We start from the raw sequence: 55,355 nt of genomic DNA on the forward strand, positions 1-55,355 counted from the left end.
AGAGGCCGACATGCAAAAAGCCCGCCGTGCCCTGACAGACCGGCGGGCTTTTTATTATTGCTTGGAACTTCTGCTTAGAACTTAGCTTCCTGCTTGCGGCGCGCCGTAAAGCCCAGCAAGCCCAGGCCGATCAGCAGCATGGCGTAGGTGCTTGGCTCAGGAACGGCCGAGATCAAGCCGTCATTGGCGCCGAAGCTGGCGAAATTGTTGTTGCCCGTCTTGAACTGCACTTGCTGGCCGCCATCGCAGCAGCCTTCCAGGCCGTAGATGCTCAAGGTGTGGTTGCCGGCCGACAGGGAGCTCGAACCGCTGAGGAACTGGCTGCCATTGTTGTAGTTGCCTGCCCACCACATGTCATTGCTCTTGAAGTCCAGCGCCACGCCGTCGAGGAACAGGGCGCCGCCCTTGCCGAAGTCGACGCCGCTGCGGAAGCTCCAGGCGCCCGCATCGGCCGCGCTGACGCCAAAGTTGATCACGGATTTGAAAGCGATGTTCGAGCCGCTGCCGAACAGGCCGCTGTTGCTGACGTTGTTGTAGCTGGCGATCGTCGTCGAACCATAGCCGGCGCCTGGCGTGGCCACGGCGGCATTCACGACGGACTGGTAGTCGGCGGCGGAGCTTTGCGCGCTGGCGCCCGAGTAGCCGGTGGACAAGGTGATGGTGCTGGCGTTCGCGTGGGCAAACACACCGACAGCGATCAGGGACAGGGCGATTTTAGGCAAGTTTTTCATGATGGTATCCAGTAAGTAAGTATTCAGTGGGCGCAGCAAGGGGCGCTGGAGCTGAATACACGCTGCATTGAGGCGTGTCGGCGTAGCGCTAGGGATTGCGTGAATGAGCGGTCGGGGACGTGGCTTCCGCGAAACAGCGCGGACTTGCGGCGTGCCATGGCGGCACTGCAAGCGTCCTGGAAAGGGTTCGGGTTCCCGGGACAAGGCCAGACAATTGACGGGTCAGGTAAGACGATGAAGCTATTCTAGCTTAAATTCCCGGCAAGAAAAGTATTTTTCTTTTGATCATGAAAGATATTTTTCTGGCAAGTACCCGTCCAGCGGCAGAAAAGCGCCATGCCCCACTCTGTCGTAACGACCGTGCGCGGCGCGCGGCGTGTCGCGGCGGCACCACAGACCAGTCCGTCTGTGTCGCATCTTGCGCATTTCTTTTCGCATGCCGCTGTACCACGGGGCGAAACAGCATGGCAAAATGTAGTCACGCTGCTATCTGTCCGATGAGGGGGAAAGAGGAATGGTCGACCTGGAAGAACTACGCTATCTGGCACTGTCGTTTCCCGACACTACCGAGGAGGAACACCACGACCGTCCATCGTTCCGCGTGGGCGGGAAGATCTTCGCCACCCTGCCCGACGACGAGCACATCAACGTGCTGCTCGATGCGGAAGCGGCGCATATCGCCACCGTCATCACGCCATCGGGCTGCGAGAAACTGTGGTGGGGCGAACGCCTGGCCGGCATCACGGTGCGCCTGGCGGACGCCGAGCTCGACATGCTGGCCGCCGCCCTGACGGCCGCCTGGCGGCGCAAGGCGCCCAGCGACCTGGCCAAGACCATCGCCCCGACAGGATAGTTACATCGGCCAATTACGCAGCAACAAGCCCACCATCTGCTGCAATTGTTCTCGCGAGACGCCGGCCGCCGCCTGGATGGCCATGCCCTGCGACAGGGTCACGACAAAGCGCGCCTGCTGCTCCGGGCAGGAATCGGGCGGCAAATCCCCCTCTTCCTTGGCGCGCCGCAAGCGGTCGCGCAATTTGATTTCACCGCGCAGCCGGCGCGCGAACAATTCATCGCGGATCGGCAGGGCATCGTCGCTGCAGGCCAGCGCCGCATTGACGCCCATGCAGCCGTGCGGGCCGTCCGGCATGGTTTGCGCGTCGACATACTGCGTCAGCAACGCTTCCACCACCTGGCGCGCCGTCGGCTGCTCCAGCGCCGCATCGAAAAACCGCATGCGCGTGTCGCTGTAGCGTTCGAGCGCCTTGTGGAACAGCTGCTCCTTGTTGCCGAAAACGGCATACAGGCTGGGCCGGTTCATGCCCATGGCCTTCGTCAATTCCGGCAGGGAACTGCCCTCATAGCCCTTTTCCCAGAACACTTTCATGGCGCAATCGAGCGCCTCGTCCGCGTCAAACGTGCGTGGCCGTCCCGTTTTCGCCTTGCCTGTCTCAGCTGTTTTCTCTTGTTTCATACCGATCGGTAAAAAATTATGACGACGATGTTCGTTTCCAGATATTATATACCGACCGGTTAAAAACCTCCGGACTTTTCAGGAACCTCTATGCACACACCTTCCAACACTACTGGCGACGATACCACCGTGGCGCCGTGGCTGGCCGTCCTGTCGGTCGGCATCGGCGCCTTCGCCCTCGTCACCTCCGAATTCCTGCCCGTCGGCCTGCTGCCGGCCATGGCCGCCGAACTGGCCATCAGCAAGGGCCAGGCGGGGCTGATGATCACGACGCCCGGCATCGTTGCCGCGTTTGCCGCCATCTTCGTCACCGTCGGCTCGGGCCGCCTTGACCGCCGCATCGTGCTGCTGGCCCTCACTGCCCTGCTGATCGCCTCGAACCTGCTGGTGGCGCTGGCGCCGTCGTATGCGTGGATATTGCTGGGTCGCGCCATGCTGGGCGTGGGCGTGGGCGGCTTCTGGGCCATCGGCAGCGCCATCGGACCGCGCCTCGTGTCGCCACAGCATGCGTCGCGCGCCATGTCCATCATCTTCGCCGGCGTCTCGCTGGGCACGGTGGCGGGCGTGCCGGCCGGCGCGCTGGTGGGCGAACTGGTGGGATGGCGAGTCGCTTTCGGCGCGGCCAGCGCCATTGCCGTGCTGGTCTTCATCGGCCAGCTCTTGCTGCTGCCCAGGCTGCCGCCGACACAAGCCATCCGCTTGCGCCAGTTGCCGATGATTTTCGGCATCCGCAAAGCCAGACTGGGCCTGATCGCCACGGCCCTGATCTTCACGGGCCAGTTTGCCGCCTACACGTATATCGCTCCCTTCCTCACGCAAGTGTCGCACCTGGCGGCCGGCACCGTCAGCGCCATGCTGCTCGTGTACGGCGCTTCCGGCTTCATCGGCAACCTCGTCGGCGGCTGGGCCGCCGGCCGCCATGAACGGGCCGCGCTGATGGTGACGGGCGCCGTGCTCGGCTTGTCCACCCTGGCCCTGGCCGCGTTCGGCAGCCATTCGGTGACAGCCATGCTGCTCGTGGCCGTGTGGGGCTTCGGTTTCGGCGCCATGCCGATCGCCGTGCAAACGTGGATGTTCAAGGCGGCGCCACACTTGATGGAAGGCAGCAGCGCGCTGTTTGTCGCCATCGTGCAAGTGTCGCTGGCGTCGGGTGCATTGCTGGGCGGCATGGCCGTCGACCGGCTGGGCGTATCGAGCGCGATGGTGCTCGGTGGCCTGTTCGCCCTCGGCTGCGCCTTGACGATCGCCATCTTCGGCAAACCGCAGGCCAGCGCCAAGGCGGGCGCGGCCTGCATCGCGTCGTAAAAAATGGCATGTCACCGAGTGGGAATGCGCCCAGGAATTTCGTCACTTCGGCCGGCGTCATCACGACGTCCGCGTCGCCGTGATACGCATACAGGAAAGGCGTGCCGCCCAGGCGGTCCGTCAGCTTGGCAAACAGTAAAAAGCGGCTGCCCAGCGGATAGCGCTGCAGGTCGGCCAGGCGGCGTGAACACTGCACGGCCAGCTCGGGTGAGAAAGCCTGGCCCGGCACCGGGCGGATTTCCACGCGGCCATCGATGGCGCGCGATTCGACGGCAACGTGCCGGTATGCATAAGTATCACGGGCCATGCCGCCACCTTGAATAAAGTAAAGGCGCCATCTTAAGCGAAGTGGGCGCCTGGCGTGTTACCGCGGCACGATGCGCAGCAAGCGGCCATTGTCTTCATCCGTCAACGCATACAGATAGCCGTCCGGCCCCTGGCGCACGTCGCGCACGCGCGCGCCGATGTCCAGACGGTCCTGTCCCGTCACCTTGCCGCTGGCATCAACGGCGATACGGCGGATATCCTTGGCCGCCAGGCCGCCGCTGAAGATGCTGCCGCGCCAGGCGGCAATCTTGTCGCCCGTGTAGACGGCCAGTCCCGACGGCGCCGGCGACGGCACCCAGGCCACGCTCGGATTGAGCATGCCCGGCACTTCGTGCTTGCCAACGGGCTCATGCGTCTTGTAGTCGGCGCCATAGCTTTGCAAAGGCCAGCCATAGTTGGCGCCTGCCGTCACCAGGTTCAGCTCGTCGCCGCCATACGGCCCGTGTTCCGTGGCCCACACGCGGCCGGAAACAGGATCGAGCGCCAGGCCCTGCACGTTGCGATGGCCATACGACCAGATTTCCGGCAAGGCCCCCTTGGCCGCCAGCGGATTGCCAGGCGCCGGTTTTCCGTCTTCCGTCAGGCGCAGGATGGAGCCCTGGTGCGTGGCCAGGTTTTGCGCCTGCTCGCGCGCCAGGCGGTCACCGATGCGCAGCGGTGGGTTGCCACCATCGGCCACGCTCATCAGCAAAGTGCCATCCGGCAGCCACAGCAGGCGCGAACCGAAATGCTGGCCGCCGCTCTTGTCCGTGGCCACCTTGAACAGGGTCTGGATGCCCGTCACCTTCTTGCCGTCGAACACGCCGCGCACCAGGGTCGTGCGATTCGCGTCGTTGTTGCCCGTCGATAGCGTCATGTACACACGCGGATTCGGCTTGGCCGCATCCTGCGGATGAATGACGATGTCGAGCAAGCCGCCCTGCCCGCCCGTAAACACCTTGGGCATGCCTTCCAGCGCCACGTCCTCGAACTTCTTGCCATTCAGCAGATGCAAGGTGCCCTGCTTGCTGGTGACGAGCGCGCGCCCCTCGCCCAGCCAGGCGATGCCCCACGGCTGGCGCACGCCCTGCGCGACGGTCTCGGCCTTCCAGCCCTGTTTGGCGGCGGGCGGCTCTCCCGTGGCTTGCAGTTCGGCGTGGGCGGGTATGGCGCAAGCGGCGAAAGCTCCCAGCAACAGTGCGGTGGCAAGGCGTGTGCGCTTGATGGTTGGCATCGGAAATTCTCCTGTGTCGTCAATGAAAAAAGGCGGCCGGGATGGTCTTTGCCATCGCGCCGCCTTTAAAAATAGCACAAATTACACGGCGGACGCGCCGCCGTCTCATGCGATCAGCGATACACCAGATAGTACTTGGCGCGCGCGGTGCCCTTCTGTGCGCCACCCGTCTGCACCAGCGCCACGGGGTCGCCAGCGGCCGTGTGGAAGATGCCGATGCCGTAACTTTGTTCGCCGCCAATCACCGGCAGGCTAACACTGCCTGCAGGGAACAGCAGTTCACCGCTATATTTCTTGTAGCTGGTCTGATATACCGTATCGTTGGCTGGATAAGCGTAGTCAAGCGAACTTTCCATCAGCAGCACTTCCGCTCTGGCGGGCGAATAACTCATCGCTTGCATGCTGTTGCTGCCGCCGCTGCTGCTTGAACCAAAGGTAAAGCGCCCCATGTATTGCAACGTATCGGTACTAAAGTAGGTACCGTTTGCGGTAAACAACAAATCTTCCTTCGGAGACAGGAAGAACGGTGACGAAATGTAATAGTCGCTATACACAGTGCCGTTGGTGAGGATGGCGTGCGTTTGCGGGTCAATGGTGAAATACGAGAGAGTCGCGTAATTACCCTGCGAGAGAAATGCCTTGTTCTTCGATGCCGCAAACACGCCGCGCAGGGCGCCATAGAAACCGCTATTGCCAAACTCAAGCGAAGGCATCGCCTGTCCCGTACGTGCGTTGATAACAGCAACAGCGGGCCGTGCGTATGAAACAGTCGATTGGCCCGAGAGAAATACCACGCCGGCGTTGGTAACGAATACTTCCGTTTGCATGCCACCGGTGCCGGACGATTTCAACAGGCTCCCCGACACCAGATCAACCAGACTGACCACGCCATCATGCAACACAGCAGCCAGTTTGCCGTCCGGACTCAGATTGAAGGTCTTGACCGCTGTCGGCAGATCAATGCTGGTGGTCGCACCATCGACCGGATTGATGACTTTGATTGTGTACGGCTCCGCAGTCACCACGACCAGGCGGTCAACAGCCTGGCTATAACGCATTTCAACCGGCTTGAACGGCAATGCGACCACGCTCGAAGTCGACGTGACCGCATTGAGCTTCAGGTAAGCGACGGCCGTCTGGCGGCCGTTGCTCACTGTCAGCGACAATACGTAAGCACCAGCCACGTCCGGCGTAAATGCAGGAATCGCCGCCATCGCTGCACCTACAACGGCAACAGAACCGGACGGACGGGTATCGACCGCCCAGGCATAGCTCAGCGGAGCACCACCCTCGTCATAGCTCAGGATGCCGCTGGTGACCACCGGCTGGCCTATCGGCACCATTTGCGTGTCGCGGCTGATAACAGCCACCGTACCGCGGATGACGCCGACCGGTGCCCTGTTGGCGGCACTGATCTGGTACACCGTGTCTGCATATGCGCCCTTGCCATCGGTAGTGTGGGCGCGCACTTGGTACATGCCCATCACATCGGGTGAGAAGACGGCGCCTTGTCCCGTGGCATACAGCGTGGACATGCTGTCGACCGGCTTTGTTATCAATTGCCATGTCGTACTGACGACGTCGCCGTCGACATCCGTACTGCCTGAGGCGTCGAGGGCCACGCCAGAACCGACCGACACGGTCAGGGGCGGCTGATTCACTGGCACCGCCGTAAAGGTAGCCCGAATCACAGTGACCGCATTCGGTGGGGTATTGTCGGCAATCACAGTTACGCTCTTGTCTGAGAACGCACCCTTGCTGTCTGTCACACGCAAATTGAATACATAGTTACCCAGTACATCGGGCTTGATACTGAGCTTGACACCGGTGGGAGTAACGGGCACGTAGGCGCTGCCAGCAGGTTTGGCGACCAGGCTCCAAATATAGCTGAGTACATCGCCTTCCGCATCGCTGCTACCAGACGCATCAAGCACCACATCGGCGCCTGTGGTGGCGGTAGCGTCGGCACCGTTGCTGCCATTGCTGACCGTGCCAGCAAAGTAGACAGCGGCTTTTGGTGCCGTATTGACCGGCGGAGGCGATATAGTATCGTTTCCGCCGCCACCACCACCTCCACCACCGCCACACCCGGCCAGCATGACCATGACCAGCATCCCAACGCCCAACCAGCGCACGACTGGCCCTTGCATACGACTGCGCATATGATTCCGTTCTCTCAATATTCCCGTGGTTATAAGGTGACGTCTTGTCGCGTCCAAAAAGCGGACAAATATTATCATGACAATAACGTTAAATTTTCACCAAATTTCACTTTAGAAATATTAATTTTCAGGAATCATTAAAACAGCGCTGCCGGGTACGCTCAGGCCCGCAGCAGCAAGGCCACGGCTTCGGCCGCGATGCCTTCTTCCCGCCCCAGGTAACCGAGTTTTTCATTCGTCTTGGCCTTGATGTTAACCTGGCCCACACTCACGCCCAGGTCTTCGGCCACGTTGGCGCACATGGCGGCGATGTGCGGCGCCATTTTCGGGCGCTGGGCGATGATGGTGGCGTCGATATTGCCGATGATATAACCGGTGGCTTGCACGCGGCGCACGGCTTCGCGCAGCAGGGTGCGCGAATCGGCCCCCTTGAATTGCGCATCCGTGTCGGGGAAATGGCGGCCGATGTCGCCCAGGGCGGCGGCGCCGAAGATGGCGTCCGTAATCGCGTGCAGCAGCACGTCCGCATCGGAATGGCCGAGCAAGCCCAGGTGATGGGGGATTTTCACGCCGCCGATGATCAGGTCGCGGTTTTCCACCAGCGCGTGGCAATCATAGCCCTGGCCGATGCGAAATGGGAGGTCGGGTGTCGTTGTGTGCATGCGGGTCTCTCTGGAATTCAAGGATGGGCCAAATACAGCTCGGCCGTGTGTATGTCGCGCGGCAAGGTCACCTTCAGGTTGCGCGGGTGGCCTTCGACGAGCCTGGGCGCCAGGCCCAGCGCTTCGACGGCGCTGGCGTCGTCCGTGATCGCTTGCGGGTCGGGCGCTTCGGATAATGCCTTGTGCAGCAAGGCATAGCTGAACATTTGCGGCGTCTGCGCCAGCCATAGATGGTCGCGCGGCACCGTCTGCGCCGACAAGGCGCCCTGCCCCGCCCGCTTGACGGTATCGACCACGGGCAAGGCCAGCAAGCCCCCGGCCGGATGCTCACCGACTTCGGTGATGAGCTTTTCGATCAGTGCCGGCGTCAGGCCGGGACGGGCCGCGTCGTGCACCAGCACCTGGTCGTGGGCAGCGATGCCGCCGTGCAGGGCGCGCAAGCCATTGAGGATGCTTTCCATGCGCGTGGCGCCGCCGCAGCGCAGCACAGTGACGCCCTGCTCGGGCACGACCGTGTCGATCACGCCATCGTCGGCGCTGACGACGACATACGTATGCGCGATCAGGGGACTGGCGAGAAAGGCGTCGAGCGCATGGCGCAGCATGGGTTTACCGGCGATGGGTAAATACTGCTTGGGACTGCCCGCTTCCATGCGCGCGCCCACGCCAGCGGCGGGGATCAGCGCAAAGTAGCGGACGGTATTCGGTGCTGCTGTCATGCCATTCCTTGTCTAGTTGGCGGGCGCTGCCTTGCCCGCCAGGATGTTCTGGATTTCGCCCTTGCACGCCTTGCCCAGGCGCGCATATTCTTGTGGAGAATCGATGGCCGCCTGCAAGGTTTCCACCTTGCGCATTTCCGCCTTGATGTACGGCAACCAGCCCGTGTCGATCTCGCGCGCCAGCGCCGCCTTGGCCGTGCCGCTGGGCGCATACAGGGGCCGCGCCTCGAAGCGTTTGGCCAGCGCCGCGCGCACGGTCTTTTCCACGCGCGGCAAGTGTTCCATATAGGTTTTCATGTGCCGCAGCTCGTGCGCGAGTATCTCATCATACGCGCAAGTGCCTGGGGCAAACTCGCGGCCGATATAGATCACGACGGGCGCATACGTGAGGGTCACGGTAATCTGCGGCGCCACGCATTCATAGCCGCTGGCCGGGTCTTGCAGCATGGGACCGGCCAGGGCGATGGCCACGCGCGAATCCGTCTTGGTCAATCCCAGCACCCAGGTATTGGCGCGCGCCATGCCCTTCATCACCGTCAGAGCCTTGTACGGCAGATGCGTATCGATGCTGTAGCCATTCTGCTGCGCCGTCAGCACGGACACCGTCTTGCTGATCGTGTCTTCGCAGCGCACCTGGAACGGCGTGCGCGCGGCCGCCAGCGTGTCCAGGCTGGCGGCCGCCAGCAGCAGGAAGATTGCCGTGCGCATGCGCTGTATCAGGCCGGCTGCCACACGCCGCTGGTGATCTTGTCGAGCCAGAAGATGCCGATGACGGTTTTCACGTCCGTGATCGTGCCATCCTTGACCCAGTCGAGCAGCTGCGGCACCGTGGCCGTAAATGTCTCGAGGAATTCGCCCTCGTCGAGCTGGCGTTCGCCGGCGACCAGGCCGCGCGCCAGGAACAGTTCCAGATGTTCATCGGAATACGCGATGGCGTTATGGATGGTGGAGACGAATTGCCAGTCGCTGGCCGTGTAGCCCGTTTCCTCCAGCAATTCGCGCTGGGCGCACGCCAGGTGCGACTCGCCCGCGTCGATCTTACCGGCCGGGAATTCAATGAAGACCCGGTCCAGCGGATAGCGGTACTGGCGTTCCATCAGCACCGTGCCATCGTCGAGCAGCGGCAGGATCACGACGGCGCCCGGATGCAGGACGAATTCGCGCGCCGTGATCTTGCCGTCCGGCAGGGCGACACGGTCGCGCTGCACGCGCAGGAAGCCGCCTTGGTAGACGAGCTCGCCATCGACCTTGGTTTCAATCAATTGCGTATCAGTGGCTTGGATATCCATGGAATTCCTTTATTCAATAAAAAACGGCGCCAGAGGCGCCGCTTTCGGTCGTTGTTGCTAACGGCGTTTGCGCAGGTAACGCCCGACAAAGCCCGGGAAAGCCAGCACCAGGAACAGACAGCCGGTGATGGCATAGAACTCCCACGTCTGCGGGAAACCGTTACCGATGCGAGCTTCGAGCGCGAACGCCACGGCGCCGACGATGAAGTACAGAATCACCATCTCCAGCAGGCGCAGTGCCAGCGGCTTGCGCCAGCCCTGCTCCGCCTGCGCCGCCTTTTTCAGGGGCACGGCGGCAAACAGTTTCTCGTTCAGGAAAGGCAGGTTGGCGCCCAGGATGCCCAGGGCGATCACCAGCCAGCTCGAAACGGTGACATCCATCGGTCAGGATGCCAGGGTCTTGGTGATGGCCGAAGCGCAGGCCGCCAGGATGCTGTTAGGCATCACGCCCAGCGCAAGGACGAACACGCCGTTCAGGGCCAGCACGACGCGCATGTCGCCATGCACGACCAGCGCGTTGGTATCCGTTGGCTCGTCGAACCACATCATTTTCACGACGCGCAGGTAGTAGAAGGCACCGATCAGCGAGAACAGCACGGCGGCGATGGTCAGCCACAGCTGGCCTGTGGCCAGCACGGAGGCCAGCACCGAGTACTTGGCCATGAAGCCCATCAGCGGCGGCACGCCGGCCAGCGAGAACATGAACAGGGTCATCACCAGCGCGAAGATCGGGCTGCGTTTGCCCAGGCCCTTGAAGTCGGCCAGTTCTTCTGCTTCGAAACCATTACGTGCCAGCAGCATGATCACGCCAAAGGTACCCAGGGTGGTGAACACGTAAGTGATGACGTAGTACATCGAAGCGCCGTAGGCGGTGGCTGCGCCAGCCGCGTTCAGGGTGTTGCCTGGAGCGTCAACGGTACCGGACAGCAGACCCAGCAGGACGAAGCCCATTTGCGCGATGGTCGAGTACGCCAACATACGCTTCAGATTCGTTTGCGCGATGGCGGTGAAGTTACCGATGGCCAGCGACATCACGGCCAGCACCAGCAGCATTTGCTGCCAGTCATGCGCCATCGGCAGCAAGCCCTCGCCCAGCAAACGCAAGGTGATGGCAAACGCGGCCAGTTTCGGCGCGCCGCCCAGCAGCAGGGTCACGGCCGTTGGCGAACCTTGATACACGTCAGGCACCCACATGTGGAATGGCACGACGCCCAGTTTGAAGGCCAGGCCGGCAACGAGGAAGACCAGGCCGAAGACCATGATGGTGCCGTTGGTCTTGCCGTTTTCCAGCGCCACGCGCAGTTCGCCCAGGTCCAGCGTGCCGGAGGCGCCGTACAGCATCGAGATACCGTACAACATGAAACCGGAAGCCAGCGCGCCCAGGATGAAGTATTTCATGGCCGCTTCCGTGGCCTTGGCATTGTCACGGCGCAAAGCGATCAGCGCGTACAGCGACAGCGACATCAGTTCCAGACCCAGGTAGATGATCAGGAAGTTGTTGGCCGAGATCATGATCATCTGGCCCAGCAGTGCAAACAGGGCCAGCACGTAGAACTCGCCGCCCAGGTTGCCCGACAGCATGTTGCGGTCGGTGGCATAGGCACGCGAGTAGATCAGGGTCAGCGCCACGGCGCCGTACGAGAACAGTTTCAGCAGCTGCGACATCGGGTCCGACACGAACATGTTGTGGAACGTGTAGACGGTGGTGCCCGCGTTGAAGTCGCCCACGGTCAGCAAGGCGCAGCCTGCCAGGGTCAGCAGGGACAGCGCATAGGTGATCGAACGCTTCGCCGCAGGCAAGAACATATCGATCAGCAAGAGCGCCGACGTGGCGATCAGCAGAAAGATTTCCGCGTACAGCGGTACCAGATTAGGTGCATTAGTCATGTTATCGGTCTTCTATTTAAGGCAACTTGCTGGTGGCGACATGCAGCAGCAGGTCAGCAACCGAAGTTTGCATCGTGTCGGTGAACGGGGCTGGATACAGACCCATCACGAGCACGGCGATGGCCAGTACAGCAAGCATGAAGAATTCACGTTTGTTGATGTCGGTCAGTTCGGCCACATGCTTGTTCTTGATCTTGCCGAACACCACGCGCTTGGCCATCCACAGCGAGTACGCCGCGCCCCAGATCAGTGCCGTTGCAGCCAGCAGGCCGATCCAGAAGTTGAATTTCACCGCGCCCAGGATCACCATGAACTCGCCGACGAAGCCGGACGTCGCTGGCAAGCCGCAGTTGGCCATCGAGAACAGCACGAAGAAGGCGGCAAATTTCGGCATGCGGTTCACGACGCCGCCGTAGTCGGCGATGTTGCGGGTATGCATGCGGTCATACAGGACGCCGATGCACAGGAACATCGCGCCGGAGATGAAGCCGTGCGAGACCATCTGCACGATACCGCCCTGCACCGAGATGTCGTTGAACATGAAGAAGCCCAGGGTCACAAAACCCATGTGCGCGATCGACGAATAGGCGACCAGTTTTTTCATGTCGGTTTGCACCAGGGCAACCAGACCGATGTAGATGACGGCGATCAGCGACAAGGCGATCATGAAGCCCGACAGGTAGTGGCTGGCGTCCGGCGTGATCGGCAACGAGAAACGCAGGAAACCGTAGGCGCCCAGTTTCAGCATGATGGCGGCCAGCACGGCGGAACCGCCCGTAGGCGCTTCCACGTGGACGTCCGGCAACCACGTGTGGACGGGGAACATCGGCACCTTGACGGCAAACGCCATCAGGAAGGCCAGGAAGATGAAGATCTGTTCGTTCATCGTCAGCTTGAACGCATGCCAGGCCAGGATGTCAAAGGTGCCCGACACATTGCGCAGGTAGATGATGGCAACCAGGGTCAGCAGCGAACCGAAGAAGGTGTACAGGAAGAACTTGAACGACGCATACACGCGGTTCGAACCACCCCAGATACCGATGATGATGAACATCGGGATCAGGGTTGCTTCAAAGAAGAAGTAGAACAGCAAGCCGTCCAGCGCGCAGAACACGCCGATCATCAGGCCCGACAAGATCAGGAAGGAGCCCATGTACTGGGCGATGCGCTTCTCGATCACTTGCCAAGCCGAAATGACGACGATGACGGTGATGAAGGCCGTCAGTGGCACGAACCACAGCGACAGGCCGTCGATACCCAGCGAGTACCAGATATTGAAAGTTTCAATCCAGGGTGCTTTTTCGACGAATTGCATGCCGTGTGCGGCGTTGTCGAAATGCTGGATCAGCGGCAAGGTGCACAGCATGCTGAGCACCGCGCCAGCCAGCGACAGCCAGCGGGTAAAGCCCGCTTTGCTGTCACGGCCGAGAGCCAGGATCAGGACGCCGCAAATGATCGGCACCCAGATCGACAGACTCAGGTAAGGAGGTAATGTAGAAATCGTAGACTGCATCATGGTTCTCAGTATTCTTTTATCAGGTCAGCTTACTTAGCGGGCCAGAATGGCAGGAAATAGATCAGGAAGCCCAGCACGCCCAGGATCATCACGAATGCATAGTGATAGATGTAGCCGGTCTGCAGCACTCGCGACAGCGAGGACAGCCAGGCGACGACCTTGGCGCTACCGTTGACCAGCAGGCCATCGATCAGCTTCTTGTCACCGAAGTTCCACAGGCCATTACCCAGCAAGCGGGCACCGCCGGCGAACACGACTTCATTGAACTTGTCCATGTAGTACTTGTTGTCCAGCAGGGTGTGGATCGCGTGGAACTTGGCAAAGAACCAGGCCGGTACACGCGGATTGACCATGTAGCAGTAGTAGGCTGCCACCACGCCGGACAATGCCAGCCAGAACGGTGCCGTCGACAGGCCGTGGATCGCCATCGCCATTGCGCCGTGGAATTCATGCGACAACTCTTCCATTGCTGGATGGTTTTCGCCAACGAAGATCACGCCCTTGAAGAAATCGCCATGCAGCATCGGGCCGATCGTCAGGTAGCCGATGATCAGCGACGGGATCGCCAGCATCACCAGCGGGAACCAGACGACGAATGGGGACTCGTGCGGCTTCTGGCCAGGCTCCAGGCCGTGGTGCGCGTGGTCGTCTTCCTCTTCGTCATGGTGGTCGTCATGCGCGTGGGCATGCATGCCATTGGCCGCTTTAGCTGCGTGATGGTCGTCGTGACCGTGCGCATGCGCCTGGCCGAAACGTTCCTTGCCATGGAAGACGAGGAAGTACATGCGGAACGAGTAGAAAGCGGTGACGAACACGCCAGCCAGCACGGCGAACTGGGCAAAGCCAGCGCCCCAGATGTGCGTCGCTTCGACGGCTTCGATGATGCTGTCTTTCGAGTAGAAACCGGAGAACAGCGGCGTGCCGATCAGGGCCAGCGAACCGATCAGGGAAGTGATCCACGTGATCGGCATGTACTTGCGCAGGCCGCCCATGTTGCGGATATCTTGATCGTGGTGCATGCCAATGATGACGGAACCGGCGCCCAGGAACAGCAGTGCCTTGAAGAATGCGTGCGTCATCAGGTGGAACACGGCTACCGAGTACGCGGACGAACCGAGCGCCACGGTCATGTAGCCGAGCTGCGACAGGGTCGAGTAAGCGACGACGCGCTTGATGTCGTTCTGGATGATGCCCAGGAAGCCCATGAACAGCGCCGTGATGGAGCCGATCACGAGGATGAAGGACAGTGCCGTGTCGGACAGTTCGAACAGCGGCGACATGCGCGAGACCATGAAGATACCGGCCGTCACCATCGTCGCGGCGTGAATCAGTGCCGAAATCGGGGTAGGACCTTCCATCGAGTCAGGCAGCCACACGTGCAGCGGGAACTGCGCCGACTTGCCCATCGCGCCGATGAACAGGCAGATGCAGGCTACGGTCAGCAGGGCCCAGTCGGTACCTGGAAGGCTCAACAGCGCCAGTTCGTCTTTCTTGGCGAACACTTCCTGGTAGTTCATGGTGCCGGCGTAGGCCAGCAGCAGGCCGATACCGAGAATGAAGCCGAAGTCGCCCACGCGGTTGACGAGGAAAGCCTTCATGTTGGCCACGATGGCCGTCGGACGCTGGTACCAGAAACCGATCAGCAGGTAAGAGACCAGGCCCACGGCTTCCCAACCGAAGAACAGTTGCAGGAAGTTGTTGGCCATGACCAGCATCAGCATCGAGAACGTGAAAAGCGAGATGTAGGCGAAGAAGCGGTTGTAGCCTTCGTCGTCCTTCATGTAGCCGATCGTGTAGATGTGCACCATCAGCGAGACGAAGGTGACCACGCACATCATCATCGCCGACAGCGAATCGATCTGGAAGCCCACTTCCATCTTCAGGGTGCCGATCGTCATCCAGTTATAGATCGTGCCATTGAATGTCGCGCCATCCATCACTGCCAGCAGTGTCTGCACGGACAGGATGAACGCAATCAGTACGCCCAGGATCGTCGCGGTATGCGACGTCTTGCGTCCGACCAAATTACCCAGGAACTGGGTGCCAAGCAAGCCTGCAATCGCGGCACCGGCCAGCGGCGCCAGCGGTACGGCAAGAAGGAGGTTAGGGTTGAGGAGTTGCCCCGCCATGATGAACCTTAATCGTTATTATTCGAGAGATCGAGTCTGAAAAACATCAGCCTTTGAGGCTGTCCAGGTCTTCGACGTTGATGGTATCCAGATTACGGAACATCACCACCAGAATAGCCAGACCGATAGCCGACTCAGCGGCGGCAACCGTCAGGATGAAGAAAACGAAGATCTGACCGGCCGCGTCGCCCATGAAATGGGAGAACGCGATGAAATTCATATTCACCGCCAGCAGCATCAATTCGATTGCCATCAGCAATACGATGATGTTCTTGCGGTTCAGGAAAATACCGACGATCGAGATTGCGAACAGGATCGCGCCCAGGACCAGAAAATGTGTGAGCGATAATGTCATGGTGCCTCCTTAACTTCCGGCTCAGCCGCAGGACGCTCGACTACCGCGTCCATCTTGATGATCTTCAGGCGGTCGTTGCGCTTGACGCGCACGGCATCGCCCGGAGCAAAGTGCTTGGTGTCCTTGCGTTTGCGCAGGGTCAGCGCGACCGCGGCAACGATGGCCACCAGCAGCACCACGGCGGCGATCTCGAAGGCGAACACATATTCCGTGTAGATCAGCAGGCCCAGTTCCTTGGTGCCGCCCAGGTTGACGTTGACCGGCGCGATGCTAGGCGCAAAGTTGCGGAAACCGTGCCACAGGACAGCGGCCATTTCCAGCACGATGATCACACCCACCGTCACCGACAAAGGCAGGTAGCCCCAGAAACCTTCGCGCATGCGGTCGATATTGATATCGAGCATCATGACGACGAAGAGGAACAGCACCATCACGGCGCCGACGTACACCAATACCAGCACGATGGCCAGGAATTCAGCTTGCAACAGCATCCAGATGCCCGCTGCGGAAAAGAAGGACAGTACCAGGAACAGTACTGCGTGGACCGGATTACGGGCCGTGATGACGCGCGTCGCTGCCAGAATCAAGATCAGCGCGAAGGCGTAAAACAAAATTGTTTTAAAGTCCATAAAAAACCCAATAGACGTACAGATGAACGAGGGGCGCGCCGCAGCCAGTGGCTACGGCGCATCCATCAGCGATAAGGTGCGTCGGCGGCGCGCGCAGCGGCGATGTTATTTTCATAACGATCACCCACGGCCAGCAACATCTCTTTCGTGTAATACAAATCCCCGCGTTTCTCGCCGTGGTATTCCAGGATTTGCGTCTCGACGATCGAATCGACCGGGCAGGACTCTTCGCAGAAACCGCAGAAGATGCACTTGGTCAAGTCAATATCGTAACGCGTGGTGCGGCGCGAGCCGTCGTCACGCTGTTCCGATTCGATCGTGATGGCCATCGCCGGGCAAACCGCTTCGCACAGTTTGCAGGCGATGCAACGTTCCTCGCCGTTCGGGTAGCGGCGCAGCGCGTGCAAGCCACGGAAACGCGGCGAGATCGGTGTCTTCTCTTCCGGGAATTGCACCGTGATCTTGCGCGAAAACATGTACTTGCCTGTCAACGCCATGCCCTTGATCAGCTCGCCTAACAAGAGGCTGCTGAAGAAATCTTTTACCTTATCCATTCGTATGCACTCTCTTACTTCCAAATATTCCAGGATGTCTGCATCCAGGCAGCGACGAAGACCAGGTAGACCAGCGTCAACGGGATAAACACTTTCCAGCCGAGGCGCATGATCTGGTCATAACGGTAGCGTGGGAAAGTACCGCGCACCCAGATGAACACCGACACGATGAAGAAGGTCTTGGCGAACAGCCAGAAGAAGCCGCCGAAACCACCCCAGAACTCGAGGAAGGCAAATGGTGCGGACCAGCCACCGAGGAACATGAGCGAAGTCAGCGCGCCGATCAGGATCATGTTGGCGTATTCGGCCAGCATGAACATGGCGTAGGCCATGCCCGAGTACTCGACCATGTGGCCGGCAACGATTTCCGACTCGCCTTCGACGACGTCGAACGGGTGACGGTTGGCTTCAGCCAGGCCCGACACCATGTAGATGACGAACATCGGCAGCAGCGGCAGCCAGTTCCACGACAGGAAGTTCACGCCCTTGTCGGCGAAGTAGCCGATTTGCTGGCCGCCAACGATGTCGATGAAGTTCAGGCTGCCCGAGACCATCAGCACGATGACCATCACGAAGCCCATCGGGATTTCATACGAAATCATCTGCGCCGAAGCGCGCATGGCGCCCATGAACGAGTACTTCGAGTTCGAGGCCCAGCCGGCGATGATGATGCCGTAGACTTCCATCGAGGTAATCGCCAGCAGCATCAGCAAGCCCGCGTTGACGTTGGCCAGCACGGCTTGCGGACCGAACGGCACGACCGACCAGGCGGCCAGGGCCGGCATGATGGTCATGATCGGACCGATCACGAACAGGCCCTTGGCGGCCTTGGACGGGATGATGATCTCTTTGAACAGGAGTTTCAGCGCATCGGCGATCGGCTGCAGCAAGCCCAATGGACCCACGCGGTTCGGGCCGACGCGGATCTGGATCCAGCCGATCAGCTTGCGCTCCCACAAGGTCAGGTAAGCAACCAGGCCCATCAGCGGCAGCAGCACGCAGAGGATCTTGATCAGGGTCCAGAAGAACGGCCACGAGCCGCCCAGCAAATCCTGGCCGCCGCTGTTGATGACGTTTACAAATTCAGGCAGAGCCATCAGATTTTCCCCTCTGCTGTTTCAACTGTGATGTCACCGAACATGCCGCCCAAGCCAGCCGTCGAGGCATGCGCCGCCGACACCTTGACCACATTGGCTGGCAGGCCGGCGTGAATTGCCGCCACCAGGATGGCGCTGCCGGAGCCTTGCGCCACTTTGACCTTGTCGCCCGCCTTGATGCCCAGCTTGCCAGCCAGTTCGGCGGACAGGTGTGCTTGCGGCGCGGCGCCATCGACCGTGCGTTGCAACGGTTCGGAGCGGCGTACCAGCGCGTCGGCGAAGTAGATCGGCACGTCGGCGATGCGTTGCAGCGCTGGCGAAGCCGGTGCGTACGTTGCCGCTTCCGGCGCGTTCTTGGCGATGTTGTTCAGCTGTGCCGACAGATCGGTCACGCCGGCACCAAACGCTTCGTCGCGGATCGCTTCGGAGGTGTCGTAGTCGAAACCGGCCAGGCCCAGGATGTTGCCCAGGACGCGCAGCACTTTCCAGGCTGGACGGGTTTCCGCCAGCGGTTTGACGGTACCGTTGAAGCTTTGCGCGCGGCCTTCGCAGTTCACGAAAGTACCCGAGGTTTCGGCGAACGGCGAGATCGGCAGCAGGACATCGGCGTAATCCATGCCGTGCTTGAAGGCGGACATGGCCACGACCATGTCGGCGCCATCCAGGGCGGCGCGGGCCGCTTGTGGATTGGCGGCATCGAGTTCCGGCTCGGCGTGCAGCAGCACGTAGGCTTTCTTCGGTACGGCAAACGCTGCTTGCACGTTGGCGCGCGGCTTGGCGACCAGGTGCGCGCCAACCGTGTTGGCCGCTTCCGTCAGGTAACCGAGCTTGGCGCCCGTCTGTTCGGCGATCCATTGCGCGGCAGCATGCAGTTGCGACGCTTGCGGGTGTTGCGTTGCCGCGTTACCCAGCAGCACGGCGCCATGGTCGCCAGCCATCAGGCTGGCGGCGATGGCCACTGCCACGTCCGAAGCGGCAACCGCTTCAAAACCGGCTGGCGCGGCGATTTCTTTGGCTTTCGCAACAGCGGCGACCACTTCCGACAAGGCCGCCAGCCAATCGCTTGGTGCGACGATCATCTTGTTGGCGATGGTGATCAATTGATCATCGTCGGAGGCGTGCAGGATCGACAGCTTGGCGCCGCCCTTGACGGACGCGCGCAAACGCGTGGCCAGCAATGGGTGATCCTTGCGCAGGAACGAGCCGATGACGAAGGCGCGCTTGATCTGGCCAAATTCGCTGATCGGCATGCCCAGCCATGGCTTGACGCCGGCGTCCAGCGCGAAGTCGGTCTGGCGCAGGCGGAAGTCGACGTTCTCGGAACCGAGACCGTTGGCCACTTTTTGCAGCAGGACCAGCTCTTCGACCGTCGAATGCGGCGTTGCCAGCGCGGCGATGGCGTCGGCACCATGTTCGTGCTTGATGTTTTTCAGGCCGTGCGCCACGTATTCCAGCGCGGTTTGCCAATCGACTTCTTTCCACTCGTTGCCCTGTTTCAGCATCGGGGTCGTCAGGCGGTCAAAGCTGTCCAGCGCTTCGTACGAGAAACGGTCCTTGTCCGAGATCCAGCACTCGTTGACGGCTTCGTTTTCCAGCGGCAGCACGCGCTTGACCTTGCCAGCTTTCACTTGCACGATCAGGTTCGAACCGAGACCGTCATGCGGGCTGACCGATTTGCGTCGCGACAGTTCCCACGTACGGGCGCTGTAGCGGAACGGCTTCGAGGTCAGTGCGCCAACCGGGCACAGGTCGATCATGTTGCCCGACAGTTCGGAGTCGACCGACTGGCCGACGAACGACACGATTTCCGAGTGTTCGCCGCGGCCGATCATGCCCAGCTCCATCACGCCGGCCACTTCCTGGCCAAAGCGTACGCAGCGGGTGCACTGGATGCAGCGCGACATCTCTTGCATGGAGACCAGCGGACCGGCCTCCTTCGGCGTGACGACGCGCTTGTCTTCCTTGTAGCGCGATTCGCTCTTGCCGTAACCCACTGCCAAGTCTTGCAACTGGCATTCGCCGCCCTGATCGCAGATAGGGCAATCGAGCGGGTGGTTAATCAGCAAGAATTCCATGACCGACTTTTGCGCCTGCACAGCTTTATCGCTGGCGGAACGCACGATCATGCCGGCACTGACCGGGGTCGCACAAGCGGGCAAAGGCTTGGGCGCCTTTTCCACTTCGACCAGGCACATGCGGCAGTTCGCTGCGATCGACAATTTCTTGTGATAGCAGAAGTGCGGAATGTAGGTTCCCAATTTGTTGGCGGCGTCCATCACCATGCTACCAGCAGGGACTTCGACTTTTTTGCCGTCTATTTCGATTTCAACCATGGTGATCGTTACCTGACGCAGCTTAGATATATGCGGGCACTAAGCAATGCTTGTGCTCGATATGATATTCAAATTCTTCACGGAAATTCTTAATGAAGGCCCGTACCGGCATGGCAGCCGCATCGCCCAGCGCGCAAATCGTGCGGCCCTGGATGTTGTCGGCGATCGAGTTGAGCATGTCCAGGTCGTCTGGACGACCCTGCCCCTGCTCGATGCGGTGCACCATGCGGTACATCCAGCCTGTGCCTTCACGGCAAGGCGTACACTGGCCGCACGATTCTTCAAAGTAGAAGTAGGACAGGCGTTCCAGCGCCTTTACCATGCAGCGTGTTTCGTCCATCACGATGACGGCGCCCGAACCGAGCATCGAACCGGCTTTCGCGATCGAGTCGTAGTCCAGGTCGGTCTGCATCATGATGTCGCCGCGGATCACCGGAGCGGACGAACCGCCAGGGATCACGGCCTTGATCTTTTTGCCACCGCGCATGCCGCCTGCCAGTTCCAGCAGGGTCGCAAACGGGGTGCCGAGCGGCACTTCATAGTTGCCCGGTTTTTCCACGTCGCCCGAGATCGAGAAGATCTTCGAACCGCCGTTGTTCGGCTTGCCCATCGCCAGGTATTTCTCTGGACCGATGTTCAGCACGAATGGCACGGCCGCGAAGGTTTCCGTGTTGTTGATCGTCGTCGGCTTGCCGTACAGGCCAAACGAGGCAGGGAAAGGCGGCTTGAAGCGCGGCTGGCCTTTCTTGCCTTCCAGCGATTCGAGCAGGGCCGTTTCTTCGCCGCAGATGTAGGCGCCATAACCATGGTGCGCATGCAACTGGAACGAGAACTCGCTGCCCATGATCTTGTCGCCCAAGAAGCCGGCGGCGCGCGCCTCTTCCAGCGCTTCTTCGAAACGCAGGTATTCCTGGAAGATTTCACCGTGGATATAGTTGTAGCCGACGGTGATGCCCATCGCATAAGCGCCAATGGCCATGCCTTCGATCAGCGCATGGGGATTGTAACGAATGATGTCGCGGTCCTTGAAAGTGCCCGGTTCGCCTTCATCTGTATTGCAGACGAGGTATTTCTGGCCCGGGAACTGGCGCGGCATGAAGCTCCACTTCAAGCCGGTAGGAAAACCCGCGCCGCCACGGCCGCGCAAGGACGAAGCCTTGAGGTCGGCGATGATCTGTTCCGGCGTGATTTTCTCTTCCAGGATACGCCGCAGAGCGCTGTAGCCGCCGCGGTTCACATAATCTTGCAAATGCCAGTTCTTGCCATCCAGATCCTTCAGGATCAATGGATCGATATGGCGGTTGTGGAGTGACGTCATTTCTTGAGTTCCTCCAGCATGGCGTCGATCTTCTCGTTCGACATCCAGCTGCACATGGTTTTATTACTGACCAGCAAGACAGGCGCATCGCCGCAAGCACCCATGCACTCGCCTTCAACCAGGGTGAACTGGCCGTCTGCGGTGGTTTCGCGGAAATCGATACCCAGTTTCTGCTTCAGGTAGTCTGCAGCGCGCACGCCGCCCGACAGGGCGCATGGCAGGTTGGTGCACACGGTGATCTTGTGCTTGCCCACGGGTTTCACGTTGTACATATTGTAGAACGTGGCCACTTCCTGCACGGCAATCGCCGGCATGCCGATGTAATCGGCCAGTTCCTTCATGGTTTCCGGCGCCAGCCAGCCCAGTTCATCCTGGGCATGGGCCAGCGCGGCCATGACGGCCGACTGACGCTGGTCGGCCGGGTACTTGGCCAGCTCGCGGTCAATTTTCTTATAGCATTGCTCTGATAACAACATACTTTTTGCCTCTTAGCGGTCAATACTGCCGAACACGATGTCTTGCGTCCCGATGATGGTCACGGCGTCGGCAAGCATGTGCCCACGCGCCATTTCGTCGAGCGACTGCAAGTGGGCGTAGTCTGGCGCGCGCAGTTTCATGCGGTACGGCTTGTTGGCGCCATCGGACACCAGGTACACGCCGAACTCGCCCTTCGGGTGTTCCACGGCGCTGTAGGCCTCGCCTGGCGGCACGTGGAAACCTTCCGTAAACAGCTTGAAGTGGTGAATCAAGGATTCCATGTTGGTCTTCATGTCGACGCGGCCCGGAGGCGCCACCTTGCGGTTGCTGGTCATGACAGGACCTTCATTGTTGCGCAGCCACTCCACGCATTGCTTGATGATGCGGTTCGACTGGCGCAACTCTTCCACGCGGACCAGGTAGCGGTCGTAGCAATCGCCGTTGGTGCCGATAGGAATGTCGAAATCCATCAGGTCGTACACTTCGTACGGCTGTTTCTTGCGCAAGTCCCACTGCACGCCCGAGCCGCGCAGCATGGCGCCCGTAAAGCCCATGGCCAGCGCATCTTCCGGCGAGACCACGCCGATGCCGACGGTACGCTGTTTCCAGATACGGTTGTCGGTCAGCAGGGTTTCGTACTCGTCCACCGAATTCGGGAAGCGGCGCGCGAAGTCTTCGATGAAGTCCAGCAGGGAACCCTGGCGGTTTTCGTTCAGCTTGCCGATCGCCTTGGCGTTGCGGATGATCGAGGCCTTGTGCTGCGGCATCGCGTCCGGCAAATCGCGGTAGACGCCGCCCGGACGGTAGTAGGCCGCGTGCATGCGCGCGCCCGAGACTGCCTCGTAGGCGTCGAACAAGTCTTCGCGGTCGCGGAAGCAATACAGGAACGGGCCCATGGCGCCAACGTCCAGCGCGTGGGTACCGAGCCACATCAGGTGATTCAGGATACGCGTCATCTCATCGAACATGACGCGGATGTATTGCGCGCGCAGCGGCACTTCCAGGCCCAGCATCTTTTCGATGGCCATCACGTACGCGTGTTCATTGCACATCATCGACACATAGTCGAGACGGTCCATGTACGGCACGGATTGCAGATAGGTCTTTTGCTCGGCCAGCTTTTCGGTGGCGCGGTGCAGCAGGCCGATATGCGGGTCGGCGCGCTGGATGACTTCGCCATCCATCTCCAGCACCAGGCGCAGCACACCGTGCGCGGCCGGATGCTGTGGCCCAAAGTTCAGGGTGTAGTTCTTAATCTCAGCCATTATTTCATCCCGTAATGTTCTTCGCGGATCACGCGCGGCACGTTTTCCCGCGGCTCGATCGTCACGGGCTGGTAAATCACGCGCTTTTGTTCCGGATCGTAACGCATCTCGACATAGCCGGAGACGGGGAAATCCTTGCGGAACGGATGGCCGATGAAACCGTAGTCGGTCAGCAGGCGGCGCAAGTCGTTGTGGCCTTCGAAGAGGATGCCCAGCAGGTCGAACGCTTCGCGCTCGTACCAGTTGACGGCGCGCCAGATGCCGACCACGGAGGGCAGCAGCGGCATGTCGTCGTCCGGCGCGAACACGCGCACGCGCACGCGCCAGTTGTGCTTGACCGACAGCAAGTGCGAAACGGCCGCGAAACGCAGACCATCCCAGCTACCGTCGCCATAGGTCGAGTAGTCGACGCCGCACAGGTCGAGCAGCTGCTCGAAATGCAGGGTCGGATCGTCGCGCAAGGTCTGCATCACGGCCAGGTAGTCCTCGGCCTTGACGACCAGGGTGACTTCGCCCAGCGCAACCGTCGTGCTAACGCGATCGCCCAGGGCAGTGCCGAGGGCGTTTTGCAATACTTCTAAATGTGTTGTCATAATCTGAAGCGGCCCCGTTAGCGTGCGATCGTGCTGGTACGCTTGATCTTGTTCTGCAACTGCATGATGCCGTACAGCAAGGCTTCAGCGGTCGGAGGACAGCCAGGCACATACACGTCGACGGGCACGATGCGGTCGCAACCGCGCACCACGGAATAGGAGTAATGGTAGTACCCGCCGCCATTGGCGCAGGAACCCATCGAGATGACCCAGCGTGGCTCTGCCATCTGGTCGTAGACCTTGCGCAAGGCCGGCGCCATCTTGTTGCACAGGGTGCCGGCAACGATCATGACGTCGGACTGACGCGGCGACGGACGAAACACGACGCCGAAACGGTCCATATCGTAGCGGGCTGCGCCCACATGCATCATTTCGACCGCACAGCAGGCCAGACCGAACGTCATCGGGAACATAGACCCGGTGCGCGCCCAGTTGATCAGCTTGTCGGCCGAGGTGGTGATGAAACCTTCGCTTAATACGCCTTCAATAGCCATGGCTTATTCCCAGTCAAGGGCACCTTTCTTCCAAATGTACCAAAATCCGACCACGAATTCAGCGATGAACACCATCATCGTGACGAAACCGGCCCAGCCCAGGTCGCGCATTGCAACGCCCCATGGGAAAAAGAATGCCGTTTCCAGATCGAACAAAATAAACAGGATTGCGACCAGATAGTAGCGCACATCAAATTTCATGCGCGCGTCTTCGAATGCTTCAAAGCCACATTCGTACGGGGAGAGTTTTGCTGCGTCAGGCTTGTTAGGACCTAACAGGCGCCCCAGGAGCTGGGGAGCGATACCGACACCAAGGCCGATAATAATGAACAGCAGGACGGGGAAGTAATTTTCGAGGTTCACGATTGATGAGCTTATATTGAACGATCGGTTAAATGAGGACGCTGCGATCATTTGCAGCGTATCTAACGCACGACCCCAATCAAAGCTAAGACCAGGATCGAACGACACATCCTCGTAAAAAAAGCCAGCAACTTTGTACGAGCCATGGCTCGTGCGCCGTTGCTGGCTTCTGATTTCTGGTGCCGACGACGAGACTCGAACTCGTACAGCTTTCGCCACTACCCCCTCAAGATAGCGTGTCTACCAATTTCACCACGTCGGCGGTAAGGCCCGTATTCTACTCTGCTTTGCCGCTAAAGTTAATGCACAAATGCATCAAAACACAGATAAAAACGATAAATTTTTACATCTTCCAGCGCGCCACGATTTTTTCCTGCCGCACTGCTGAAACATTGAGCAATAATCTGCCCGTAATGAGAATTACTCTCGATGAGGTATCGAGTTACTACTCAGTACATACTAAATTACTTTGGAATCGCGCCTGCCGGGGTGCTGGCAACCGGTGCCGCCGCCGCTGGAGCGCTGGCAGCCGGAGCTGCCGCAGGTACCGTCGTCGGGATCGCGCCCGCGCCGGTGACCGGCACTGGCTTGACGACTTTATCCATCACGCCGCCGCCGACCGTCGTGGCGCGCTGATTGGCCATCAGCGACAGGGCCAGGGTGGCGCCGAAGAAGATCGCGGCGGCAACGCCCGTCGATTTCGACATGAAGTTCGACGAACCCGTCGCACCGAACAGGCTGCCCGAGGCGCCCGAACCGAAGGCGGCGCCCATGTCGGCGCCCTTACCGTGCTGCAACAACACCAGCGCGATAATCGACAATGCCGAAATAACCTGTACTACCACTACCAGATTGAACATCATGTTCATTGCAATTCCATTCTTAGTTTAAATTAATTCAATCAGCGGCGTGAATAATTGCCAGGAAATCCGCCGCCTTCAATGCTGCTCCACCGATCAGACCGCCATCGATATCCGGCATCGCCATCAATTCTTTTGCGTTCTCCGGCTTCATGCTGCCGCCGTACAGGATCTGCACGCCGGCCGCTGCTACCGCATTCTTTGCCGCCAGCTGGCCGCGCAACACCTGATGCACGTCCTGCGCCATTTGCGGCGTGGCCGTCTTGCCCGTGCCGATGGCCCATACCGGCTCATAGGCCAGCACCAGTTTCGCCACGTCGTCGGCGGAAATCGCCGCCAGCACGGCGCCCAGCTGCTGCGCCACGACCGCGTCGGTCTGGCCCGCTTCGCGCTGCGCCAGCGTTTCGCCGATGCAGACGATAGGCGTGATGCCCGCCGCCAGCGCCGCAACCGTCTTGGCCGCCACTTGCGCATCGCTCTCGCCATGGTAGGCGCGGCGCTCGGAATGCCCGATCACCACATAGCCGCAACCGAAATCCTGCAGCATGGCGGTCGAGATTTCTCCCGTGTAGGCGCCGCTGGCATGCGCGGACACATCCTGCGCACCCCAGCCGAGAGCCGTGCCTGCCAATTGCGCCTGGCACTGCGCCAGGTACGGCGCAGGCACACAGACGGCGCTGGCGGCGCCAGAGGCAGCCAGGCCAGCAACTATTTCAGACAATAACACCGCGTTCGAGGTGCGACTGCCGTTCATTTTCCAATTTCCGACGACGAGTTTGCGACGCATAGTAGCCTAAATTCTAATAACCCGTCATTCTAACTCCGGCACCGATGCCGGTCAAACAGGCAGTGCCCCGTTTCAAGCAACTTGCAACATGATCTTGCCCACGTGCGTGCTCGCTTCCATCAAGGCATGCGCCTCGTTGGCTTTTTCCAAGGGGAAAGTTTTATAGATCACGGGCTTGATCTTGCCCGCCTCGATCAGCGGCCACACGGTCGTGCGCAGATGGTTCGCGATGGCCGCCTTGAAAGCGACGGAACGGGGACGCAAGGTGGAACCCGTCACCGTCAGGCGACGGCGCAGCAAGCTACCCAGGTCCAGTTCCGCCCTGGTGCCGCCCTGCACGGCGATCAGGCCGATACGGCCATCGTCGGCCAGGCAATCGATTTCGCGCGGCAGGTAGTCGCCGCCGACCATGTCGAGAATGACGTCGACGCCTTTGCCTCCGGTCAATTCCTTGACGACGGCGACGAAATCTTCCGTGCGGTAATTGATGCCCCGTTCGGCGCCCAGCGCCTCGCAGGCGCGCGCCTTCTCGTCGCTGCCTGCCGTGGCGAACACGCGGTGGCCGAGCGCGGCCGCCAATTGAATGGCCGTCACGCCGATTCCGGACGTGCCGCCTTGCACCAATAACGTTTCGCCGTCGGCCAGCGCGCAGCGGTCGAACACATTGCTCCACACGGTAAAGAAGTTCTCGGGCAGGGACGCGCCTTCCAGAGCCGTCAAGCCTTTCGGCAAGGGCAGGCACTGGCCGGCGGGTGCGGCGCAGTATTCGGCATAGCCGCCACCCTGCACCAGCGCGCAGACGAGGTCGCCCTTCTTGAATGCGGTATTGGTGAAGTCGCCATCGACGACTTCACCGGCCACTTCCAGGCCCGGCAAATCGGACGCACCGGCTGGCGGCGCGTACTTGCCCAGGCGCTGCAGCACGTCGGGACGGTTGATGCCGGCCGCGTGCACCTTGATCAGCAGTTCGCCCGCTTTTATTGCGGGCACGGGACGTTCCGCAATTTGCAAAACGTCGGCGGGACCTGGCTGGCTGATGGCAACTGCACGCATGGCGGGACTCTTTCAAGGGAAAACGGCGATTGTACGCCAAGCCGCCCACCCTTGCAGGCGAGGCCCCTTGCCTATGCGCCGCCCGTCTTCGACTGGCGCGGCAGCGGCGTGCCCGGTTTCCATTTCGCCGACAGGGCCTGCCCTTCCTCGACTTGCTCATGCGTCATTTTGCGCACCACGGCGGCGCGCTGGTCGGCCGCATTCGCGTTGCCATTCGCGGCCGCCAAATTCCACAGCATGTAGGCGATGACGTTATCCTGCGGCACGCCACCCATGTGGTAGCGGTACATCAGGCCCAGCACTTGCTGCGCCTCGGCGTGGTTCTGCTCGGCCGCCTTGCGGAACCAGCTGACGGCCTGCTTGTGGTCCTGCAGCACGGCGTTGCCCGTGTAATACATCGCGCCCACCACATACTGGGCGTCGGCCTTGCCCTGGTCGGCCGCCTTGCGGTGCCAGAACATGGCTTGCTTGTAATCCTGCGGCAAGCCCCGTCCCATGTAATACATCAAGCCCAGCAAATGCTGGGCATCGGCGCTGCCGGTCTTGGCCAGTGGCAGGATTTCCTTGTAGGCCAGCGCGTAATTCTTGTTGTTGTAGGCGCTGGCACCTTCGGCGAAGCCAGCCCGCGCGGGCAGCTGTATCGTCAACAGCATGAGTAATGTAATGATCAGTTTTTTCATCGGAATGGGATGTGGTCTGACTACCTATTCTTGTCCTGCCAATAATGCCTGCGGCAGGATGCGTTTACTTCCAGCTGACTTTGCCCAGGCCCTCGACGCTGACATCGCGGTTGGCCGGCTTGCCGTACACCACCACCGAACCGAGTCCGCTCAGGTTCAGCTTGGCATTCGTATGGGCATTCACCGTGGCATTGCCCAGGCCGCTCAATTCCAGGTTGACGGCATCGGCTTCGAACTGCTGCGCATTCAGGCTGCCCAGGCCGCCCAGGCTCGCTTGCAGGATACGTCCGCGTCCACCCAGCATCACCGAGCCCGCGCCCTGCAGATCCAGTTCCGCGCGCTCATTGTTGCCTATCCATATCTGCATGCTGCCCACGCCGCCCAGGCTGGCATTGAGCTTGCGGTAATCGCCCACCAGCTTGATGCTGCCCGCCCCTTCCAGCGACAGGGTCAGTTCCTCGCCCTTGAAGCCCGTGATGTCCGTGCTGCCAAAGCCTTCCGAGCTCAGTTCGCGCAAGTTCGGCAGGACCAGGTCGGCGCGGATCGACGACGGGCCGATCTTGAAGCCGCGCACTTCCGTTTCGATGTGCAGGGTGTCGCCGCTTTGCGCCGTGCTGACATCGGCGATGTAGCGCTTGTCGGCCGTGATGCTCAGCGAAGCCACGTTGCCCTGGCGAATGCGCACTTCCATCACGCCATCGAGCTTGACGCGCACCACGCGGGCGTCGACGTTGCGCATTTCCAGCAAACGGGTCTCGGCGGCCACGCCGCGCACCAGGCCCAATGTCGCCAGGAACAGCAGCGCCAATTGCAGTATCTTTTTCATGTAGTGCATCCTCGGTATCTTGTTTTTATGTGTCGCGGCACCCTCGTGGGGCGCGCGCATTGCCATTGCACCAACACTGTATCAGCGCCGAAAACGGCTGACAATCAATCAGGCGAAACGGGCTTTTTCGGCAGCGCTCAGGCGCTTGGCCTTGACGACCACCACTTGCATGGCAGCCTTGTTCGCTGGCGCGGCCAGGGTGGCCGTGGAACTGGCCACTTGCAGGGCCGGGGCGGCCGGGGCGATGGCGTAGCAGCTGGCGCCAAGCAGGATGGCGGCGGCAACGGCAATGACTTCCATGTTTTTAGTGACGTTCATGTTGTTCTCCTCGGGTGTCTGGCAGTGGGCTTGCGGTATGGTGTCACTATAGCCATACCGCCCCCTGCAGACACGCCGATTGCGACGAACTGCATTTTTGGCAGGCTGGCCTGACAAAAACGCGGATGAACGTGCAGATCGCTAAGCGTCTTCTTAAAACTCTTCCCACTCGTCGGCGCCGGACTTGGCCGCCTTGACGGGTTTGACCGGCGCCAGCGCGCGGGCTGGCGCGCGCGGTGCAGCAGCGGCTGGCTTCGCCTTGAGGCGCGTCACGGGCGCGGGCGCGGCGGCAGGACCGGCATCGCCCAGGCGGAACATGCCGACGGCTTGCGCCAGATCCACGGCCTGCTCCTGCAGGCTTTCCGCGGCAGCGGCCGCTTGCTCGACGAGGGCCGCGTTTTGCTGCGTCATGGTATCCATGTGCGTGACGGCCGTATTGATCTCGCCGATGCCGGCGCTCTGTTCACGGCTCGCCACCGTGATCTCGCTCATGATGGTCGTCAATTGCTGCACCGACGCCACCACCTGGTCCATGGTCTGGCCCGCTTCATCGACGAGGCGGCCGCCGGCATCGACCTTCTCCACCGAGTCGCCGATCAATTCCTTGATTTCCTTCGCCGCACCGGCGGAGCGTTGCGCCAGGTTGCGCACTTCGGACGCCACCACGGCAAAGCCCCTGCCCTGCTCGCCCGCGCGCGCCGCCTCGACGGCCGCGTTCAGCGCCAGGATGTTCGTCTGGAAGGCGATACCGTCGATCACGCCGATGATGTCGACGATCTTGCGCGAGCTTTCCTGGATACCAGCCATGGTGCCGACCACTTGCTGCACCACGCGGCCGCCCTTGGCCGCCACTTCCGAGGCGGACACGGCCAGCTCATTGGCCGCGTGCGCGTTTTCCGCATTCTGCTTGACGGTCGAGGTCAGCTCATCCATCGAGCTGGCCGTCTCTTCCAGCGCGCCCGCCTGAGCTTCCGTGCGCGAGGACAGGTCGGCATTGCCGGCGGCAATATCGGCCGACTCGCTGCGCACCAGGGTACTGATGCTGCGGATCTGCACCAGCACGGTGGCGATCTTTTCGACGAACAGGTTAAATGCCTTGGCGATCTGCGCCAGCTCGTCCGCACCTTCCGCGTCGAGGCGGCTGGTCAGGTCGCCGTCGCCCGTGGCGATCGCTTCCATCGCATCGCGCACCAGGCCCAGACGGCGCAGGGCGCGCGCCACCAGAACGCTCAGCACAGTGGCGGCCAGGGCCAGCACCAGCAAGGCCGTCAGGGCCGAGGCGCGCAGCATGGAAGTCAATGCCTGCGTCGCTTCTGCGCGGTCGAGCACGGTAGCCAGCAACCAGTCGCTGCCCGGCACTTTACTGACATGCAAGATGCCGTTCCGGTCACCGAGGCGGATGGCTGCGCCATCGCCGCTCTTTTGGATATCGGCCAGCGCCTGCGCGCTCAGGCCCGAGTCCAGTTCGGCCAGCGGTTTCAGAGTCAGCTTGCTATCCGGGTGGGCGATGATCTTGCCGCCGCCATCGACGAGGAAGGCATAGCTGGACGCCGTCGGCTTGATCGAAGCGACGTTTTGCACCACGGCATCCATCATCACATCGGCCGCCATCACGCCCGTCACGCTGCCCTTGCCGCCCAGCGGCTCGGCAAACGTCACCACCAGCTTGCCCGTGCTGGCGCCGATGTATGGCGCCGTGATGATGGGGCCGCCCACTTCGGACGCCAGCTTGTACCAGGGGCGCGCCGTAGGATCGTAGTCAGCGGCGCGCTTGCGCTCCTGCGAAAAGACGGCGTGCTTGTCGGCAAAGCCGATATACGCCATGTCGAAGGTGCCCGCCTGCTCGGCCGCCTTCAGGGCCGGCAGCGGATCGGCCGCCGTGGCGCCCTGCTTGAGCGATCCCACGACGGCTTGCTTGGAACGCAGCCATTCGGCGATGGCTTGCGCGTGGCTGTGCGACAACTGCAGCATCTGCGTGTCGAGCGCTGCCAGGGTGCTTGAGCGGGTAGTAAAGAAGTTGGCGATGGCGACGGCCAGCATGGCCAGCACGACGATGGAAACGGCGATGGCGATCAGCCGCGCCTTAAGGGAGGACAACATGGTGCATCCAATAAAAAAAGAGGAAATCGGGAGGGATGCACCATGGTCGGGGAATAAGATTTTGTCGTCAAGCAATACCGACAGTCAATTACCCATAAACAACAATTGATACCATATATTTCATATCTCGCCGCGCAGCTTGCGCAAAGCCGGCGAGTCGCCGCCCGTCGCTTCGAGGCGGAAACGGGCAAATGCCTGCTCCAGTTCGGGATAGCGGCGCAGACTGCCTTCGTTAAAGTAGCGCCCACCGGGGATGTCGCCCCACGGCAGCGGTGCGCTCAAGCCCCCGCTGCCCGCCAGGGCCAGCAGCGGCTCGAGCGCGCTGCGCAGGTCAGCCACTTCCGTATCGGCGCCCGCCAGGCGGGCCAGCAACTGTTCCAGTTCGGTAGTACAGGCTTGCAGGCGCGACTGATCCATGTTCACTCCTCAATTCTTGATGGTGCCCACCAGCACGGGCGCCGACCACATGCTGCGATTGGGCAACAGGTATTGCAAGGCGCCACCCTTGCGCCGCACTAGGCCGCCCAGCTCTTCGGTCGGCGCCACCGAGCTGACAAACACCGTCACGGTCCCGTTAGGCGTGACCTCATACACATCATACAGCGGCGCTTCGCTCCTGAGCGGCAAGCCGAAGCAGTCTGCCAGCGTAGCTCAGCGACTCGTCGCTGCCTGCAACTGCCCGATAGTGGTGAAGTATGGCGAATAGCGCAAGACGCTCTGTCCGTGCGGCACTACCTTGTCCAGAGCGGCCAATATGATCAGCAGGTCGGGCAACTTATTGCCGGACGCCAGCTGCTCAACGGCCCGCGCATAAATCGTCTCCGCCGGCGCGCCCGGATCGGCCGCGCGCAGCTGGGCCAGGAATTGCTGCCCTGTCCCACCCTCCAGCCAGCCGTCGATCACCGGGCGCTGCAGGCCGATGGTCTTGAAGGTGCTGAGGTCATTGATTTCGCGCGCATGCACGGTGCGCAAAGCATCGAGGTCCTGCGCCGGCATGGCCGCGGAGGCGGCGGCAATGGGAATGGGCAGCGGCACCGGCGTCGGTGCGTTGTCCAGCTGCGCCCAGGCACCGGGCGCGACGGCAAGCAGAAAGGCGGCGGCCAGCCCGCGGAATGTGCGCATGCTGCATCTCCTTGGAAGACTCGGTCAGGGGGAATATCCCCTCCCGAATCTACAGAGAGCGTCAACGGCCAATGCGAGCTGGATCAAGGCCGACGCGCAAAGCGGCATCTACCTTCGACGCAGCGCAAACGCGGCGCAAAAAAAACCGCCAGGGCTTGCGCGCTGGCGGTTTTGATCATGCGGCCGAGGCCGCAGTCAGGCAAATCTGAAGGACATTAAGCGGCTGGCGCTTCGTTGCCTTCAGCAGCTTTCATCGACAGTTTCAGACGGCCGCGGTCGTCCGTTTCCAGCACTTTGACGCGAACCAACTGGCCTTCTTTCAGGTAGTCGGCCACGGCGTTGACGCGCTCATTGGCGATCTGCGAGATGTGCAGCAAGCCGTCTTTGCCTGGCATGACTTGCACGATGGCGCCGAAGTCCAGCAGTTTCAGCACGGTGCCTTCGTAGGTCTTGCCCACTTCGACGGAAGCGGTCAGTTCCTCGATACGGCGCTTGGCTTCCTGGCCGGCTGCAGCGTCGACGGAAGCGATGGTGACCACGCCTTCGTCGCTGATGTCGATCTGGGTGCCCGTCTCTTCGGTCAGCGCGCGGATCACGGCGCCGCCCTTGCCGATCACGTCACGGATTTTTTCCGGGTTGATCTTGATGGTGATCAGACGCGGTGCGAAATCGGACAGTTCGGTTTTGACGTGCGGCATGGCTTTTTGCATTTCGCCCAGGATGTGCTCGCGGCCTTCCTTGGCTTGCGCCAGTGCCACTTGCATGATTTCCTTCGTGATGCCCATGATCTTGATGTCCATCTGCAGCGCCGTGATACCGTTGCGGGTACCGGCTACCTTGAAGTCCATGTCGCCCAGGTGATCTTCGTCGCCCAGGATGTCGGACAGCACGGCAAACTTGCCGCCTTCCTTGATCAGGCCCATGGCGATACCGGCCACGTGTTCTTTCATCGGCACGCCGGCGTCCATCAGTGCCAGGCAGCCGCCGCAGACGGAAGCCATCGACGAGGAACCGTTCGATTCCGTGATTTCCGATACCAGACGCACCGAGTAGCTGAACTCTTCAGCGGCTGGCAGGGCGGCGATCAGCGCGCGCTTGGCCAGGCGGCCGTGGCCGATTTCGCGGCGTTTTGGCGTACCGACACGGCCCGTTTCGCCGGTGGCGAACGGAGGCATGTTGTAATGCAGCATGAACGAATCGGTGAACTCGCCCATCAGCGCATCGATCTTCTGGCTGTCGCGGGCGGTGCCCAGGGTAGCGACGACCAGCGCTTGCGTTTCGCCGCGCGTGAACAGGGCCGAACCGTGGGTGCGTGGCAGCACGCTGGTGCGGATCGAGATCGGACGCACGGTGCGCGTGTCGCGGCCGTCGATGCGTGGCTCGCCGTCCAGGATTTGCGTACGCACGATTTTCGCTTCGATGTCGAACAGGATGTTGTTGACTTCAGCGCTGTCGATAGCCGCGCCGCCGGTGGCAGCCACTTCCGCCGACAGGTCGGCGATCACTTCCGACGTCGCTGCTTTCAGCTTGGCCGTACGCTCTTGCTTGTCCTTGGTTTGATACGCATCATTGATCTTGGCGTTGGCGAAATGCGCGACGCGGGCGATCAGTGCTTCGTTTTTCGGCGCAGGCGCCCATTCCACTTCCGGCTTGCCGCCGTCACGCACCAGGTCGTGAATCGCGTCGATGACGACTTTCATCTGGTCGTGGCCAAAGACCACGGCGCCCAGCATGATTTCTTCGGACAGCTGTTTCGCTTCCGATTCGACCATCAGCACGGCCGTTTCGGTACCGGCGACAACCAGGTCCATTTCCGACGTTTTCAGTTGCTGGACGGTAGGGTTCAGGATGTACTGGCCATTCGCGTAACCGACGCGCGCGGCGCCGATAGGACCGTTGAAAGGCACGCCCGATACGCACAGGGCAGCCGATGCGCCGATCATGGCGGCGATGTCCGGATCGATTTCAGGGTTGACCGACAACACGTGAATGATGACTTGCACTTCATTCAGGTAGCCTTCCGGGAACAGCGGACGGATAGGACGGTCGATCAGACGGGAGGTCAGTGTTTCTTTTTCGGAAGGACGGCCTTCGCGCTTGAAAAAACCGCCCGGAATTTTACCGGCAGCATAGGTTTTCTCGACATAATCAACCGTCAAAGGGAAGAAATCCTGGCCTGGCTTGGCATCTTTGCGTGCCACTACCGTTGCCAGAACGACGGTATCTTCGATCGACACCAGCACTGCGCCGGATGCCTGACGTGCGATTTCGCCGGTTTCCAGGGTCACTTGATGTTGACCGTACTGGAAGGTTTTCGTAACTTTGTTAAACATGGGGTATCCCTTTTCTAATTGCCGACAGATTTTCAGGGGCTGTCGTTCACCTCACCACAGGCGGCGGAAACTTCGTTGCCGCCTTTACTACTTTACTTTTAAAACATGATATCGGTAGAGAATACTGTACTTCTCGACATAAATCCGGAATTCAAATGACAAAATGCCCGCGTCAGCGAACTGGCGCAGGCATTTCTGTATAAACCTTGTACGGCAAAAATTACTTGCGCAGACCAAGTTTAGCGATCAGGTCGCGATAACGGGTAGCGTCTTTAGCCTTCAGGTAGGACAACAGGCTCTTACGACGGTTGACCATCATGATCAGGCCGCGGCGGGAGTGGTGATCTTTCGAGTGGGCTTTGAAGTGGCCGTTCAGTTCGTTGATGCGAGCTGTCAGCAGTGCAACTTGCACTTCAGGGGAGCCGGTGTCGTTTTGACCACGTGCGTTGTCCGCGATGATAGCGGCTTTGTTGATGTTTTCTACTGTCATGATAAACCTTTCACATGCGGTGCACAGAGTCTGAACCCTATCCACCGTGAACTACGATTATTAAAATACTGGCCTATGCTTCCAACCAGACGCGCAAGTATATCGGAAAAATGCCCGCCTGTATCCTGCCGTGCGCGCTTTTCTCGGTGCATGATAGGGTTTTCCTGCATTTCAGGAGGTCAAACATGAAAAAACTGCTCAAATCAGCAACACCGCTGCTGTTTGCCATGCTGGCCGGCTGCGCCAGCTGGAACGTCCCGCCGCCCCAGCCGGGCGAGCCGCGCGCCGCCGTGGAAGCGCGCCTGGGCCGTCCCACGAATATCTACCAGCTACCCACGGGTCCCGAACTCGAATACGCGACGGGACCGTACGGCCAGTACACGTATATGGCCCGCTTCGGCCCCGACGACAGGTTGATTTCCTACGAGCAAGTGCTCGACACGCCAGGCTTTGCCCGCATCAAGGTGGGCGTGTCGACCCAGCAAGACGTGCTGCACACCCTGGGCCGCCCGACGGAAACATCGTATCTGTCGCTGCCGAAACTGCACGTCTGGTCCTACCGCTACAAGGAATCGGGCGTGTGGGATTCCATGATGCACGTGCACTTCGACCACGACGGCATCGTGCGCATGATGATGAACGGGCCCGATCCGGCCAAGGAAGAGCGGCGCTTCTTCTGGTAGTACGAGCATCTTCACGGTTAAGACTAGATACCCTMGTCTTTCGCATGCAGTTTGTTTAAGGCCGACAGATACGCCTTGGCCGACGCGACGATGATGTCGGAATCAAAGCCCACGCCGTTGACGATGCGCCCGTCGCGCGACAAGCGCATCGTCACTTCGCCCTGCGACTGCGTGCCCGTGCTGATGGCGTTGACGGAGAACAGGACCAGCTCGGCGCCGCTGGCGGCCGCGCTTTCAATGGCGTTGACGGTGGCGTCGACGGGGCCGTCGCCCTGCCCTTCACAGCTGCGCTGCTGGCCGCCGACGAGGAATTCCACGCGCGCATGGGGCACGGCGCCCGTCGTCGACTGCTGCGTCAGCGCAACAAAACGGTAGTGCTCACTCTCCTGCGCCTGCTGCTCTTCGCTGACGAGGGCCATGATATCTTCGTCGAAAATCTCGGATTTCCGGTCGGCCAATTCCTTGAAACGCAGGAAGGCCGCGTTGACTTCCGCTTCCGATTCCAGAGAGATACCCAGCTCCTGCAACCGCTGCTTGAAGGCATTGCGCCCCGACAGTTTGCCGAGCACGATCTTGTTGGCCGTCCAGCCCACGTCTTCGGCGCGCATGATTTCATACGTCTCGCGCGCCTTTAAAATGCCGTCCTGGTGGATGCCGGACGCGTGCGCAAAAGCGTTCGCGCCCACGACGGCCTTGTTCGGCTGCACGGCAAAGCCCGTGATCTGCGACACCATCTTTGATGCGGCCACGATCTGCGTCGTATCGATGCCCACCGTCAAGTTGTAATAGGCGGCGCGCGTGCGCAGCGCCATCACCACTTCTTCCAGCGCCGTGTTGCCGGCCCGCTCGCCGAGGCCATTGACCGTGCATTCGATCTGCCGCGCGCCGCCTATCATGACGCCGGCCAGCGAATTGGCGACAGCCAGGCCCAGGTCGTTATGGCAATGGACGGACCAGATGGCCTTGTCGGAATTCGGTATGCGTTCGCGCAAGCGCTTGATGGTGGCGCCGAAGATTTCGGGTACGGCGTAACCGACCGTGTCGGGGAAATTGATGGTGGTGGCGCCCTCGGCGATCACGCCCTCGAGCACACGGCAAAGGAAATCTTCATCGGAACGGCTGCCGTCTTCGGGGCTGAATTCGATGTCGTCCGTGAACTGGCGCGCAAAGCGCACGGCATTTTGCGCCTGCGTAAGCACTTGCTCTGGCGTCATGCGCAGCTTCATCTGCATGTGCAGGGGCGACGTGGCAATAAAGGTATGGATGCGCTTGCGCTCGGCTGGCGCCAGCGCCTCGGCGGCGCGGGCGATGTCGCGGTCGTTGGCGCGCGACAGCGAGCAGATGGTGGACTCGCGCACGGCGCCGGCAATCGCCCGTATCGATTCGAAATCGCCCTGCGAGGCGGCGGCGAAGCCCGCTTCGATCACGTCGACCTTCATGCGCTCGAGCTGCTTGGCGATGCGCAGCTTTTCCTCACGCGTCATGGAGGCGCCCGGCGATTGCTCGCCGTCGCGCAAGGTGGTGTCAAAAATGATGAGTCGGTTGCTGGTGGTCATGGCTGCTCCTGGCTGGCTGAAGACTGGCGACGCTACCGACTCGCCGCATTAATGCTCGGGGTCGGTCTGGATGATGCTGACGGGCTTGCCCTTCGCCATGCGCCAGAAAAACACGGCGTAGCCGGACAGGCCATACACGACGAAAATCGGGAACAGCACCTTCGGCGGATCGATGGAAATAAGCGCAAAGAACAATGCCAGCAGGAATACCACGATGAAAGGCACGGACTTGCGGAAATTCACATCCTTGAAGCTGTAGAACGGCACGTTGGTGACCATGGTCAGGCCGGAAAACAGGGCGATCGTCCACGACACCCAGGCCAGCTGGTTGCCGGCAAATTCCAGGTCGTTCATCAGCAGGATGAAGCCGGCCACCATGGCCGCCGCCGCCGGGCTGGGCAAGCCCTGGAAGAAGCGTTTGTCGACCACGGCGATATTCGTGTTGAAGCGGGCCAGGCGCAAGGCGGCACCGGCGCAGTACACGAAGGCGGCCAGCCAGCCCAGCTTGCCCATGCCGCGCAGCGACCATTCGTAGATCACCAGCGCCGGCGCGGCGCCGAACGACACCATGTCGGACAGGCTGTCGTACTGGGCGCCGAATTCGCTCTGCGTATTCGTCAGGCGCGCGATGCGCCCGTCCAGGCCGTCCAGGATCATGGCGATGAAGATGGCCCAGGCCGCGTGTTCGAATTTCTGGTTCATGGCCATGACGATGGCGTAGAAGCCGCAAAACAGGGCTGCCGTCGTGAAGGCATTCGGCAACAGATAGATGCCGCGGCGGCGCAAGGTTTTCTTGCCAGTGCCATCGCTCACCGGCTGGCGCGCGAATTTGCTGAAGCGGGACGCTTTGGATACTGCGGGAGTGCCGTTCTTGCCTCTACGACGGGGGAAGTTTGCCATGTTGTTCCATATCTTGTGTACTGCGGGGGAATCGGTGCCAGATGGCAGGCGCATGACTGTCACGGCATGCGCCTGCCGATGTTGTCATTATAGAGGAGCCACCGCCAAAGAAAAGCGCGGCGGCGTCAAGCTGACAATATTGATCCCTGTTCAAGCCTTATTTGAACTTGACCTTGGCCACCAGGCCCATGTTCAGGGTCGTTTCGCCCGGCTCGAAGCTCGGTTCGGCCACCTGGTTGCCGCCATAGCCCTTGCAATCGGCACTCATGTTGCGCGCGCCGGTCACATTGACGCGCTGCGCATAGTTGCCCGAGCCTTCGAAATCGATGGTATCGATCACGGCGTCACTGACGTTGCGGCCCATGGCGCCGGCGATAGCGGCCACGCGCTCGTTGAGGTTCTTGTAGGCGGCGGCGATGCGCTGGTCGTCGAGCTTGCGGATGGTGGCCGGCGCCAGGCCGAAGTTCAGGCGGTTCAGGGTCAGCACGCCTTGCGCCGCCGACACGGTTTTCGGCAAGGCAGCCAGGTTGGTCGTCGTCACCTGCAGGTACTGGCCCACTCGCCAGCCGGTCGGCACTCTGGGCTTGGGAGCCACGCCCGGTGGCAGCGGCGCCGTTTCCGGGTACACGGCATACGTGTAGTAGCCCTGGGTCTTCAGCACGGCTTGCGGATCTGCTTTCTTGACGATGGCCGCGCCCTGGTTCATCTTCTGGTTCACGCGCGAAGCAGCGGCGGCCTTATCCTTGTCCTGCTCTTCGACGGCCAGGGTGACGGTCACCTGGTCGTTCGCATGCACCACTTCGCCGTTCGCGGGCACCACCACGAGGGTGCCGGAGGTGGGCAAGGTCTGGGCTTGTGCGCTCAGGGCAACGGTAGCGGCGGCGGCAGCCAGCAGTGATTTCATGACGGTCATGGGGTTCTCCTGGAAAATATAGGGGCAAAAACGACCATGGGGCCAACAGCCCCATGATTTTTAAAACAGTCTAACGCGAAAATGTTTCCGCGCTAACGCGCTTACTTGAACTTGACCTTGCCGACGACGCGCATGTCGAGCGTCGTTTCGCCCGGCTCGAAGCTCGGTTCGGCGACGGTGCTGTCTTCGGCCATCTTGGCGCTGCGCATCATCATCGGCGCGGCGGCAGGACGGTTTTCCGTGGCGTAGTTACCCGAACCTTCGAAGTCCACCGTATCGAGCACGGCGTCGGAGACGTTGCGGCCCATGGCCTTGGCGATGGCGGCCACGCGCTCGTTCAGGTTTTTATACGTGGCGGCGATGCGCTGGTCGTCCAGCAGGCGGATGGTTTCCGGCTTCAGGCCGAAGTTCAAGCCGTTCAGGGTCAGCACACCTTGCGCCGCCGACACGGTCTTTGGCAGGGACGCCAGATTGGCCGTCGTCACTTCCAGGTACTGGCCGACACGCCATGCCGTTGGCAAACGCGGCTTGGCAACGGCGCCGGCCGGCAATGGGCGCTCTTCCGGATACACGGGATAAGTGTAGTAGCCGTACGATTTCAATGCCGCCGACGGGTCGGCCTGCTTGACGATGGCGATGCCCTTGTTCATCTTCTGGTTGACACGCGACGCGGCCGCGGCTTTGTCCTTGTCCTGTTCTTCGACGGCCAGGGTAGCGACCACCTGGTCATTGACATGCTTGACTTCGCCAAACGCGGGGACGACCACCAGGGTGCCGGAAGTCGGCAAGGATTGAGCTTGCGCGCTCAGGGCAACGGTGGCTGCGGCGGCAACAAGGACGGATTTCATCACGGTCATGGGGGTACTCCTAGGTAGTTAATGTGGCTGACAGCCAGCGAACGGGGCGCTTTTGGCACCCCTTTCGCCTGAGAAACTTGTCAAACTGTGTAGATTCTAACGCCTCATTCATTCCCGTGGCGCAAATTAACAAATCGTCACAAAATGCGCTTGCCAGTCACATCTGCTCACATTTCAATACACTGTCATCATAAATAACAATGTTATTAATGACTTATCAGTGGCCGACGACTGCGCCGCCGCTGCGCCGGCCCGGCTTGAAACTGTGGCGATGCGCGCGCCAGGCGATCGTCAATGCCACCAGCAGCAAGGCCAGCATGGCCCACGGGAACGATGCCGCGCCATAGCCGTCGAGCAGCATGCCACCCGCCAGACCACCACCGGCGATGGCCACGTTCCAGATGGTCGCCACCATGGCTTGCGCCACGTCCATGCCGTCGCCGGCCGCGTCCGCCGACGCCGTCTGCAGCAAGGTGCCGGCGCCGCCAAAGGTGATGCCCCAGATGGCCATGCTGACATAGATGACGGTCGGCGAGTCCATCGCCAGACCCAGCGCCACCATCACGAGGGCAAAGGCGGCGATGCAGCCCAGCACCAGCGGACGCAGCCAGCGGTCGATCAGCTGGCTGACCAGCCAGATGCCGGCCAGGGAACCCACGCCATACACAAGCAGCACCAGGTCGACGCGCGGACGCAAGCCGGACGGCGCCAGGAACGGCGCGATGTAGGTATACAGAATGTTATGCGCCAGCATCCAGGCGACGATCACGGCCAGAATCGGCCGCACGCCCGGCGTCATGAATACCTGTCGGATCGACAGGCGCTCGCTATTCTTTTGCCCCGGATAGTCGGGCACGGCCAGCAGCACCCACGCGACCAGCACTACGGCCAGCCCCGACATAATGCCGAAGATGCTGCGCCAGCCCAGCACGCCGCCCATCAGGGTGCCCAGCGGCACGCCCAGGGACAGGGCCAGCGGCGTGCCGATCATGGCAATGGCCATCGCCCTGCCCTGCTGCTCCACGCTGACCATGCGGCGCGCGTAGCCGGCCATCAAGCCCCAGGCCAGCCCGGCTGCCATGCCGGTGACGAAGCGCGAAACCAGGGCAACCATATAGTTGGGCGACAGGGCCGTCGCCGTGTTGAAGATCAAAAAGCCGATGATGGCCAGCAGCAAGACATTACGCCGGCGCCAGCCGCTCGTCAGCGCCGTCAGGGGAATGGCCGTCAGGATGGAACCGATGGCGTAGACGGTCACCAGCTGGCCCGTCATGACTTCGGAAATATTCAGGTCACGGGCAATCTGCGGCAGCAAGCCGGCCGGCAAGGTTTCCGACAGGAGGGCGAGAAACGCCGTCATGGCCAGGGCCAGCAAGGCCAGCACGGGGAGACGTTCGGAAATGGAAGATTCGGCAGTGCCCGGCATGGGTACTGTTGCGGTAGTGCGGTCGGTCATAGGGGTCCTTCTGGTTGCCAAGCGGCTAATAAACTAGCGCCTGGCGTGCTACGAAAGCGGTGATGCGCGTTGCGGTCGGCAGATACCGAAACAGATGCAGTCCACAGGAAACTGCAAAGGAAGGGCGGGATTATATAGGAATATAAAAAGACAGGAGGCGGGCGAAAAACGTGCGGACGAAAGCAGCCGCGCTCAAGCTGGCGTCATGCAGGCATCATTGGCCGCCTTGCGTGGCGAAAACCAGGCATTCGATTTCGGACTGTACAGGAAGGCGCAGATGACGGCGAACGTCAGCGCGCCAGGCAAGACATTCATCTTGAGCGGCACGGTCGCCAGGCTGAGCGCAATGTCGATCACGCCCCACACCAGATACACGGTGCGCGCGCCACGCTGCCTTTGCAGCATGGCCAGCGCGGCCACCAGGGTAATGCCCAGGCTGGCGAGCAAGATCGCATATTGTGCCTCGGCGGGAATCGCGCTGTGCGCCATCCACGCCTGCATGGCGGGATCGTTGCGGCCGAGGTAAGCCGACACGAGGGATGACAGAGAACCGATGACCAGAAACCAGCAACTGATGGCAAGCGAGACGGGGCGCTTGACCACATGAAGATTCCCGACAAAAACTTTAGAAAAAACAAGCATGGCGCTGACGGTATTGTTGAATGGGCCTGATTGTAACGGATGTTGCCTGCCAAACGCCTCGCATAAAAAAAGCCGGCTTGCGCCGGCTTCTTGTGATGCACTACAACTGCCTAGTTCTTCGACAATAAATTATTGTGATTTCTGACTTTCATAACCGGCGCTCTGCGGCGTTGCTCACTGCTTGCAGTGCTCGCACTGCGTCGCAGCGRGCGCCTTGCATAGCATCCGGTTCTGTTCGTCATAATTTTCTTGTGATGCACTGACAACTGCCTAGTTCTTCGACTGGTCAACCATCTTGTTCTTGGCGATCCAAGGCATCATGGCGCGCAGTTTCGCGCCCACTTCTTCGATCTGGTGCTCGGACGTCAGGCGACGACGCGAGATCAGGGTCGGTGCGCCTGCCTTGTTTTCCAGGATGAAGCTCTTCGCGTATTCGCCCGTTTGAATGTCTTTCAGGCATTGACGCATTGCATCCTTGGTGGCCGACGTCACGACCTTAGGACCGGTCACGTATTCGCCGTATTCGGCGTTGTTCGAGATCGAGTAGTTCATGTTGGCGATGCCGCCTTCATAGATCAGGTCGACGATCAGTTTCAGTTCGTGCAAGCACTCGAAGTACGCCATTTCAGGCGCGTAGCCCGCTTCCGTCAGGGTTTCGAAGCCGGCCTTGATCAGTTCCACGGCACCGCCGCACAGCACGGCTTGTTCGCCGAACAGATCCGTTTCGGTTTCTTCGCGGAAGTTCGTTTCGATGATGCCGGCACGGCCGCCGCCGTTGGCCGATGCGTACGACAGGGCGATATCGCGGGCGATGCCCGATTTGTCCTGGTAAACGGCGATCAGGTGGGGCACGCCGCCGCCCTGGGTGTAGGTGGCGCGTACGGTGTGGCCTGGCGCTTTCGGCGCGACCATGATCACGTCCAGATCGGCGCGTGGCACGACTTGGCCGTAATGCACGTTGAAGCCGTGGGCAAAGGCCAGCACGGCGCCTTGCTTGGCGAACGGGGCGATGTTTTCGTTGTAGACCTGGGCGATGTTTTCATCTGGCAGCAAGATCATGATGACGTCGGCCGCTTTCACGGCGTCGTTGACTTCCGCCACTTTCAGACCGGCTTGCTCGACCTTGGTCCATGAAGCGCCGCCCTTGCGCAGGCCGACGGTGACGTTGACGCCCGAATCGTTCAGGTTTTGTGCGTGTGCGTGGCCTTGCGAACCGTAGCCGATGATGGCAACGTTTTTGCCTTTGATCAAGGAGAGGTCAGCGTCTTTGTCGTAAAAAACTTTCATGGTATTTCCTATATATTTGATGATGCGTTGTTGTTTTAAATGCGACGCCAGGGCCGCTTAGTACTACTAGTCTTTTTATACTTTGAGGATGCGTTCGCCGCGGCCGATACCGGAACCACCGGTACGGACGGTTTCCAGAATGGCGGCGCGGTCGATCGAATCGATGAACGCGTCGAGCTTGACCTTGTTGCCGGTCAGTTCGATCGTGTACGTCTTTTCGGTGACATCGATGATGCGGCCACGGAAGATATCGGCGGTACGCTTCATTTCCTCGCGTTCCTTGCCCACGGCACGAACCTTGATCAGCATCAACTCGCGTTCAATATGCTGGCCTTCGGTCAGGTCCACCACCTTGACCACCTCGATGAGGCGGTTCAAGTGCTTGGTGATCTGCTCGATGATGTCGTCCGAACCGCTGGTGACGATGGTCATGCGCGACAGAGTCGAGTCTTCCGTCGGCGCCACCGTCAATGTTTCGATGTTGTAGCCGCGTGCCGAGAACAGGCCCACCACGCGCGACAGGGCGCCCGCTTCGTTTTCCAGCAAGACAGAAATAATATGGCGCATGATTAGAGATCCTCCGAACCGAGCATCATTTCGGACAGGCCCTTGCCGGCTTTCACCATTGGCCACACGTTTTCGGACTGGTCGGTAATGAAGTTCATGAATACCAGCCTGTCTTTCATGCCAAACGCCTCTTTCAGGGCGCCGTCGACGTCGCCCGGTTTTTCAATTTTCATGCCCACGTGGCCGTACGCTTCGGCCAGCTTCTCGAAGTCGGGCAGCGAATCCATGTACGACTCGGAATAGCGCGAACCGTAATCGATTTCCTGCCACTGGCGCACCATGCCGAGGAAACGGTTGTTGAGCATGATGATCTTCGGCGTCAGGTGATACTGCTTGCACGTGGCGAGCTCCTGGATGCACATCTGGATCGAACCTTCGCCCGTGATGCAGGCAACGGTGGCGTCCGGATTGGCCATCTGCACGCCCATGGCGTACGGCAAGCCGACACCCATGGTGCCCAGGCCGCCGGAATTGATCCAGCGGCGCGGCTTGTCGAAGCCATAATATTGCGCCGCCCACATCTGGTGCTGGCCCACGTCGGACGTGATGAAGGCGTCGCCCTTGGTGATCTGGAACACCTTTTCCACCACCGATTGCGGCTTGATCACCAGGTCGGAGGTCGGGTATTTCAGGCATTCGCGGCCACGCCATTCGGCGATCTGCTTCCACCAGTTGCTCAAGGCATTGACGTTAGGCTTGGCTTCGGCCGCGTCCAGTTGCGCGAGGAACTCGATCAGCACGTCCTTGACGTTGCCGACGATGGGGATATCGACCTTGACGCGCTTGGAAATCGACGATGGATCGATGTCCACGTGGATGATCTTGCGCGGATGCGAGGCGAAATGTTTCGGATTGCCGATCACGCGGTCATCGAAACGGGCGCCGATGGCGATCAGCACGTCGCAGTTCTGCATCGCCATGTTCGCTTCATAGGTGCCATGCATGCCGGGCATGCCGACATACTGCTCGCTCGAGGCGCGGTAGCCGCCCAGGCCCATCAAGGTGTTGGTGCACGGGAAACCCAGGCGGTCAACCAGCTTGTTCAGCTCGGGAGCCGCATGCGCGAGAATCACGCCGCCGCCCGTGTAGATCATCGGGCGTTCGGCTTGCAGCAACAGCTGCACGGCCTTGCGGATCTGGCCCGAGTGGCCCTTGTCGACGGGACGGTAGGAACGCATCTCGACTTCCTTCGGATAGTCGAAATGGCATTTGTGCATGCTGATATCCTTGGGGATATCGACCAGCACGGGTCCCGGACGGCCGGTACGGGCGATGAAGAAGGCTTTCTTGATCGTCGCTGCCAGGTCCTTGACGTCCTTGACGAGGAAGTTGTGCTTGACGACGGGGCGTGTGATGCCGACCGTGTCGCATTCCTGGAACGCATCCTGCCCGATGGCGTGGCTCGGCACCTGCCCGGAGATCACGACCATAGGAATCGAGTCCATGTACGCGGTGGACAAGCCCGTGACGGCATTCGTGACGCCCGGACCGGACGTGACGATGGCGACACCGACCTTGTTCGAGCTGCGCGAATAGGCATCGGCGGCGTGGATCGCGGCCTGCTCGTGGCGTACCAGGATATGCTGGAATTTGTTTTGCTGGAAGATGGCGTCGTAGATGTAGAGTACGGCTCCGCCCGGGTATCCAAAGACGTGCTCTACGCCCTCTTCAGCCAGACAGCGCACGACAATTTCTGCGCCGGTAATGGGTCCTGCTGCTGCTTCGGTATTCATGAAACATTCCTTTCAAGGTCCATTGGAGATTGATCGGATGTTCTTTCCTGACGAAGTTCGCCGTGCGCGACAGTGCTCCTGCTTCCCTTTTCATGCGGTCACGACATTTCTTTGGGCACCCATAGATACCTTACAAAACAACGCTTAACGCAACTCGTTTGGCCGGAGTTTCTGTGGCGCCTGTACGAACCGCTCGCGCTTGTGGCGCGGGTTAGAACAAACTGCCTACAAATGAAAGCGCGTCTTGCCGCGGATGGCCTTGTGTGCCGGTCGCGACCTGACCATAGGGCTTTGGGGTGTTCAAAGCGTCCCATACGTTATCGCGTTGCACCATTATGGTCAAGGAAAATGTCAGCCGAAAGGCCATTTCGCCCGCACGCCGTGCAAAAACCCTGCGGAAACGCACATTTTTTGCTAGCATGCACGGGGTTGCAAAAAGCATACCCGCCCCCATTTCGCCCACCGCTCCCAGCAGCCGCTAAGATCCCCAATACCGCATGGCAACAGACAAAGAATTATCCGACTTTCTAGAAAATGTCGAGCGGCGCGCTTTCAAGCAGGCCGCCTACGCGGTCCGCAAGGAAGAATCGGCACTCGATATCGTGCAGGACGCCATGATCAAGCTGGCCGAGAAATACGGCGACAAGCCGGCCGCCGAACTGCCGATGCTGTTCCAGCGCATCTTGCAGAACACCATCCTTGATTATTTCCGCCGCGAAAAAGTTCGCAACACCTGGGTCAGCCTGTTTTCCGGCATGAAGCCCTCGGGCGACGAGCATGAAGATTTTGATATACTTGATACTTATGAATCGGAACAGGGCTCGAGTGCCGCCGAATCGTCGGCCGACCAGGTCGAACGCGCGCAAATGCTTGATTTGATTGATGCAGAGGTACAAAAACTGCCCTCACGTCAACGCGAAGCCTTCCTCATGCGTTACTGGCAGGACATGGATGTGGCTGAAACAGCGGAAGCGATGGGTTGCTCCGAAGGTAGCGTGAAAACACATTGCTCTAGAGCTACCCACACGCTCGCCGAATCGCTGAAAGCCAAGGGAATTAAATTATGAACACCGACGATCTCAATTTCGCTTACAAAGTGCGCCATGCACTGAACGAAAAACTTGACGACCTGCCCGCATCGGCCACCGATCGCCTGGCAGCGGCACGCAAGCTGGCCTTGTCGCGCAAGAAGGCGGACGCCCCTGCCGCCGTCGCCGTGCGCCAGAATGTGTTCGCCGGCGTGGCAAGCAGCCTGTTCGTCGAGCCGCTGTCGTGGCTGGGCCGCATGAGCGTCATCATCCCCCTGCTGCTGCTCGTTGGCGGCCTGGTGGGCATCTATCAGTTTGAGCAGGAACAACATATTGCCGAACTGGCAGAAATCGACGCGGCCGTGCTGTCGGACGAATTGCCGCTGTCCGCCTATATGGACCATGGCTTCAATGCCTACCTGACGAAACGCGAGCAATAAATGGCACGCACGAGCGTACGCAAAGGCTGGCTGGCCGGCGGCATCGGCCTGGGTGCGTGCGCCCTGGCGGGCGCCGCCTGGGTAGGCGCGCAGCAACATGCCGCGCCCGCCGCACCTCCCGTGGCGGCAGCGCCCGTGGTGGTGCCAGTGCCGGCCGCCAAGCCCGGCTCGCCCCGCACGGGCGGCAAGGGCGGCACGCCGAAGGCTGGCGAGAATCCATCATGGAACAAGCTGTCACGCGGGCAACAGGAAGCCCTGCAACCGCTGGCGGGTGAATGGAACAAGCTGGAAGCCTTGCGCAAGCAGAAATGGCTCGATATCGCCAACCGTTTCGCCTCCATGACGGCCGACGAGCAAATCCGCGTGCATGACCGCATGCGCGAATGGGTCAAGCTGACGCCGGAACAGCGCCGCCTCGTGCGCGAAAACTATACGCGCACGAAAAAGATCGATCCGGGTCAAAAAACCGCGCAATGGGAGCAATACCAGCAATTGCCGGAAGATCAAAAGAAAAAGCTGGCGACGGAACTCGTGCCGAAAAAACCACTGGGCAAGGTGCCTGCGATCAATTCGACGACGACCAAGCCGCCCGTGCTCATGGCGCCCGCCACGTCGGCGGCGCCTGCCGCCGTGCCTGCCCTGCCGCCCGCTCCCGCAGCGACGGCCGTGCCGGCAAGCGATCCTGCCGCCACCACGCCATCCGCCGCCGTGCCCGTCACGCCACCTGCCACGCCCGCACCACTGCCAACCAATGCCAAATAGCACGCCTGTCGCCAGCATCACTTCCCATCCCACGATCAAGCGCCGCCTGATTTCCATGGTGTACGAGTCGCTACTGGCCCTGGCCGTGCTGTTTTTGCCGTTTCTGCTGTTTGAACTGGCCGTGCAAGGCGCGCATACGCCGTTGACGGAACACATGCGCCAATGCCTGGCCTTCCTCGTCATGGGCGCGTATTTCATCCATCAGTGGAGCCGCGAAGGGCAAACCCTGGCCATGAAGACGTGGCGCCTGAAAGTCGTGCTGCCGGGCCACGCCCACGTGCCGCTGCGCGTGGCCGCCTACCGCTACGTCCTGTCATGGATGTGGCTGCTGCCCGCGCTCGTGGCGGCGTATGCCTTCGACCTGCAGCACTGGACGGCCCTGGGCGCCATCGGCGTGGGCATCCTGGCCTGGTCCAGCACGGCCCTGTTCACGGGCAATGGTCAATTCCTGCACGACAAGCTGGTGGGCACGCAGATCGTGCAATTGCCGGCCCCTGCGAAGAAGCCAAAGAAAGTCGCCGCCTGAGTTTTTACGCGGCTTGACCTGGGTCATTGAAGCGCCACGGGGGCTCTGCGATCATGGCATGCCATGAAGAATACCGCCCCCCTCCCCCACACACGCTTCGCCCCCTACCGCGAGGAAGTCTGCAGCGAAGACGAAGTCAAGCATCTTGTCCACACCTTTTATGCGGCCGCGCGCGATGACGCCATGCTGGGCCCCATCTTTGCCGCCGAGGTCAAGGATTGGGATGCTCACCTGGCAACATTGATCGATTTCTGGTCAGGCTTGCTGCGCGGCACCATGCGCTACCACGGCAAGCCGCTGGCCCAGCATGCGCAAATGGAAAACCTCACGCCCTGCATGTTCCGCCGCTGGCTGACCCTGTTCTTTGCCACGACCGAGAGCATGGGCAACCCGGCCCTGCAAGAGAAAGCCGATACCATCGCCTTGAATATCGCCGAGCGGCTCTGGAAAAGCTTTGCGGAAAGCCATTCCATTACGGCGCCGCAGCTTTAGAACCGCTCGTAGCCTTGCAGGTAACGCCATTGCCCTACGGGCATGGCGCCCATCGGGATGCGGCCGATGCGCAAGCGCTTCATGGCGACGACGTCCAGTCCCACCATCTTGCACATATGGGCGATCTGGCCCGGCTGCACATTTTTCAGGGCAAAGCGCAAGCGCGTTTCATTTTGCCAGCTGACCTTGATCGGCGGCAAAGGCTTTCCATTGAAGGGCAAGCCGTGATTGAGCAGCGCCAGGCCGTTTTCAGCGATGGCGCCCGACACTTCCACGATGAATTCCTGCTCCACCGTTTTCGCGTCGTCGACCAGCTTGCGGGCGACGCGGAAATCCTGCGTGAACACCAGCAGGCCGGACGCCATGGTGTCGAGCGGATTGGTGATGGTCAGCCCAATCAGGTGGCGCTTGAGGAAGCGCGTAACGGAGCTGGGCGCCACATTGTCCGGCGTGAAAATCTCTTCGGGACGCAAACAGCTCAATGCGGGCTTCCCCTCGCTGCCGATACCGCCGTTAATCCCAGCCGGCTTGTGCAGCAGAATCGTCACGGGCGGCATCTCATCGAGGGTCGCGTTCGGCAGCAGTACCACTTCCTGGTTGTCCGCCACGCGCGCGCCCGACTCTTCCACCAGCACGCCATCGACCGTCACCCAGCCGCCCTCGATATACAGCTCGGCCTCGCGGCGCGAACAGGGCACGTCTTCAGACAGGCGTTTGGCCAGGCGGACGGTGGGCATTTCGATTGGTGTGGTCATGGGGATGCGCAAAAAGCAAGGGAGGAGAAAGCCGGTATTGTAACCGACCCGCTCCTCCCCTCTTGTTGCCGTCGTTGCTGATTGTCCGGTGATTGTCGGATTACGCTGCGCTAATCCGACCTACGCGGCCTACGCGGCTGTTGCTCATCAGGTAGGTTGGATTAGCGGAACGCGTAATCCAACAATCAGGCCGTCGCCTTGGCCAACTCCTCGGCAAAGAAACGGTGGCCCATCTCTTCCAGGCCCAGGGTCTGCAGCACTTCCTGCAAGCGTTCCGTCGGACGTTGGCGCGGCAGGTTCTTGTAGCTGGCGATGATCAGTTCATTCTTCATCGAATGCTCCCAGCCCACCAGTTCCGTCACGCTGACCTGGTAGCCATGCGCTTCCAGTTGCAAACAGCGCAGCACGTTGGTGATCTGGCTGCCGAACTCGCGCGTGTGCAGCGGATGGCGCCACAGTTCCGTCAAGACGCTCTTGCCCAGGCTCTTGCCCTTGTTCTTCTTCAGCACGGACGCGACTTCCGCCTGGCAGCATGGCACCAGCACCATGAATTTCGCCTTTTTCTTCAGGGCGAAGTGGATCGCGTCATCGGTGGCCGTGTTGCACGCGTGCAAGGCCGTGACAATGTCGATCTGCTGCGGCAGCAAGTTCGATTCCGTCGATTCGGCCACGGACAGCGGCAGGAACGACATGCCGGGGAACTTGAATTTCTTCGCCAGTTCCTGCGAGCGCTGCACCAGCTCTTCGCGCGTCTCGATGCCGTAGATGTGTGAGCCGTCGTTGCCGTTCTTGAAAAACAGGTCGTACAGGATGAAGCCCAGGTAGGACTTGCCGGCGCCGTGGTCCACCAGCGAGACGCCGGGGTGGTCGAGCTGCACTTCGCGCAGCAGCGGTTCGATGAACTGCGTCAGGTGGTACACCTGCTTGAGCTTGCGGCGGCTGTCCTGGTTCATCTTGCCGTCGCGCGTCAGGATGTGCAGTTCCTGCAACAAGGCGACCGACTGGCCATCCTTGATCTCGGGCATGTTGCTGGCGGCCGTGATGATGTCTTTCCGCACAGCGACTGCGGTGGCGGCGGTTGCCGCACCCTTAGCGCGCTTCATCGATCCACGCCATCTGTATCGCTTCAAGCACTTTTTCGCCGCCGCGCGTGTGGTCATCGTCGAAGCCGTCCAGTTCCACCACCCAGTTATGCAGGTCGGTGAAACGCACGGTCAGGGGATCGATGTCCGGATGCGTGTCATACAGCGCTTCGGCGATCGCAGTGATGTCGGACCATTTCATGTTAGTGGCTGCCTTCGCTGACCTGATTGATCGTGTATTTCGGGATTTCAACGACGAGGTCGGCCTCGGCCACGATGGACTGGCACGACAGGCGCGACACGGCTTCCAGGCCCCAGGCCTTGTCCAGCATGTCTTCTTCCAGTTCCGTCGCTTCGTTCAAGGATTCGATGCCTTCGCGGACCAGCACGTGGCACGTGGTGCAGGCGCACGATTTTTCGCAGGCGTGTTCGATGTCGATGTCGTTTTCCAGCAGGATGTCGCAGATGGACTTGCCGGCAGGTGCTTCGATGACGGCGCCGTCCGGGCAAAGCTTGGCGTGCGGCAGGATAACGATTTGTGGCATGGTTTCTTCTTTCAGTCTGTCATTCGGAGCGCGGCCGCAGTTTCGGCGGCGCGCTGTTCAATTAGTCTTGTACGACCTGGTCCAGGGATTTGCCCGTCAAGGCAGTGCGCACGCTGCGGTCCATGCGGCGCGAGGCGAAATCCTCGGTGCCGTCGGCGAGCAGCTCGATCGCCAGCTTCAAGGCCTGGTGGTCGATGGCGCCGCTTTGCGACTGCACGATGGCGTCGCGCACCCGGTTCATCAAGCCATCCACGACAACGCGCTCGGCGTCGTCCAGCAAGCCGCCGTCTTCATCGAGCGCCGACTGCGTGGCCAGCAGGATGCGTTCCGCTTCCACCTGCTCTTCGCGCAGCGCGCGCGCCACCATGTCGACGTCGGCCGACGTGTAGGAATCCTGCAGCATGCGCGCGATGTCGTCGTCGCCCAGGCCATACGCGGGCTTGACGCTGATCGACGCTTCCACACCCGAGCGCAATTCGCGCGCCGAGACGGACAGCAAGCCGTCCGCATCGACCTGGTAGGTGATGCGGATGCGCGCCGCGCCCGCCACCATCGGCGGAATGCCGCGCAATTCAAAACGCGCCAAGGAACGGCAGTCGCTCACCAGTTCGCGCTCACCCTGCAGCACATGCACGGCCAGGGCCGTCTGGCCGTCCTTGAATGTCGTGAATTCCTGCGCACGGGCGCACGGGATCGTCGAATTGCGCGGGATGATTTTCTCTACCAGGCCGCCCATGGTTTCGATGCCCAGGGAGAGCGGAATCACGTCCAGCAGCAGCCAGTCGTCGCCAGCGGCGCGGTTGCCAGCCAACAAGTTCGCCTGGATGGCCGCGCCCAGCGCCACCACTTTATCGGGGTCGATGTTCGCGTGCGGCGTCGTGTGGAAAAATTCGCTCACGGCGCGCTGCACGTGCGGCATGCGCGTGGCGCCGCCCACCATCACCACGCCGTCGACGTCGTCCGCATCCACGTTCGCGTCGCGCAGGGCTTTCTTGATGGCGTTCATGGTCTTGGCCACCAGGTGCTGCGTCATGGCGGCAAAGTCGGCAGCCGTGATGCGCAGGTGGATCTCTTCGCCCGAGTTCAGCTTGGCGTCGATCGTCGTTTCCGGCTTGGTCGACAGCAGCTCCTTGATCTCGCGCGCCTTCACCATCAGGATGGCCGTGTCTTCGTCCGACAGCGGTGCCAGCTTGGCGTGTTCGCTGATCCAGCAGAACAGGCGGCGGTCGAAATCGTCGCCGCCCAGGGCCGAATCGCCGCCCGTGGACAGCACTTCGAACACGCCCTTGCTCAGTTTCAGGATCGAGATGTCGAAGGTGCCGCCCCCGAGGTCATATACGGCGTACACGCCTTCGGACGCGTTATCGAGGCCATACGCGATGGCGGCGGCCGTCGGCTCGCTCAACAGGCGCAGCACGTTGATACCGGCCAGCTGCGCCGCATCTTTCGTTGCCTGGCGCTGCGCGTCGTCAAAATAGGCGGGCACGGTGATCACGGCGCCGACCAGGTCGTCGCCGAGCGAATCTTCCGCGCGCTGGCGCAGGGTGGCGAGGATTTGCGCCGACACCTCGACGGGGCTTTTCACGCCGGCGACGGTTTTCAGCTGCACCATGCCAGGCGTATCCTGGAAATCGTAGGGCAGGTTTTCCGCGTAGGCGATGTCGGCCAGGCCCCGGCCCATGAAGCGTTTCACGGACACGATGGTGTTCTTCGGGTCGGTCGTTTGCGCGGACAGGGCCTTGTAGCCGATGTTCGCGTGGCCATTCGGCAGGTAGCGCACGACGGATGGCAGCAGGGAGTGCCCTTCCTCGTCGTTGAGTACCTCGGGAATGCTGTTGCGGACGGTCGCGACCAGGGAATTGGTGGTGCCCAGATCGATGCCGACGGCCAGGCGGTGCTGGTGCGGCGCGGTCGACATGCCTGGTTCGGAGATTTGCAGAAGTGCCATTGTATTCGTGCCTCGATTAATTTTTTGCGTGATGCGGTTGATGCCTGTCGCGCATTATAAGACGCGCGCCAGACTGGCGCTTGGCACGCCGGTCAAGCTATCCGGAGATCAGACTTCAATCGCCTCATAGGCAAAACGGACTTCCTCGCCGAATTTGTCGAGGAACATCAGGGCGCGCACGCTTTGCGCGGCATTCACATAGTCGGCGGCGTCGAGCTGGGCCGCCACCTGGGCCAGCAAGGCCTTGCGTTCTCCGCGCAGCTGGCGGTCCAGGGCGTCGAGCGCGTCGGCATCCTTGCCGGCGCGGGCGTCGCCCAGTTCTTCGCGCCACTCCATCTGCTGCATCAGGAAACTGACCGGCATGGCCGTGTTCGATTCCGTCTGCAAGTCGACGCCATTGAGTTCGCACAGGTATTGCGCGCGTTTTTGCGGGCTTTTCAGGGTTTGGTAGGCTTCATTGGCGCGCGTGGCCCATTGCATCGCCACGCGCTTTTCAGCGCTGCTGGCGTTGATGAAGCGGTCCGGGTGGACCTTGCCCTGCACGTCGCGGTAGGCCGCGTCGAGCGCGCTCATGTCGAGCGAGAACTGCGCCGGCAACTGGAATAATTCGAAGTGGTTTTGCATAATGGTCAGTGGTCGCTGTACCGCAATCGATGGGTACAGCGCACCGACCGGGGTCTTGCCAGATGTTTAAATCCTGAAGGACTCGCCGCAGCCGCAGGCGTCTTTTTCGTTCGGATTGTGGAACTTGAAACCTTCGTTCAAGCCTTCGCGCGCGAAATCGAGTTCCGTGCCGTCGATGTAAGGCAAGCTTTTCGGGTCGACGAAGACTTTCACGCCGTGCGATTCGAAGACACTGTCTTCGGCCGCCGCTTCATCGACATATTCGAGCTTGTAAGCCAGGCCCGAGCAGCCCGTGGTCCGCACGCCAAAGCGCAAACCCATGCCCTTGCCGCGCCGTTCGATATAACGGTTGATGTGTTTCGCCGCTTTTTCGGTCAGTGTGATCATGTATTTCTCCGCTCCTGTTCCCGTCATGGGACAGGATCAAAATACCAACATTCTAGCAGCTGCCTGATAACGGGTCTGGTAGTCCAGTACCGCCGCCTTGATGGCATCTTCCGCCAGGATCGAGCAGTGGATCTTCACTGGCGGCAGGGCCAGTTCTTCGGCGATCTGCGTGTTCTTGATGGCCAGCGCCTGGTCCAGGGTCTTGCCCTTGACCCATTCCGTTACCAGCGAGCTCGACGCGATGGCCGAACCGCAGCCGTAGGTCTTGAATTTCGCATCTTCGATCAAGCCATCGGCGCCGACCTTGATCTGCAGTTTCATCACGTCGCCGCAGGCAGGCGCGCCGACCATGCCGGTGCCGATGGTTTCATCACCCTTGTCGAAAGCGCCCACGTTGCGCGGGTTTTCGTAGTGATCGAGTACTTTGTCCGAGTAAGCCATTTTGATGCTCCTTTAATATTCTTGCCGGCCCCATTCACAGGGGCCACGGTGTTGGTTAGTGGGCTGCCCATTGAATCGAATTGATGTCGATTCCGTCCTTGAACATGTCCCACAGCGGCGACAGTTCGCGCAGCTTGTGTACTTTCGATTTCAGCAGGTTCACGGCGAAGTCGATGTCTTCCTCGGTCGAGAAGCGGCCGATGGTGAAGCGGATCGAGCTGTGCGCCAGTTCGTCGCTGCGGCCCAGGGCGCGCAGCACGTACGATGGTT

General features: G+C 60.8%; 62 protein-coding genes and 1 tRNA gene (2 of these 63 cut by a window edge). 9 read left to right on the forward strand and 54 right to left on the reverse strand.

From position 1 onward, the window contains the following. Position 1: a 1-nt sliver of an FHA domain-containing protein gene (locus tag AC4BCN_RS21010; protein WP_490491678.1), read on the forward strand. 980 nt of this gene lie to the left of the window's left edge; a 1-nt sliver of its 981-nt coding sequence is all that appears in the window; the start codon falls outside the window, past its left edge; only part of the stop codon is in view: it crosses the left edge, with 1 base visible at position 1. A 73-nt stretch (positions 2-74) separates the two neighbouring features. Here the strand turns inward: AC4BCN_RS21010 and AC4BCN_RS21015 are convergent, their stop codons facing one another. Next, complete coding sequence (locus tag AC4BCN_RS21015; protein WP_490491679.1) at positions 75-731, reverse strand: CCXG family PEP-CTERM protein; 657 nt, start codon at positions 729-731, stop codon at positions 75-77. Positions 732-1,245: 514 nt separating this feature from the next. On the opposite strand from AC4BCN_RS21015, the gene AC4BCN_RS21020 reads away from it, so the two are divergent. Continuing rightward, entirely contained in the window at positions 1,246-1,584 is a 339-nt protein-coding gene (locus tag AC4BCN_RS21020) for an MmcQ/YjbR family DNA-binding protein (protein WP_128142493.1), read from the forward strand. Here AC4BCN_RS21020 and AC4BCN_RS21025 read toward each other — a convergent pair whose 3' ends face one another. Continuing rightward, positions 1,585-2,205, reverse strand: coding sequence for a TetR/AcrR family transcriptional regulator (locus AC4BCN_RS21025; RefSeq protein WP_485878263.1), 621 nt, complete (start codon positions 2,203-2,205; stop codon positions 1,585-1,587). It abuts the gene before it with no gap. Between the two features lie 90 nt (positions 2,206-2,295). On the opposite strand from AC4BCN_RS21025, the gene AC4BCN_RS21030 reads away from it, so the two are divergent. After that, a complete protein-coding gene (locus tag AC4BCN_RS21030; RefSeq protein WP_490491680.1) occupies positions 2,296-3,510 on the forward strand; it encodes an MFS transporter in 1,215 nt (404 codons plus the stop codon). Between the two features lie 364 nt (positions 3,511-3,874). Here the strand turns inward: AC4BCN_RS21030 and AC4BCN_RS21035 are convergent, their stop codons facing one another. From AC4BCN_RS21035 to rpsO, 34 genes are all read right to left on the reverse strand, one after another. After that, on the reverse strand, positions 3,875-5,050 hold the full coding sequence (locus AC4BCN_RS21035) for a PQQ-dependent sugar dehydrogenase (protein ID WP_490491681.1): 1,176 nt from the start codon (positions 5,048-5,050) through the stop codon (positions 3,875-3,877). Between the two features lie 113 nt (positions 5,051-5,163). Then, positions 5,164-7,212, reverse strand: coding sequence for a PKD domain-containing protein (locus tag AC4BCN_RS21040; protein WP_338679296.1), 2,049 nt, complete (start codon positions 7,210-7,212; stop codon positions 5,164-5,166). Positions 7,213-7,373: 161 nt separating this feature from the next. Next, positions 7,374-7,874: a 2-C-methyl-D-erythritol 2,4-cyclodiphosphate synthase gene (gene ispF, locus AC4BCN_RS21045; protein WP_128142486.1), complete on the reverse strand. Its 501-nt coding sequence runs from the start codon at positions 7,872-7,874 to the stop codon at positions 7,374-7,376. Between the two features lie 17 nt (positions 7,875-7,891). Then, the gene (gene ispD, locus AC4BCN_RS21050) at positions 7,892-8,593 is read right to left on the reverse strand and encodes a 2-C-methyl-D-erythritol 4-phosphate cytidylyltransferase (protein ID WP_490491682.1); all 702 of its coding nucleotides are present in this window, start codon (positions 8,591-8,593) and stop codon (positions 7,892-7,894) included. Between the two features lie 12 nt (positions 8,594-8,605). After that, positions 8,606-9,301, reverse strand: coding sequence for a hypothetical protein (locus tag AC4BCN_RS21055; protein ID WP_230517979.1), 696 nt, complete (start codon positions 9,299-9,301; stop codon positions 8,606-8,608). Positions 9,302-9,309: 8 nt separating this feature from the next. Beyond that, a complete protein-coding gene (locus AC4BCN_RS21060; protein WP_128142483.1) occupies positions 9,310-9,882 on the reverse strand; it encodes an NUDIX domain-containing protein in 573 nt (190 codons plus the stop codon). 57 nt (positions 9,883-9,939) lie between these two features. Continuing rightward, positions 9,940-10,263, reverse strand: coding sequence for a DUF2818 family protein (locus AC4BCN_RS21065; protein WP_034749970.1), 324 nt, complete (start codon positions 10,261-10,263; stop codon positions 9,940-9,942). Between the two features lie 3 nt (positions 10,264-10,266). Continuing rightward, positions 10,267-11,769, reverse strand: a complete 1,503-nt coding sequence (nuoN, locus tag AC4BCN_RS21070) for an NADH-quinone oxidoreductase subunit NuoN (RefSeq protein ID WP_128142482.1) — start codon at positions 11,767-11,769, stop codon at positions 10,267-10,269. Between the two features lie 16 nt (positions 11,770-11,785). Next, positions 11,786-13,285: an NADH-quinone oxidoreductase subunit M gene (locus AC4BCN_RS21075; protein WP_490491683.1), complete on the reverse strand. Its 1,500-nt coding sequence runs from the start codon at positions 13,283-13,285 to the stop codon at positions 11,786-11,788. Between the two features lie 29 nt (positions 13,286-13,314). Continuing rightward, a complete protein-coding gene (nuoL, locus tag AC4BCN_RS21080; protein WP_490491684.1) occupies positions 13,315-15,414 on the reverse strand; it encodes an NADH-quinone oxidoreductase subunit L in 2,100 nt (699 codons plus the stop codon). A gap of 46 nt (positions 15,415-15,460) precedes the next feature. Next, positions 15,461-15,769, reverse strand: a complete 309-nt coding sequence (nuoK, locus tag AC4BCN_RS21085; RefSeq protein ID WP_010399724.1) for an NADH-quinone oxidoreductase subunit NuoK — start codon at positions 15,767-15,769, stop codon at positions 15,461-15,463. After that, positions 15,766-16,398: an NADH-quinone oxidoreductase subunit J gene (locus AC4BCN_RS21090; protein ID WP_034749981.1), complete on the reverse strand. Its 633-nt coding sequence runs from the start codon at positions 16,396-16,398 to the stop codon at positions 15,766-15,768. Before AC4BCN_RS21090 ends, nuoK begins: the two co-directional genes overlap by 4 nt. A gap of 65 nt (positions 16,399-16,463) precedes the next feature. After that, positions 16,464-16,952: an NADH-quinone oxidoreductase subunit NuoI gene (gene nuoI / locus AC4BCN_RS21095; protein WP_490491685.1), complete on the reverse strand. Its 489-nt coding sequence runs from the start codon at positions 16,950-16,952 to the stop codon at positions 16,464-16,466. Between the two features lie 14 nt (positions 16,953-16,966). Beyond that, positions 16,967-18,049: an NADH-quinone oxidoreductase subunit NuoH gene (gene nuoH / locus AC4BCN_RS21100; RefSeq protein WP_046683857.1), complete on the reverse strand. Its 1,083-nt coding sequence runs from the start codon at positions 18,047-18,049 to the stop codon at positions 16,967-16,969. After that, entirely contained in the window at positions 18,049-20,382 is a 2,334-nt protein-coding gene (gene nuoG / locus AC4BCN_RS21105; protein WP_490491686.1) for an NADH-quinone oxidoreductase subunit NuoG, read from the reverse strand. Before nuoG ends, nuoH begins: the two co-directional genes overlap by 1 nt. A 22-nt stretch (positions 20,383-20,404) precedes the next feature. Continuing rightward, positions 20,405-21,700: an NADH-quinone oxidoreductase subunit NuoF gene (gene nuoF, locus AC4BCN_RS21110; RefSeq protein WP_010399729.1), complete on the reverse strand. Its 1,296-nt coding sequence runs from the start codon at positions 21,698-21,700 to the stop codon at positions 20,405-20,407. Next, the gene (nuoE, locus tag AC4BCN_RS21115; protein WP_034749989.1) at positions 21,697-22,176 is read right to left on the reverse strand and encodes an NADH-quinone oxidoreductase subunit NuoE; all 480 of its coding nucleotides are present in this window, start codon (positions 22,174-22,176) and stop codon (positions 21,697-21,699) included. The genes nuoF and nuoE overlap by 4 nt, the downstream gene beginning before the upstream one ends. Before the next feature lie 12 nt (positions 22,177-22,188). Then, entirely contained in the window at positions 22,189-23,442 is a 1,254-nt protein-coding gene (locus tag AC4BCN_RS21120) for an NADH-quinone oxidoreductase subunit D (protein WP_034749992.1), read from the reverse strand. After that, positions 23,442-24,035 (reverse strand): NADH-quinone oxidoreductase subunit C, encoded by a 594-nt coding sequence (locus AC4BCN_RS21125; protein WP_034779526.1) that lies wholly within the window; start codon positions 24,033-24,035, stop codon positions 23,442-23,444. Before AC4BCN_RS21125 ends, AC4BCN_RS21120 begins: the two co-directional genes overlap by 1 nt. Positions 24,036-24,052: 17 nt before the next feature. Next, positions 24,053-24,529: a NuoB/complex I 20 kDa subunit family protein gene (locus AC4BCN_RS21130; RefSeq protein WP_010399733.1), complete on the reverse strand. Its 477-nt coding sequence runs from the start codon at positions 24,527-24,529 to the stop codon at positions 24,053-24,055. Positions 24,530-24,532: 3 nt separating this feature from the next. Continuing rightward, positions 24,533-24,892, reverse strand: a complete 360-nt coding sequence (locus AC4BCN_RS21135) for an NADH-quinone oxidoreductase subunit A (RefSeq protein ID WP_010399734.1) — start codon at positions 24,890-24,892, stop codon at positions 24,533-24,535. A gap of 177 nt (positions 24,893-25,069) precedes the next feature. Then, positions 25,070-25,154: transfer RNA gene (locus AC4BCN_RS21140), tRNA-Leu, on the reverse strand. A gap of 202 nt (positions 25,155-25,356) precedes the next feature. Further along, positions 25,357-25,761 (reverse strand): preprotein translocase subunit SecG, encoded by a 405-nt coding sequence (secG, locus tag AC4BCN_RS21145; protein ID WP_034749996.1) that lies wholly within the window; start codon positions 25,759-25,761, stop codon positions 25,357-25,359. Positions 25,762-25,789: 28 nt separating this feature from the next. Then, positions 25,790-26,539, reverse strand: coding sequence for a triose-phosphate isomerase (gene tpiA, locus AC4BCN_RS21150; RefSeq protein WP_128142478.1), 750 nt, complete (start codon positions 26,537-26,539; stop codon positions 25,790-25,792). Between the two features lie 72 nt (positions 26,540-26,611). Continuing rightward, a complete protein-coding gene (locus tag AC4BCN_RS21155) occupies positions 26,612-27,592 on the reverse strand; it encodes an NAD(P)H-quinone oxidoreductase (RefSeq protein ID WP_490491687.1) in 981 nt (326 codons plus the stop codon). Positions 27,593-27,663: 71 nt separating this feature from the next. After that, the gene (locus AC4BCN_RS21160) at positions 27,664-28,272 is read right to left on the reverse strand and encodes a tetratricopeptide repeat protein (protein ID WP_128142476.1); all 609 of its coding nucleotides are present in this window, start codon (positions 28,270-28,272) and stop codon (positions 27,664-27,666) included. A gap of 64 nt (positions 28,273-28,336) precedes the next feature. Further along, complete coding sequence (locus AC4BCN_RS21165) at positions 28,337-29,098, reverse strand: GIN domain-containing protein (RefSeq protein WP_128142475.1); 762 nt, start codon at positions 29,096-29,098, stop codon at positions 28,337-28,339. Positions 29,099-29,206: 108 nt separating this feature from the next. Beyond that, positions 29,207-29,416, reverse strand: coding sequence for a hypothetical protein (locus AC4BCN_RS21170; RefSeq protein ID WP_139089911.1), 210 nt, complete (start codon positions 29,414-29,416; stop codon positions 29,207-29,209). A 153-nt stretch (positions 29,417-29,569) separates the two neighbouring features. Continuing rightward, positions 29,570-31,516 (reverse strand): methyl-accepting chemotaxis protein, encoded by a 1,947-nt coding sequence (locus AC4BCN_RS21175; protein ID WP_490491688.1) that lies wholly within the window; start codon positions 31,514-31,516, stop codon positions 29,570-29,572. A 120-nt stretch (positions 31,517-31,636) separates the two neighbouring features. Next, on the reverse strand, positions 31,637-31,933 hold the full coding sequence (locus AC4BCN_RS21180; protein WP_139089912.1) for a hypothetical protein: 297 nt from the start codon (positions 31,931-31,933) through the stop codon (positions 31,637-31,639). A gap of 9 nt (positions 31,934-31,942) precedes the next feature. Continuing rightward, a complete protein-coding gene (locus AC4BCN_RS21185) occupies positions 31,943-32,143 on the reverse strand; it encodes a hypothetical protein (protein ID WP_490491689.1) in 201 nt (66 codons plus the stop codon). A 24-nt stretch (positions 32,144-32,167) separates the two neighbouring features. Further along, positions 32,168-32,638: a hypothetical protein gene (locus AC4BCN_RS21190; protein ID WP_490491690.1), complete on the reverse strand. Its 471-nt coding sequence runs from the start codon at positions 32,636-32,638 to the stop codon at positions 32,168-32,170. 215 nt (positions 32,639-32,853) lie between these two features. Then, on the reverse strand, positions 32,854-34,971 hold the full coding sequence (gene pnp, locus AC4BCN_RS21195; protein WP_338679308.1) for a polyribonucleotide nucleotidyltransferase: 2,118 nt from the start codon (positions 34,969-34,971) through the stop codon (positions 32,854-32,856). A 220-nt stretch (positions 34,972-35,191) separates the two neighbouring features. Then, entirely contained in the window at positions 35,192-35,461 is a 270-nt protein-coding gene (gene rpsO, locus AC4BCN_RS21200; protein WP_010399743.1) for a 30S ribosomal protein S15, read from the reverse strand. Positions 35,462-35,646: 185 nt separating this feature from the next. Here rpsO and bamE point away from each other — a divergent pair, with 185 nt between their 5' ends. Further along, complete coding sequence (bamE, locus tag AC4BCN_RS21205; protein ID WP_128142470.1) at positions 35,647-36,144, forward strand: outer membrane protein assembly factor BamE domain-containing protein; 498 nt, start codon at positions 35,647-35,649, stop codon at positions 36,142-36,144. Positions 36,145-36,167: 23 nt separating this feature from the next. Here bamE and AC4BCN_RS21210 read toward each other — a convergent pair whose 3' ends face one another. The 9 genes from AC4BCN_RS21210 to AC4BCN_RS21250 all read right to left on the reverse strand — a co-directional run bounded on the left by AC4BCN_RS21210 (position 36,168) and on the right by AC4BCN_RS21250 (position 46,055). Beyond that, complete coding sequence (locus tag AC4BCN_RS21210) at positions 36,168-37,700, reverse strand: 2-isopropylmalate synthase (RefSeq protein ID WP_490491691.1); 1,533 nt, start codon at positions 37,698-37,700, stop codon at positions 36,168-36,170. A gap of 48 nt (positions 37,701-37,748) precedes the next feature. Further along, the gene (pssA, locus tag AC4BCN_RS21215) at positions 37,749-38,600 is read right to left on the reverse strand and encodes a CDP-diacylglycerol--serine O-phosphatidyltransferase (RefSeq protein ID WP_034750030.1); all 852 of its coding nucleotides are present in this window, start codon (positions 38,598-38,600) and stop codon (positions 37,749-37,751) included. Positions 38,601-38,757: 157 nt separating this feature from the next. Then, entirely contained in the window at positions 38,758-39,513 is a 756-nt protein-coding gene (locus tag AC4BCN_RS21220; protein WP_490491692.1) for an SIMPL domain-containing protein, read from the reverse strand. 101 nt (positions 39,514-39,614) lie between these two features. Further along, on the reverse strand, positions 39,615-40,370 hold the full coding sequence (locus tag AC4BCN_RS21225; protein WP_230517965.1) for an SIMPL domain-containing protein: 756 nt from the start codon (positions 40,368-40,370) through the stop codon (positions 39,615-39,617). 217 nt (positions 40,371-40,587) lie between these two features. Further along, positions 40,588-41,826 carry an MFS transporter gene (locus AC4BCN_RS21230; protein ID WP_490491693.1) on the reverse strand — a complete coding sequence of 413 codons (1,239 nt, stop codon included), beginning with the start codon at positions 41,824-41,826 and terminating at the stop codon, positions 40,588-40,590. 192 nt (positions 41,827-42,018) lie between these two features. Then, positions 42,019-42,429 (reverse strand): hypothetical protein, encoded by a 411-nt coding sequence (locus AC4BCN_RS21235; protein WP_070302213.1) that lies wholly within the window; start codon positions 42,427-42,429, stop codon positions 42,019-42,021. Between the two features lie 309 nt (positions 42,430-42,738). After that, positions 42,739-43,755 carry a ketol-acid reductoisomerase gene (ilvC, locus tag AC4BCN_RS21240; RefSeq protein ID WP_034750044.1) on the reverse strand — a complete coding sequence of 339 codons (1,017 nt, stop codon included), beginning with the start codon at positions 43,753-43,755 and terminating at the stop codon, positions 42,739-42,741. Between the two features lie 75 nt (positions 43,756-43,830). After that, positions 43,831-44,322 (reverse strand): acetolactate synthase small subunit, encoded by a 492-nt coding sequence (ilvN, locus tag AC4BCN_RS21245; protein WP_010399754.1) that lies wholly within the window; start codon positions 44,320-44,322, stop codon positions 43,831-43,833. 2 nt (positions 44,323-44,324) lie between these two features. Then, on the reverse strand, positions 44,325-46,055 hold the full coding sequence (locus AC4BCN_RS21250; RefSeq protein ID WP_051991041.1) for an acetolactate synthase 3 catalytic subunit: 1,731 nt from the start codon (positions 46,053-46,055) through the stop codon (positions 44,325-44,327). A gap of 497 nt (positions 46,056-46,552) precedes the next feature. Here AC4BCN_RS21250 and AC4BCN_RS21255 point away from each other — a divergent pair, with 497 nt between their 5' ends. The 5 genes from AC4BCN_RS21255 (at position 46,553) to AC4BCN_RS21275 (ending at position 49,303) form a co-directional block, all read left to right on the forward strand. Beyond that, positions 46,553-47,122 carry an RNA polymerase sigma factor gene (locus AC4BCN_RS21255; protein ID WP_034750048.1) on the forward strand — a complete coding sequence of 190 codons (570 nt, stop codon included), beginning with the start codon at positions 46,553-46,555 and terminating at the stop codon, positions 47,120-47,122. Then, positions 47,119-47,523 (forward strand): DUF3619 family protein, encoded by a 405-nt coding sequence (locus AC4BCN_RS21260; RefSeq protein ID WP_034750051.1) that lies wholly within the window; start codon positions 47,119-47,121, stop codon positions 47,521-47,523. The genes AC4BCN_RS21255 and AC4BCN_RS21260 overlap by 4 nt, the downstream gene beginning before the upstream one ends. Continuing rightward, the gene (locus tag AC4BCN_RS21265; protein ID WP_490491694.1) at positions 47,524-48,285 is read left to right on the forward strand and encodes a DUF3106 domain-containing protein; all 762 of its coding nucleotides are present in this window, start codon (positions 47,524-47,526) and stop codon (positions 48,283-48,285) included. Further along, complete coding sequence (locus tag AC4BCN_RS21270; RefSeq protein WP_139089919.1) at positions 48,275-48,811, forward strand: RDD family protein; 537 nt, start codon at positions 48,275-48,277, stop codon at positions 48,809-48,811. The genes AC4BCN_RS21265 and AC4BCN_RS21270 overlap by 11 nt, the downstream gene beginning before the upstream one ends. Positions 48,812-48,874: 63 nt before the next feature. Next, positions 48,875-49,303: a group III truncated hemoglobin gene (locus AC4BCN_RS21275; protein WP_139089920.1), complete on the forward strand. Its 429-nt coding sequence runs from the start codon at positions 48,875-48,877 to the stop codon at positions 49,301-49,303. Here AC4BCN_RS21275 and AC4BCN_RS21280 read toward each other — a convergent pair. The 9 genes from AC4BCN_RS21280 to AC4BCN_RS21320 form a co-directional block, all read right to left on the reverse strand. After that, positions 49,300-50,058: an rRNA pseudouridine synthase gene (locus AC4BCN_RS21280; protein ID WP_490491695.1), complete on the reverse strand. Its 759-nt coding sequence runs from the start codon at positions 50,056-50,058 to the stop codon at positions 49,300-49,302. The two genes, AC4BCN_RS21275 and AC4BCN_RS21280, sit on opposite strands and share 4 nt — an antisense overlap. A 185-nt stretch (positions 50,059-50,243) precedes the next feature. Next, complete coding sequence (locus AC4BCN_RS21285; RefSeq protein ID WP_490491696.1) at positions 50,244-51,161, reverse strand: class I SAM-dependent methyltransferase; 918 nt, start codon at positions 51,159-51,161, stop codon at positions 50,244-50,246. Next, the gene (gene iscX, locus AC4BCN_RS21290) at positions 51,148-51,342 is read right to left on the reverse strand and encodes a Fe-S cluster assembly protein IscX (protein WP_046683834.1); all 195 of its coding nucleotides are present in this window, start codon (positions 51,340-51,342) and stop codon (positions 51,148-51,150) included. Before iscX ends, AC4BCN_RS21285 begins: the two co-directional genes overlap by 14 nt. 1 nt (position 51,343) lies before the next feature. Beyond that, on the reverse strand, positions 51,344-51,685 hold the full coding sequence (gene fdx, locus AC4BCN_RS21295; protein WP_034750070.1) for an ISC system 2Fe-2S type ferredoxin: 342 nt from the start codon (positions 51,683-51,685) through the stop codon (positions 51,344-51,346). Positions 51,686-51,746: 61 nt separating this feature from the next. Then, the gene (gene hscA / locus AC4BCN_RS21300) at positions 51,747-53,633 is read right to left on the reverse strand and encodes a Fe-S protein assembly chaperone HscA (RefSeq protein WP_490491697.1); all 1,887 of its coding nucleotides are present in this window, start codon (positions 53,631-53,633) and stop codon (positions 51,747-51,749) included. A gap of 108 nt (positions 53,634-53,741) precedes the next feature. Continuing rightward, positions 53,742-54,257 (reverse strand): Fe-S protein assembly co-chaperone HscB, encoded by a 516-nt coding sequence (gene hscB, locus AC4BCN_RS21305; protein ID WP_035820574.1) that lies wholly within the window; start codon positions 54,255-54,257, stop codon positions 53,742-53,744. 66 nt (positions 54,258-54,323) lie between these two features. Further along, positions 54,324-54,644, reverse strand: a complete 321-nt coding sequence (iscA, locus tag AC4BCN_RS21310) for an iron-sulfur cluster assembly protein IscA (RefSeq protein ID WP_034750079.1) — start codon at positions 54,642-54,644, stop codon at positions 54,324-54,326. 36 nt (positions 54,645-54,680) lie between these two features. Next, on the reverse strand, positions 54,681-55,085 hold the full coding sequence (gene iscU / locus AC4BCN_RS21315) for a Fe-S cluster assembly scaffold IscU (RefSeq protein ID WP_490491698.1): 405 nt from the start codon (positions 55,083-55,085) through the stop codon (positions 54,681-54,683). A 55-nt stretch (positions 55,086-55,140) separates the two neighbouring features. Beyond that, positions 55,141-55,355, reverse strand: partial view of an IscS subfamily cysteine desulfurase gene (locus tag AC4BCN_RS21320; RefSeq protein WP_034750084.1) — the 3' portion only. 1,042 nt of this gene lie beyond the right edge of the window; 215 of the gene's 1,257 nt are visible here — the last part of the coding sequence; its start codon lies beyond the right edge, outside the window — the gene reads right to left on this strand; the stop codon is at positions 55,141-55,143.

This window comes from Janthinobacterium sp. Bl 1, from assembly GCF_058215535.1.

Bases quoted from the DNA above. Each gene is read 5' to 3' on its own strand.
- AC4BCN_RS21015 (WP_490491679.1), bottom strand. From the start codon at position 731: ATGAAAAACTTGCCTAAAATCGCCCTGTCCCTGATCGCTGTCGGTGTG.
- AC4BCN_RS21020 (WP_128142493.1), top strand. From the start codon at position 1,246: ATGGTCGACCTGGAAGAACTACGCTATCTGGCACTGTCGTTTCCCGAC.
- AC4BCN_RS21025 (WP_485878263.1), bottom strand. From the start codon at position 2,205: ATGAAACAAGAGAAAACAGCTGAGACAGGCAAGGCGAAAACGGGACGG.
- AC4BCN_RS21030 (WP_490491680.1), top strand. From the start codon at position 2,296: ATGCACACACCTTCCAACACTACTGGCGACGATACCACCGTGGCGCCG.
- AC4BCN_RS21035 (WP_490491681.1), bottom strand. From the start codon at position 5,050: ATGCCAACCATCAAGCGCACACGCCTTGCCACCGCACTGTTGCTGGGA.
- AC4BCN_RS21040 (WP_338679296.1), bottom strand. From the start codon at position 7,212: ATGCGCAGTCGTATGCAAGGGCCAGTCGTGCGCTGGTTGGGCGTTGGG.
- ispF (WP_128142486.1), bottom strand. From the start codon at position 7,874: ATGCACACAACGACACCCGACCTCCCATTTCGCATCGGCCAGGGCTAT.
- ispD (WP_490491682.1), bottom strand. From the start codon at position 8,593: ATGACAGCAGCACCGAATACCGTCCGCTACTTTGCGCTGATCCCCGCC.
- AC4BCN_RS21055 (WP_230517979.1), bottom strand. From the start codon at position 9,301: ATGCGCACGGCAATCTTCCTGCTGCTGGCGGCCGCCAGCCTGGACACG.
- AC4BCN_RS21060 (WP_128142483.1), bottom strand. From the start codon at position 9,882: ATGGATATCCAAGCCACTGATACGCAATTGATTGAAACCAAGGTCGAT.
- AC4BCN_RS21065 (WP_034749970.1), bottom strand. From the start codon at position 10,263: ATGGATGTCACCGTTTCGAGCTGGCTGGTGATCGCCCTGGGCATCCTG.
- nuoN (WP_128142482.1), bottom strand. From the start codon at position 11,769: ATGACTAATGCACCTAATCTGGTACCGCTGTACGCGGAAATCTTTCTG.
- AC4BCN_RS21075 (WP_490491683.1), bottom strand. From the start codon at position 13,285: ATGATGCAGTCTACGATTTCTACATTACCTCCTTACCTGAGTCTGTCG.
- nuoL (WP_490491684.1), bottom strand. From the start codon at position 15,414: ATGGCGGGGCAACTCCTCAACCCTAACCTCCTTCTTGCCGTACCGCTG.
- nuoK (WP_010399724.1), bottom strand. From the start codon at position 15,769: ATGACATTATCGCTCACACATTTTCTGGTCCTGGGCGCGATCCTGTTC.
- AC4BCN_RS21090 (WP_034749981.1), bottom strand. From the start codon at position 16,398: ATGGACTTTAAAACAATTTTGTTTTACGCCTTCGCGCTGATCTTGATT.
- nuoI (WP_490491685.1), bottom strand. From the start codon at position 16,952: ATGGATAAGGTAAAAGATTTCTTCAGCAGCCTCTTGTTAGGCGAGCTG.
- nuoH (WP_046683857.1), bottom strand. From the start codon at position 18,049: ATGGCTCTGCCTGAATTTGTAAACGTCATCAACAGCGGCGGCCAGGAT.
- nuoG (WP_490491686.1), bottom strand. From the start codon at position 20,382: ATGGTTGAAATCGAAATAGACGGCAAAAAAGTCGAAGTCCCTGCTGGT.
- nuoF (WP_010399729.1), bottom strand. From the start codon at position 21,700: ATGACGTCACTCCACAACCGCCATATCGATCCATTGATCCTGAAGGAT.
- nuoE (WP_034749989.1), bottom strand. From the start codon at position 22,176: ATGTTGTTATCAGAGCAATGCTATAAGAAAATTGACCGCGAGCTGGCC.
- AC4BCN_RS21120 (WP_034749992.1), bottom strand. From the start codon at position 23,442: ATGGCTGAGATTAAGAACTACACCCTGAACTTTGGGCCACAGCATCCG.
- AC4BCN_RS21125 (WP_034779526.1), bottom strand. From the start codon at position 24,035: ATGACAACACATTTAGAAGTATTGCAAAACGCCCTCGGCACTGCCCTG.
- AC4BCN_RS21130 (WP_010399733.1), bottom strand. From the start codon at position 24,529: ATGGCTATTGAAGGCGTATTAAGCGAAGGTTTCATCACCACCTCGGCC.
- secG (WP_034749996.1), bottom strand. From the start codon at position 25,761: ATGAACATGATGTTCAATCTGGTAGTGGTAGTACAGGTTATTTCGGCA.
- tpiA (WP_128142478.1), bottom strand. From the start codon at position 26,539: ATGCGTCGCAAACTCGTCGTCGGAAATTGGAAAATGAACGGCAGTCGC.
- AC4BCN_RS21155 (WP_490491687.1), bottom strand. From the start codon at position 27,592: ATGCGTGCAGTTGCCATCAGCCAGCCAGGTCCCGCCGACGTTTTGCAA.
- AC4BCN_RS21160 (WP_128142476.1), bottom strand. From the start codon at position 28,272: ATGAAAAAACTGATCATTACATTACTCATGCTGTTGACGATACAGCTG.
- AC4BCN_RS21165 (WP_128142475.1), bottom strand. From the start codon at position 29,098: ATGAAAAAGATACTGCAATTGGCGCTGCTGTTCCTGGCGACATTGGGC.
- AC4BCN_RS21170 (WP_139089911.1), bottom strand. From the start codon at position 29,416: ATGAACGTCACTAAAAACATGGAAGTCATTGCCGTTGCCGCCGCCATC.
- AC4BCN_RS21175 (WP_490491688.1), bottom strand. From the start codon at position 31,516: ATGTTGTCCTCCCTTAAGGCGCGGCTGATCGCCATCGCCGTTTCCATC.
- AC4BCN_RS21180 (WP_139089912.1), bottom strand. From the start codon at position 31,933: ATGGATCAGTCGCGCCTGCAAGCCTGTACTACCGAACTGGAACAGTTG.
- AC4BCN_RS21190 (WP_490491690.1), bottom strand. From the start codon at position 32,638: ATGCGCACATTCCGCGGGCTGGCCGCCGCCTTTCTGCTTGCCGTCGCG.
- pnp (WP_338679308.1), bottom strand. From the start codon at position 34,971: ATGTTTAACAAAGTTACGAAAACCTTCCAGTACGGTCAACATCAAGTG.
- rpsO (WP_010399743.1), bottom strand. From the start codon at position 35,461: ATGACAGTAGAAAACATCAACAAAGCCGCTATCATCGCGGACAACGCA.
- bamE (WP_128142470.1), top strand. From the start codon at position 35,647: ATGAAAAAACTGCTCAAATCAGCAACACCGCTGCTGTTTGCCATGCTG.
- pssA (WP_034750030.1), bottom strand. From the start codon at position 38,600: ATGGCAAACTTCCCCCGTCGTAGAGGCAAGAACGGCACTCCCGCAGTA.
- AC4BCN_RS21220 (WP_490491692.1), bottom strand. From the start codon at position 39,513: ATGACCGTCATGAAATCACTGCTGGCTGCCGCCGCCGCTACCGTTGCC.
- AC4BCN_RS21225 (WP_230517965.1), bottom strand. From the start codon at position 40,370: ATGACCGTGATGAAATCCGTCCTTGTTGCCGCCGCAGCCACCGTTGCC.
- AC4BCN_RS21230 (WP_490491693.1), bottom strand. From the start codon at position 41,826: ATGACCGACCGCACTACCGCAACAGTACCCATGCCGGGCACTGCCGAA.
- ilvC (WP_034750044.1), bottom strand. From the start codon at position 43,755: ATGAAAGTTTTTTACGACAAAGACGCTGACCTCTCCTTGATCAAAGGC.
- ilvN (WP_010399754.1), bottom strand. From the start codon at position 44,322: ATGCGCCATATTATTTCTGTCTTGCTGGAAAACGAAGCGGGCGCCCTG.
- AC4BCN_RS21250 (WP_051991041.1), bottom strand. From the start codon at position 46,055: ATGAATACCGAAGCAGCAGCAGGACCCATTACCGGCGCAGAAATTGTC.
- AC4BCN_RS21255 (WP_034750048.1), top strand. From the start codon at position 46,553: ATGGCAACAGACAAAGAATTATCCGACTTTCTAGAAAATGTCGAGCGG.
- AC4BCN_RS21260 (WP_034750051.1), top strand. From the start codon at position 47,119: ATGAACACCGACGATCTCAATTTCGCTTACAAAGTGCGCCATGCACTG.
- AC4BCN_RS21265 (WP_490491694.1), top strand. From the start codon at position 47,524: ATGGCACGCACGAGCGTACGCAAAGGCTGGCTGGCCGGCGGCATCGGC.
- AC4BCN_RS21270 (WP_139089919.1), top strand. From the start codon at position 48,275: ATGCCAAATAGCACGCCTGTCGCCAGCATCACTTCCCATCCCACGATC.
- AC4BCN_RS21275 (WP_139089920.1), top strand. From the start codon at position 48,875: ATGAAGAATACCGCCCCCCTCCCCCACACACGCTTCGCCCCCTACCGC.
- AC4BCN_RS21280 (WP_490491695.1), bottom strand. From the start codon at position 50,058: ATGACCACACCAATCGAAATGCCCACCGTCCGCCTGGCCAAACGCCTG.
- AC4BCN_RS21285 (WP_490491696.1), bottom strand. From the start codon at position 51,161: ATGAAGCGCGCTAAGGGTGCGGCAACCGCCGCCACCGCAGTCGCTGTG.
- iscX (WP_046683834.1), bottom strand. From the start codon at position 51,342: ATGAAATGGTCCGACATCACTGCGATCGCCGAAGCGCTGTATGACACG.
- fdx (WP_034750070.1), bottom strand. From the start codon at position 51,685: ATGCCACAAATCGTTATCCTGCCGCACGCCAAGCTTTGCCCGGACGGC.
- hscA (WP_490491697.1), bottom strand. From the start codon at position 53,633: ATGGCACTTCTGCAAATCTCCGAACCAGGCATGTCGACCGCGCCGCAC.
- hscB (WP_035820574.1), bottom strand. From the start codon at position 54,257: ATGCAAAACCACTTCGAATTATTCCAGTTGCCGGCGCAGTTCTCGCTC.
- iscA (WP_034750079.1), bottom strand. From the start codon at position 54,644: ATGATCACACTGACCGAAAAAGCGGCGAAACACATCAACCGTTATATC.
- iscU (WP_490491698.1), bottom strand. From the start codon at position 55,085: ATGGCTTACTCGGACAAAGTACTCGATCACTACGAAAACCCGCGCAAC.